The following is a 56,261-nucleotide window of genomic DNA, read 5'->3' as shown; positions in this document are numbered from 1 at the left end:
CATGAACAAGGTTGAAACTTTCCGCACGGCCAGAGCCCCTTTTGCCAAGCGCTATGGCAACTTCATCAACGGCAAATTCGTTGAGCCGGTATCGGGCCGGTATTTCGACAATATCTCGCCGATTACCGGCCACAAGATCTGCGAGGTTGCCCGTTCGGACGCCGCCGATATCGAGCGCGCGCTCGACGCGGCCCATGCCGCCAAGGATGCCTGGGGCCGCACCAGCACGACGGAGCGCGCCAACATCCTCAACGCCATCGCCCAGCGCATCGAGGACAATCTCGACCTGATCGCCCGCGCCGAGACGTGGGACAACGGCAAGCCGCTTCGCGAGACGACCTACGTCGACATTCCGCTCACGATAGACCATTTCCGCTATTTCGCAGGCGCCGTCCGCGCGCAGGAAGGCTCCATCGGCGAGATCGATTACGACACTGTAGCCTATCACTTCCATGAGCCGCTCGGCGTCGTCGGCCAGATCATACCCTGGAACTTCCCGATCCTGATGGCCGCGTGGAAGGTAGCGCCGGCGCTCGCCGCCGGCAATTGCATCGTCCTCAAGCCGGCCGAGCAGACTCCCGCTTCCATCCTCGTCGTGATGGAACTCATTGCCGACTTGTTGCCGCCCGGCGTACTCAATGTCGTCAACGGCTTCGGCCTCGAAGCCGGCAAGCCGCTCGCTTCGAGCCCCCGCATCGCCAAGATCGCCTTTACCGGCGAGACGACGACCGGCCGGCTGATCATGCAGTATGCCAGCCAGAACCTGATCCCGGTTACGCTTGAACTCGGCGGCAAGTCGCCGAACATCTTCTTCAAGGACGTGGCGGCGGAAGACGACGACTTCTTCGACAAGGCGATCGAGGGCTTCGTAATGTTCGCGGTCAACCAGGGCGAGGTCTGCACCTGTCCCAGCCGCGCGTTGATCCACGAGAGCATCTACGACCGCTTCATGGAGCGCGCCCTTCCGCGCGTGAAGGCGATCGTGCAGGAGAACCCACTCGAACTGTCCACGATGATGGGCGCGCAGGCTTCCAGCGAGCAGATGGAGAAAATTCTCAGCTATTTCGACATCGGCAAGCAGGAAGGCGCCGAAGTGCTCATCGGCGGCGACCGCGCGAACCTGGGTGGCGACTTCAAGGACGGCTATTACATCCAGCCGACCGTCTTCAAGGGCCACAACAAGATGCGCGTCTTCCAGGAGGAGATCTTCGGCCCGGTTGTGTCGGTGACGACCTTCAAGGACGAGGACGAGGCGCTCGCCATCGCCAACGACACGCTCTATGGCCTTGGCGCCGGCGTGTGGACCCGCGATGCCAACCGCGCCTACCGCTTCGGCCGCGCCATCCAGGCCGGCCGCGTGTGGACCAACTGCTATCACGCCTATCCGGCGCATGCGGCTTTCGGCGGCTACAAGCAGTCCGGCATCGGCCGCGAGACTCACAAGATGATGCTCGAGCACTACCAGCAGACAAAGAACATGCTGGTCAGCTACAGCCCGAAGAAGCTCGGCTTCTTCTGATCGCCCTCCCAGGCAGGGCGGCGTGGCCGGCCGGCCACGCCGCCCCTTTTCAGTCAAGGAGGTCGGCCATGCCTGACAAGGTTTCGCTCAACAAGGTATCGGCGACGCCGGAGGCAGTGCAACTCCTGGCGGAAATCATCGCCGACCATGGCCCTGTGCTCTTCCATCAGTCGGGCGGCTGCTGCGACGGTTCCTCCCCGATGTGCTATCCGCGGAGCGATTTCATCGTCGGCGACAGGGACGTGCTGCTCGGCACGATCGGCGATACGCCGGTTTATATCAGCGAGTCGCAGTACGAGGCATGGAAACACACCGACCTGATCATCGACGTGGTGCCGGGGCGCGGCGGCATGTTCTCGCTCGACAACGGGCGCGAGAAGCGCTTCCTGACGCGCTCGACAATATGCGCCATCTCGCAGGCAAACTGAGTCGATCTTTTACAGGCTTTTGGCTTCTGCTGCCCTTCCGGATATCTGGTCGATTAGAATCCGGAAAAAAACATGTGACGAATGACTGGTGGTCGGAGCGGCAACCGGCTTGAGCGCTCCCGGCTCCCACCAGTTGACATGTTTGCTCAACAGCGTCCACGCATGGTCCCGTTCGAGTTTGTGCCCGACCTGGTCCGGCAGTTCTTCATAACGGCCATCGACGATGACACTTTGCCATTCGCGGCCTTTTCCTCGTACATCGATCAGAACGGACACCAACGGATTGCTTCGCATCCATTCGATTTTCTTGCCCAGCATGGAGAACCCATAGAGGTGGTTGCCGGCATAGGCATAGTAAATCGGAACAACATATGGCTGACCGTCGTTTGCGCATGCCAGTCGCGCGAGACGGTTTTCGGTCACCAACTTGGTGCATTCAAGCTTGGATAACGTACGGACGATCATCCTCGGAGTTCCTTAGTTGCTCATGCTGGTCCACCATCCGGTGCAGTCGATGCAGGTGACCGGGGAGCGCCGTGTGGCATCAGCGACCAAGCCTGTTGTGTTGCGGCGCCCAACAGCCGCGCTGCCGCGGCTTCGGAAGAAATGCCTGTGGCAAACTTTACCAACATTCCGGGGGCGGCTTCTTGAGCTGAATCAAAGCACGAGGATACAGCCTAGCGATTATAGCATCCTGTCGTTTCGCGCCGAGAAAAAGATGACATGCGAGCGGCTTACCCCGAGGAAACCATGATGAAACGCAACGCACTTCTTCCCGTCATCACCTATCCTGATCCGATCTCGGAATCGGTGGCGGCCAATGTCGTTGGAATGGCTGCGCAGCTGAATGTCGCGCTTCATATCCTGGCGGTGAACGTCGACTTTCCACCAATCTCCAGTGCCCTGTCGCGGCTACTGCTGAACACGCCTGAGATGATCCGCGCAGCCGAGGCCACGAGCCGCAAGCGGAGCGAGGAGATATTGGCAGGCGTCAACAGGCAAGCATCGCAGTACGGAGTGGAGATTACGACTGACACAATGACGGCAGCTCCTGCCTTTCTTGGGGATACTGCCGCGACTCATGCGAGATATTTCGATCTCGTATTCGTCGGATGGGAAGCGAATAACCCGACATCGCGAATGACGGCCGAGGCGATCGTATTTGGATCAGGCCGCCCCACGATCCTGGTTCCTGAAGTTGTTCACCCGGTTCCCATTGATCATGTAGCGATTGCTTGGGACGGCAGCCGCGTTGCCGCACGGGCAGTTGCCGACGCAACGCCGCTGCTCCAACGAGCCGCCAAGATTTCTGTCCTCACCATCATCGGTGAAAAGCCCCTCCCCGAGAAAGACGCAGGCGCGCGCCTGGCTACCAGCCTGCAAAAGCGTGGGCTATCGGCGGAGGCAGTGGAGATCAGTGCGGAGGACTGCCCGATCAGCGCCACGTTGCAGCAGCGCGCGATTGACCTCGGCGCCACGCTTCTTGTCATGGGTGGGTTTGGTCATTCGCGCGTCAGAGACTTTGTGCTTGGCGGTGCAACCGAGGGCGTCTTCAGCGATCTCGAAATGCCGGTGCTGCTATCCCATTGAAGCACGCATACGCCTATCCAGGCTCATATTCGCCGCAGAAAGGCTTCGGGACGCCAGTTCATTGTTGGCGTGTGATCACGGCCTGCCATGCTAGAACAACAGCCATATGGCAACGCCCCCAAGCAACAGCGCGGAGACAGCCGAACTGCCGCGCCGTAGGGCGGGCCTCGTGAACATTGGCTGGAGCAGACTTGCTAGCAAAACCACTGCGGCATGAACAGCGGTTGCTATACCGACATAGATCGCGACAAGCAGAAGCAGTTGGCTCTCTTGTCTTTGGGTCGGATCGACGAATTTCGGCAGAACGGCAACGAAAAATATCGCAGCCTTTGGATTGAGCAGATTTGTAATCAGACCGCGTCGGAAATGACGCAGGAAGGATGCTCCTGCAGCCGGGACATCCAGCGCCTTGCCGGCAATCGCGCCAGCCATCATAAGCCAGCCACATCAGATAGAGTGATCCCGCCCACCGCAGGGCTTCGTAGGCCCAGCGATTGTCCAGGACAAACGAGCCGGCGCCGAAGCCAACCAAAAGACCGAGCACACAGAGCCCGAGGGCGACACCTAGCACAGCGGAGAGGCCAGCCAGTCGTCCTTGGCTGATGCCGAGGACCGCCAAGTAGCCCATATTCGGGCCCGGCGTCATCTCGATGGCGAGAGACGTCACGCCAAAAGCGATCAGCAAGGACAGGGAGTCGGTCAACGGGTTCCTTGAAATTTATAAGTGACTGTTTGACTTGCCGCAATAATGGCAACAGCAGGACCTGCTAACACCAGAAAATGATAAGCAATCTCGCAGTCGGCACTGCCATTATCGGCTTTAACGTGCTGGTACACACGGTCGGCCTCATACTCACGACGAAGGCGGTCGCCCTTGGCATTTCCCGGCTTCGGATTCATGGCCGCCGCAGCCGAATGCTGGCCATGATTATCGTCGTCGTCGCTTTGTTCGCGGTCATCTCGGTCGAGATATGGATCTGGGCGGGGTTGTATCTGTGGCTCGGCGTTCTTCACGACTTCGAAACTGCTCTCTACTTTTCGACAGTCACCTTTTCGACGATTGGCTACGGCGACGTCGTGCCGGGCTACGATTGGCGTATCCTCGCCGCGCTGGAAGGAATTAATGGCTTCCTACTCATCGGCTGGTCGACGGCATATCTAGTCGCTGCCGGCACGCGCGTCGGACCGTTCAGAGCAGGAGAGCATTTTTAGCCGTCCCCTTTTCACGATGCCAAGACATGCCACGGTTGATGAGCGCCTTTCTGCCCCGCATCCCTCACGGTCAAGGTCGTTAGACTGCGGCCGAATGTCGGGCCGTGCCTCGATGCAGGTATCTGTCGAAGCGCGCTGCGATCGTGCGAACGAGCGGCCTTTGCCCGGCCGGCACTATAAATCTGTCGTTCTCCAACAACAACTTGTCAGGCTCCCCTCTGGCGAGCCGAGCGGCTTCGGCCAGGAGCGACTGACCACAATCGCCAAACTGCTGAACCAACTCCTCCACTGAAAACTCGAAATCGCACATCAGACGCTCGATTAGCCAGGCAGTTGCAACATCGTCGCGGCTGAATTCGATGCCGCGCGAAACTGGCAGACGACCGGCATGCACCGCCTTCTCGTACTCGCCCGCTGCTATGATGTTCTGCGCATAGCCTTGGCGATACCGGCTGATCGATGAGGGACCCATCCCGATCAAGGTTTCGCAACCGTCGTCGGTGTAACCCTGAAAATTGCGGTGAAGTCGGTGACGCCGCGCCGCTTCGGACAGGCTGTCGTCGGGCAGAGCGAAATGGTCGATGCCGATAGCGTCATAACCACCCTTTGCAATGATCGATGCAGCCTTTCTCGACTGAGCAAACCGCTGCTCTCCATCTGGCAGCGAAGCCTCGTCGATCATCGTTTGATGCTTTTTGAACCAGGGCACATGAGCGTATCCGAACAAGGCGATCCGATCCGGACGCAGAGATAGCGCCAGTCGAACAGTTTCGGCGACACTTGCCACCGTCTGGTGCGGCAGACCGTAAAGAAGGTCGAGATTGACCGAGACAGCGCCGCGTGCGCGCAGACCTTCCACGACTTTCTTTGTCAGCTCGAAGCTCTGCATCCTGTTGATGGCGTTCTGCACCTTCGGATCGAAGTCCTGGACCCCAAGGCTCGCCCGTGTGAGGCCGATGACTGCAAGAGCGTCGAGCCTGTGATCGTCCATGTCGTTGGGGTCGATTTCGACACTGAGTGCGACAGTTCGATCTACATGGAGTGAGGATCGTATCATGCCGACCAGATGGATCAGATCGTGCGGACGCAGCATGGTCGGCGAGCCGCCACCGAAGTGAATAGCTTTGACGTGCACGCCGCTCGGCAGTTGCGACGAAACCAGCCGAATTTCTTCATGGAGAGCAACGAGGAAGTCGGCGACCGGCTTGTAGTGAAGCGTATGTTTGGTGTGGCACGCACAGAACCAACACAGCTTGTCGCAGAACGGAATATGGACATAGAGCGAGACTGCGTTGCCGCTCTGGAGCTGCGATATCCATCTCTTGGCGTCGCTTTCGCCGATTCCGGTATGGAAATGGGGGGCTGTCGGATAGCTTGTATACCGCGGAACGATTTCGCTGAGAGCGCTGGTCGCATGTACCGTCATTTGCCAACTCCGATGAAAGGCCCCGATGCCATGTGCCGGAGCGAGGTTCGTTGATCTCGATCAAGCTCGGACAAACTGACACGGTGCACGGAAGCAACGAGGTTGCTAACATCCAGCCATCTCATCGATGGGGCTCGGGTTGCGTCAGGACGTCCACACCAGCGGAATACCCGTGCTGTGCACATCGTGCGAGGCGCGGCATCGCGGCGTGTGCGGCGCGCTGCAACCCGACCAGCTGGTCGCTTTGGCGAGAGCCTCGACCAAGCAGCACCTTGACGAGGGTTCGGAAGTCGTCGGCGACGCGGAAGTGATCGAAAGCTACGCAAACATCCTTTCCGGCGTTGTGAAGCTGACGAAGGCGCTCCCGGACGGGCGCCAACAGATCGTCGGCCTGCAATTTGCTCCGGATTTTCTCGGTCGTCCCTTCGGGCGAGAAAGCGTGCTCGACGTCGAGGCGGCGACGGATCTAAGCCTATGCACTTTTCCGAAGAGTGCACTCGAGCGCCTGATCGACGAGTCTCCGGCCTTGGAGAAACGCATCCTGGGGCAAACCTTGCGGGAACTTGACGAGGCACGCCAGTGGATGCTCACACTCGGTAGAAAGACAGCTTCCGAGAAGGTAGCGAGCTTTCTCCTGCTCATCGCGCAGAATATCGACCCGCTGGAACCGGATCGCCGATCGGCGTCGTTCGACCTACCGCTGTCGCGTGCGGACATTGCGGATTTCCTCGGCCTGACAATCGAGACGGTAAGCCGCCAGCTGACAAAGCTAAGCGCGGAACGAACAGCGATCGTACACAATCGCCACGTCGAGATCCCGAATCTCGCCAAATTATCACGCGTCGCCGGCGTCTAACCCCTTGCCAAGCGTCGGGAAGACATGTTCGCGTTCGAAGGCAATGTGTCGGCGAACCGTATCGAAAAATGCCCGAAGCATGAATCCGAGAGCTTCAGGATTCGCGACGTCGCCACCGTGCCCAATCCACATCAGCGCATCGGTAATCTCCTCCGCTGCACCCTCGTCGTATATGTGCTCCGTCTTCAGCCGCTGAACGGATCTGTTGCTTCTTAAGCTCGCTGCTCTGCCGCGCTCAAAAGCAGGGAAAAGCACCTGTTCCTCGTATCGATGCGATTGACGTAATGCCGGCAGAAGCCGGCTTGCAACGTTGAGACAGTGCAGCCGATCGACGTGACCGGGCAAACTATCGGCAATGGCTTCCAGATCGTCGCATAGGCTGATCTTGGAAGCGTAGATCCGCGCCATGTGCAGACAGGGCTCGCGCGCGGGAGAGCAACTACTCGCGACTGTGCAGTCGTCGACGCAATCGCACGTTATTGCCCAATCCGGAGCTGCCATCACGCCTGGTTCCTCTACGTTTGCATAGATTAAGCGCGAGGCTCCCCTGTCCATTTGATTTGGATCAAGGTGAATCGTTCCGGTCGCCAATACGTGTCTCACCACCCGATGCTACGAATGTGGGGGCCCGATGAAATACGGCACCGAGATAGCTTGCATTTCGCTTTTCGCATTCTTTGCGCTGCTTGGCGCTGGGTTCGCAGCCGACGACCTGTTTCGACAGCACATGTGGGTGCTGTTCTTCGTTCTCGCCGGCAGTGCCGTCATCCTGATGCGGGCCACAAGTTTTGCACCCGCAAAGCCGGTGGACCCGGATGCTTATATGGACGGGCCGATCCGTTACGGATCGATCGCAACCATGTTCTGGGCCGTCGTCGGCCTGCTGGTTGGCGTCGTTATCGCCCTGCAACTCGCCTACCCGGATCTGAACGTCGAGCCTTGGTTCAATTTCGGCCGGATGCGCCCATTACATACGTCCGCGGTCGTGTTCGCCTTCGGCGGCAACGCGCTTATCGCGACATCTTTTTACGTGGTCCAACGCACATGCCGCGCCAGGCTTTTTGGTGGCAGCCTGCCGTGGTTCGTCTTCTGGGGCTACCAACTCTTCATCGTGATGGCGGCGACCGGCTATCTGCTCGGCATTACCGAGAGCAGGGAGTACGCCGAGCCGGAATGGTATGTCGACTTATGGTTGACGGTCGTTTGGGTAGCCTATCTCGCGGTATTCCTCGGCACGATCCTGAAACGAAAAGAGCCGCACATCTACGTCGCGAACTGGTTCTATCTTTCTTTCATCGTGACGATTGCGATGCTGCACGTCGTCAACAATTTGTCGATGCCAGTCTCTTTTGTCGGCTCCAAGAGCTACTCGGCTTTCGCCGGCGTGCAGGACGCGCTGACACAATGGTGGTACGGCCACAACGCCGTCGGTTTCTTCCTGACAGCCGGCTTCCTCGGCATGATGTACTATTTTGTGCCGAAGCAGGTGAACCGGCCCGTCTATTCCTACCGCCTATCGATCATCCACTTCTGGGCCCTGATTTTCATGTACATCTGGGCTGGCCCACATCATCTGCACTATACGGCTTTGCCCGACTGGGCGCAGACGCTCGGCATGGTGTTTTCGGTGATGTTGTGGATGCCCTCCTGGGGCGGAATGATCAACGGTCTGATGACGCTGTCGGGCGCCTGGGACAAGATCCGCACGGACCCGATCGTGCGGATGATGGTGGCGGCCATCGCGTTTTACGGCATGTCGACCTTCGAAGGGCCGATGATGTCGATCAAGTCCGTAAACTCGCTTAGCCACTACACCGACTGGACGATCGGCCATGTCCACTCGGGCGCGCTCGGCTGGGTCGGACTGATCTCCTTTGCGGCCGTCTACTACATGGTTCCCAAACTATGGTACCGCGAGCGGCTCTACTCGAGCCGGCTCGTCACGTGGCACTTCTGGCTCGCGACGCTCGGCATCGTCGTCTACGCGGCTGTGATGTGGGTGTCGGGCATCATGCAGGGCCTGATGTGGCGCGAATACGACGACCAGGGTTTTCTCGTGTACTCCTTCGCGGAAACGGTGGCGGCCATGTACCCCTATTACGTGATGCGCGCGCTTGGCGGCGGCCTCTATCTCGCCGGCGCCCTGATCATGGCGTTCAATATCACGATGACGATCCTCGGCTACCAGCGCGAGGAGCAGCCCGCGGGCAGCGCTGTGCCCGCACTCCAGCCTGCCGAATAAGGACGTTCCCAATGGCTTTGATGGACAAACACGCCATCCTGGAAAAGAACGCGACGCTGCTGCTCGTCGGCTCGTTGCTGGTAGTCAGCATCGGCGGCATCGTCGAGATTGCCCCCCTGTTCTATCTCGAAAACACAATCGAGAAGGTCGAGGGAATGCGACCCTACTCGCCGCTGGAGCTGGCCGGCAGGGATATCTACATCCGCGAAGGCTGCTACGTCTGTCACAGTCAGATGATCCGGCCGTTCCGGGACGAAGTGGAGCGCTATGGTCATTACAGCCTCGCCGCCGAGTCGATGTACGATCATCCGTTCCAGTGGGGCTCAAAGCGAACGGGACCGGATCTGGCGAGGGTAGGCGACCGCTACTCGAACGAGTGGCATGTGCGGCATCTGGAAGAGCCTCGGTCGGTCGTGCCCGAGTCGATCATGCCAAGCTACGCCTTCCTCCGTCACACGCCACTCGACGTCAAGGACTTCTCAACTCATCTCGTGGCCAACGCGCGTGTCGGAGTTCCCTATTCAGACGAGATGATCTCGAACGCCGAAGCCGACCTGCATGCGCAGGCAGATCCCGAGGCGGAAACGTCGGGCGTCGAGGCTCGCTATCCCAAAATCAAGCTTGGCGATTTCGACGGCGACCCGCAGACCCTGACGGAGATGGATGCGCTGGTCGCCTACCTGCAGATGCTCGGCACGCTCGTTGATTTCTCGACCTACGACGAAGCAGCCGGTGCGCGCTAGGAGGCGATGATGGAAGCATACACCGCCATGCGGCATTTCGCCGACAGCTGGGGCCTCCTCGCCATGGCCTTGTTCTTCGTAGGCGTTGCTATCTTTGCCTTCCGCCCGGGCAGTCGCCAAAGCGCCAACGAGGCTGCGCAAATCCCACTCAAGGATGACTGAGATGAGCGAGAAGCAAATCGACGAAATATCGGGCGTCAGCACGACGGGGCACGAATGGGACGGGATACGCGAGCTCGACAATCCCATGCCCCGCTGGTGGGTCTGGACTTTTTACGCGACGATCGTGTGGGCAATCGCCTATGCCGTTGCTTATCCGGCGTGGCCGCTTCTCTCATCGGCGACTACCGGACTGCTTGGCTACTCCAGCCGCACGGAGGTCAAGGATGAACTCAAAGCCGTGGAGACCGCGAAGGCCGACTATATCGCTGCCATTTCCGCTAAATCGGTCGAAGAGATAATCGCAGATGAAAATCTGCGAACCTTCGCAACTGCCGCCGGCGCCGCGGCGTACAAAGTCAACTGCGTCCAGTGCCACGGATCGGGAGCCGAAGGATCGGAGGGCTTCCCGAATCTCAACGACGACGACTGGTTGTGGGGCGGCGACATAGCCACCATCCAACAGACCATCGCGCACGGCGTCCGCTTCTCGGCAGATTCTGACACGCGCGTTTCCGAGATGCCCGCTTTCAAAGATATTCTGGAGCCGCAGCAGATCGCCAGCGTTGCCAGTTTCGCTGCATCCTTGTCCGGCATCGAAACGGACCCCATGCAGGCCGAAGCGGGAAAGACGGTCTTCGCCGAAAACTGCGCTTCGTGCCACGGCGATGCTGGCAAGGGCAACAAGGAGTTGGGCGCTCCCGACCTGACGGATGCGATCGCGCTTTACGTCAGCACCGAGTCTACCTTTGCAGCGCAGATTAGGTCACCCAAGCACGGGGTCATGCCCGCGTGGCAGGGAAGACTCGGCGACATCAACGTGAAGGAACTGGCCACATACGTGCATTCGCTTGGCGGCGGCGAGTAGGTCGGAATCCGATCGGCTCGCGGGGGGTAGCCAAGCGAGAGGCCCGGCAATTTGCCGGGCCTCAACCTTTGGGGCGTTTGACCTCGGTCAATGTGCTTGTCGCAGCGCGCAAGTAGTTGTTGGGTCATCGGCCGCCTGTCGCTTTTCCTTGAGGTGGCTCACTGATGGAAATGCCATGCTTGACACGACAGAGGTCGAAAGACTCAACGCCACGCCGGTGAATTCCCCGCGGCTGCGGCAACCTCTTTACACCGCGCGCACGAAAATCTTCCCGAAGCGGGCCGAGGGCCGATTCCGTCGCTTCAAATGGACCGTGATGTTGATAACCCTCGGCATCTACTACCTGACGCCGTGGTTGAGGTGGGATCGCGGGCCGTTCGCGCCGGACCAGGCGGTGCTCGTCGATCTGGCCAACCGCCGTTTTTATTTCTTCTTCATCGAGATTTGGCCGCAAGAGCTCTATCTGGTTGCCGGTCTGCTCGTCATGGCCGGCTTCGGGCTATTCCTGGTGACGTCGAGCGTTGGACGCGCATGGTGCGGATACACCTGCCCGCAGACCGTCTGGGTCGATCTGTTTCTAGCCGTCGAATGCATGATCGAAGGTGACCGCAACACCCGCATCAAGCTCGATGAGGCGCCCTGGTCGAAGACGAAATTGACGTTGCGTGTGACAAAGCATGCGATCTGGCTTGTGATCGCTGTGGTAACGGGCGGCGCATGGGTTTTCTACTTCGCCGACGCGCCAACGCTTCTGGTCGACCTCGCCACGGGGCAAGGCGCCCCGATCGCCTATCTGACTGTAGCCGGCCTTACCGCCACCACCTATGTTCTTGGCGGCCTGATGCGCGAGCAGGTGTGCACATATATGTGTCCGTGGCCGCGCATCCAGGCCGCTATGCTCGATGAGCATTCCCTGACGGTCACCTACAACGACTGGCGGGGCGAACCTCGATCCCGCCATTCGAAGAAGATGTCCGCGGCCGGTCAGCCGGTGGGCGATTGCGTCGACTGCAACGCCTGCGTGGCGGTGTGTCCCATGGGTATCGACATCCGCGACGGGCAGCAACTCGAATGCATCACCTGTGCGCTCTGCATCGACGCTTGCGAGAACGTCATGGACAAGCTTGGCAAGGAGCGAGGTCTGATCTCCTATGCCACGCTCGACGACTACAACTACAACATGAATCTCGCGACGGCGGACGGTACTTCGGCTATCACTCCTACGTTGGTCCGCGGTGAAGACAGAAAGCTTCGGCCCGGTTTTGCTCACTATAGTCTGACCCAAATATTCAGGCCGAGGACGCTGGTCTATTTCGGCGCATGGTCGCTCGTTGGCGTATTGCTGCTTTATGGTCTGCTCACGCGCGACCGGCTGCAGGTCAATGTGCTCCACGACCGCAATCCGCAGTTCGTCACGCTCTCGGATGGGTCGATCCGCAACGGCTATACGGTCAAGCTTTTGAACATGATCCCCGAACCACGGACGATCATCGTGACGCTTCAAGGCCTGCGGGGCGCGGAAATGAGCGTGGTCGGCCTGGATCAACCAGAGGATCGCTCCTTCGCTGCACAGGTCGAGCCCGATCGGCTGAAGACGCTGAAGGTCTATGTTCGTCAGCCCGCAGGCAACATTGCGGACGCGACACAAACCTTCAACTTCGTCGTCCAGGACAAGTCGAGCTACGAGTCCGACGTCTACACCGCAAGCTTCGAGGCACCGGAGACGGACAAATGAGCGCGCATCGTACCGAGACTTTCACGGGCCGTCACATGCTCTTGATCATGCTCGCCTTCTTCGGCGTGATCATCGGCGTCAACTTAACGATGGCAATGTTCGCCCGGTCGAGTTGGACCGGCTTCGTGGTTGCCAATTCCTACGTCGCCAGCCAGGAATTCAACGAAAAAATGGCGCAGACGCGCGCTCAGGCCGCGCTCCATTGGCGAAGTGAGCTTCTGATCAGAGACCACATGCTGCGATACAGCGTCCTGGATGCGGGGAAAGCTGTCGTTCCACTGGAAGCCGTGACCGCGACGTTCAGGCGTCCGATCGACGAGCGTCAAGACCACAAGGTGAGGCTTGGGCGCGATTCTGGAGGCGGTTTTTCCGCCAGGCATGATCTCGCCGACGGCGTCTGGCTGGTGGAAATCGAGGCGAACGCCGGATTGGCCAATCCATATCGCGAAACGCTGCGGCTGCACGTCATCGGAGGGGCGGCCCGATGAGTTGCTGTGCCCCTGGCTCGGATGCCGCCAACCAACATACGGCGCCGTCGGTTGCGGAGCTCGACGTTGCCGCCAGGTCTCTGGGAGGCGGGCTCCGGCAGATCGATCTGTCAATCCCTGCGGTTCACTGTGCAGCGTGCATCAGCACGGTCGAGGGCGGCCTGAAGAAGCTTCCGGGCGTCACGCTGGCCCGTGTCAATCTGTCGACAAGACGTGTAACCGTCCAATGGGATGAGACGCAGTCGCCGCGCATAGGCGACACGTTGGCGGATCTCGGCTACTTGCCGCATCTCTTTGACGACAGCGCGGAGCGGGACGACAGCGCGCTTCCAGAATTGATCCGCGCCGTTGCCGTTTCCGGATTCGCAGCGAGCAACATCATGCTGTTGTCCGTATCGGTCTGGTCCGGAGCGGAGGGGGCGACCCGGGATCTATTTCATTGGGTCTCGGCACTGATCGCGCTTCCGGCCCTGCTGTTTGCGGGGCGAATCTACTACCGCTCGGCATGGAGCGCGCTGCGCCGCGCCCGCATGAACATGGACGTGCCCATCGCAATCGGCGTGACACTGGCCTACGCGATGAGTTTGTACGAGACGATCAACCACGGCCATCATGCCTATTTCGACGCCGCCGTGTCGCTGCTGTTCTTTCTGCTCATCGGCCGCACGCTTGATCACGTCATGCGCGAACGAGCGCGTTCGGCAGTGATGGGACTTTCCAGGTTGACGCCGCATGGGGCGGTGGTGGTCGCCGAGGACGGCACGCGCTCCTACCGGCCTGTCGGCGAGATAGCGCCAGGAATGCGTATTTTGATCGCGGCGGGAGAACGGATCCCGGTTGACGCTCTCGTTATCGAGGGCATCTCCGATCTCGACTGCTCGCTGGTGAACGGCGAGAGCAATCCGGCAAAGATCGAGCCCGGCAGCGAGGTGCGCGCCGGTACCCAGAATCTTACGGGGCCAATCGAGATCGAAGCCGTTCGCCCGGTATCCTCTTCATTCCTGGCGGAAATGACTCGGCTCATGGAGGCCGCTGAAGGCGGCCGCACTCGCTATCGCCGCATCGCCGAGCGAGTGTCCGCGCTTTACGCTCCGGTTGTCCATTTGACCGCCTTCATCACCTTTCTCGGCTGGATGGCGGTCAATGGTGATTGGCATCAGGCAGCAACAATAGCCATCGCGGTTCTGATCATCACTTGCCCCTGTGCGCTCGGACTCGCTGTACCGATCGTACAGGTAGTGGCCGCGCGCCGTCTTTTCGATGCTGGCATCATGATGAAGGATGGCTCGGCTCTGGAGCGAGTTGTCGGGGTTGATGCTGTTGCTTTCGACAAGACGGGCACGCTGACGCTCGGACGTCCGACCCTCCGGAACGCCGCTTCGATCGATCCTGAAACTTTGGCAGCAGCGGCAGAGCTTGCATCGCGGTCACGCCACCCGGCTTCCCAGGCCCTCGCCGCTTTCGATAGCGGTAGTGATCGTTGTGGTTTTACTGATATCCGCGAACTCCCGGGACTCGGTATCGAAGCCCGACGAAACGGCGAGGTGTGGAAACTCGGCAGGGCCACATGGGCCGTGCCCGGCGCTGAGGCGGTCACCCCCGGGACCGTGCTGAGCCGCAATGGTGAATTGATTGCCGAGTTCGAACTGGCGGACACACTGCGCGGCGGTGCCGAGGAGGCGATAGCAGCGCTCCGGCATAGCGGTTTTCCCGTGGATATTTTGTCGGGCGATACGGAAGCCAATTGTCGCGACGTAGCTAAGCGCCTCGGGATCGGAAGCTGGCATTCCGAATTGCTTCCGCCCGACAAACTTCGGTTCATTCAGGAGCTGACCGACCAGGGCAACAAGGTTTTTATGATCGGCGATGGGCTCAACGACGCGCCGGCCCTTGGCGCCGCACGCGTCTCGATGGCACCAGCGTCTGCGGCAGACATTGGCCGCAATGCCGCCGACTTCGTGTTCCTCCACGAAAGCCTCACAGCGGTTCCGACGACGTTGGAGGTGGCGCGCCGCGCCGACCGCCTGATCAGACAGAACATAACGCTGGCTATCGTCTACAATGCGATTGCTGTGCCTATCGCAATACTCGGCTACGTGACGCCATTGATCGCTGCCATCGCGATGTCGCTATCGTCCGTTCTGGTCATCGCTAACGCGTTACGCCTTTCAAACGGCAAGTCGACGCAGGAACGAAGCCCTACTCTGCGGGAAGCGAGGATCGCACCTTGACGACGCTTGTCTATCTCATCCCTGTCGCACTTTTCCTGGGCGGTCTCAGCCTCGTCGCCTTTCTGTGGGCGCTGCGCAGCGGACAATATGAAGATATGGACGGAGCAGCCGAACGTATCTTCATCGAGGAGGATGAAGACAGTAGCCACGGAGCCCCTCTGCGCAGGGGTGAGGTCAGTTGCTAGCCGGCCGTAGGGATCGGATTCGCGTCAAGCAGTCAGGGTCTCCGAATGAGGATATGAGCCCGGCTCCGTCTGCTGCCGGCCGGAATCTTGGAATATTCACAAACCGGACTGAATGCTCGGCTTTGTCGAAGCGCGGGCGACGAACATTCGCCGCCCGCAGCGTCGGATAGGTCAATGGCCCATGTGATCTCCATGCTCCAGACCCGGCGCCGGCAACTTGAGGTCGTGAGCCGATTGCCCTTCGGCGGGAACCTGCGTCCATTCGAGTGTTGCCGCACGCCTGGATCACCGGGAAGTAAATCGTCTCGCCGGCCGCCAGGTTTTGCGTCAGATTCGCTCTGAAGACGAACTCGTCGAACTCATCGTCGGCGAGCCGGCCGCCGGTCCATACGAGTTCCGTCACCCCCTAGGGACCTTTCGCCTTGGAGCTCATATTCGCCCGCATATCGAGCGACGACCTTTTCGAGCTTCCAGCCCGTCTTGAGCATCGGGCCTCACGGCGATAACCCCTTCCGGAATCTTGATGCGCACGGTGTCGGTCGGTTGGCCGTCGCAGCCGTGAGGTACTCTCAGAACGGCCTTGTAAGGCGATCCGACCGCGGCGCTGGCGGTCTCAAACGATACGTGGGCGCTGGCGGCGCCGGTGACGAGGGCTAAGGCAGTCGCCAGAAGAAGGCTTTGACGTGTCTCCGAATAGCCGGACCAGCATGTCGCGGCTTTTGCGGATCGGACCATTCCGCCCGCTTAAGGAGGCTCCGAATATCGCGTCAGTCGGGATCCATCTTTGACCTTGGACAAACTGCATCGCCTGACGGCAGCCGACCACCGGCAAATCCTGCTGCGAGTTTGTTCCAGCGCAAATAGTTTCTTCGCGGCAGAGTGTAGGAGTCTCTCATCGACAACGATGGAGCAACAGGAGAACTCGAATGTTTACGCGTCGTCAGGCACTGATCGGAGTGGCGGCCGCAGCCGTGATGGCGGCGATGCCGGCATTTGCCGTCCCGGCGAACGAGGCCGAAATCGCGGCCCTTCCGCGCGAGAAGGTCGCATTGGTCGCACCGCCTTTCGTGCATGCGCACGAACAGGTTGCCAAGAGTGGGCCCAAGGTCGTCGAATTCACGATGAAGATCGAGGAAAAACCGGTCGTCATCGACGACGAGGGCACCGTGCTCCAGGGCATGACCTTCAACGGCTCGATCCCCGGCCCGATGATGGTCGTCCATGAGGGGGATTATGTCGAGCTGACTCTGATCAATCCAGAGACCAACGGGATGCCGCACAACATCGACTTCCACGCAGCCACCGGCGCGTTGGGCGGCGGGGCGCTTACGCTGATCAACCCGGGCGAGCAGGTGAAGCTGCGCTTCAAGGCGACCCGCACAGGAACCTTCGTCTATCACTGCGCGCCGGAAGGCGCGATGATCCCGTGGCATGTCGTGTCGGGGATGAGCGGCACGCTCATGGTTCTGCCGCGCGACGGACTGAAGAACGACAAGGGTGAGCCGCTCACCTACGACCGAATGTACTACATCGGCGAGAACGACTTCTATGTGCCGCGCGACGCGGACGGCAACTTCAAGACCTATGAGTCGCATGGCGACAGCTATTCCGACACAGTCGAAGTAATGCGCAGCCTGATCCCGACCCACGTGGTCTTCAACGGCGCCAAGGGTGCGCTGACGGGCGACAACGCGATGAAGGCGAAGGTCGGCGAGACGGTGCTGATCGTCCATTCGCAGGCGAACCGGGACACTCGCCCGCATCTGATAGGCGGTCATGGCGACTATGTCTGGGAAGAGGGCAAGTTCGCCAATTCGCCCGCCAAGGATCTCGAAACTTGGTTCATCCGCGGCGGTTCGGCCGGAGCGGCGCTCTACACCTTTCTGCAGCCCGGCGTCTACGCTTACGTGAACCACAACCTCATCGAGGCTATCGAACTCGGCGCGACCGCCCACTTCGTGGTCGAGGGCGAGTGGAGCGACGACCTGATGAAGCAGGTCGAGGCGCCGGGACCGATCCCGACCAACTGACCATCGGAAACGGGCTGGCTCGGCTATCCGGACCAGCCCTCCCAGCCGGGGCTCTTCCCATGCACCTGAACCTGATCGAAGCCTCGCTCGGCGCTGCGCTGGCTTTGGCCGCAGCGCTGGTCGGGTTGTCAGACTATACGTCTTCCAACCGGCTGGTAGCGATCGCCGATACGGTCGAGGTTGGAGCCGTCCGGATCGACTATCCCCGTCCCGGCGAGTTTCTGGCTGCCGGCCGTGCCGTCGCTGCTCCGGTCGAGCAAATAACGGTCAGCGCGTTTCGCATCATGAAGCAGCAGGTCAGCTCGGCGGAATACGACCGCTGCGTGGCCGCCCGCGCCTGCAAGCCCGCCGATGTCCCGGCAATCGAGGCAGCCGATGTCCCTGTGGCGGGAGTGAGCTATCTCGACGCTACCGCATATGCCGACTGGTATTCGGGCGAGACCGGCTATGTCTGGCGGCTTCCGACGGCAGAAGAAGTGGCGGCAGCAGCCGGAGAACGGTTTTCCGGCAACGCCTTTTCCGCACCCTTTGACGACCCGGCGAATCCGGCAGTCGCCTGGATCAAGCGTTACCGCGAAGAAGCTGCGGCGAACCGGCCCGCCGAACCGCAGCTGAAGCCTCGCGGTTCCTACGGCGCCAACACCAATGGGGTGGAGGACTTCGGCGGCAACGTGTGGGAATGGACCTCCACCTGCTATATCCGTGCCACCCTTGGTCCCGACACGGCGACGGTCGAGCACTCGACCGTCAACTGCGGCGTCCACGTATTGGAAGGACGCCACAGGGCGTACATGTCCAACTTCATCCGGGACGGCAAGAGCGGCGGCTGCGCCGTCGGCACGCCTCCGGAGCACCTCGGTTTCCGACTCGTCCGGGAGGATACGCCGTTCCCGCTGCGGTCGCTGGTCATGACACGCATCAGCGCGCACCTGTTATCGTTTCGCTCCTCAGACAGCTGAAAGTGCCTGCCCATGAGAACCAAGACAGCAGCAGCGATCGCCTTCTCCATGGGCAATCGCAATCCCGACGGAAGGGAGACGGTCGTTGAACGCCTGCGGCGCGGCATAGCCGAAGCGGGCCTCGAGTGCGGCTGCCGGGAGACGGCAGACGACGTGCTCGACAAGGTGGGCGCGGAGGAAGACCTGATCCTGCGGGCGGGCGGCCTCGCCGACGCCAGGAAGATGCGCGATGCCATCGTCGTCGTCATCGCACTCCTCGGAGAACTGGACGAACTCATGCCGGACGAGCCCGACCGCACAACCTTTCACGAGATCGCGGGCCTTTTTCAGGACGTGGCTGAGTTCGCGTCCTGGGGGGCAGCGGCGGCCAAGCGCGCTGCCGGACAGGGGAACGGATGATGTCGACGCCTGCTTCCGCGCCAGCCGACCGCTCCCTTCTACGTCTTGCCCGCAAGGCGGGCGACTTTTCGCGTGACGGCCGCGGCCGCATACCTTCCATACCGCCGATCCTGCAGTACGGCTTTCGGCCGTTCTTTTTCCTGGCAGCGCTCTACGCCGGCGTGGCGATCCCGACCTGGTTGTGGCTGTATTTCACCGGCCGGGCCTTGCCGGGACCGTTTCATGGCCTGCACTGGCACGCGCACGAAATGCTCTTCGGCTATCTCGGCGCGGTGATCGCCGGTTTCATTCTCACTGCGATCCCCAACTGGACGGGCCGGCTCCCGCTGAGCGGGCGGCCGCTGGCCATGCTCGTCGCTCTGTGGCTCGCGGGGCGGCTTGCCTGCGCATTCCTGTCGGAACCATTTGCGGCAGCGGCGATCGACCTCGCCTTCCCTGCGGTCCTTGCATTTGCCGTCTGGCGCGAGGTCGCGGCGGGCCGGAACTGGAAGAACGCCCCGGTGGCGGTGATGATCACGCTTTTCGGCTTGGCGAATGCCGCGGACCATGCGGCGAATCTCGACCTGCTTCTGCACGATCTCGGGCATCGTCTCGCCCTTGCCGTGACCACGGTGCTGATCGCCCTCATCGGCGGACGCATCGTGCCGAGCTTCACCCGCAACTGGCTGGTGAAGGAAGGAAGAACCGAACTCCCCGCGAAATTCGGACTATTGGACAAGGCGGCGCTCGCATTCACGGGTATCGCGGCGGCGGCCTGGATCGCCATCCCGGACGCGCCTGCGACGGGCGTCTTACAACTATCGGCAGGCATCCTGCTTGCCTTGCGCCTGATGCGCTGGCGCGGCCTTCAGACCGTTTCCGAGCCTATCCTCACCGTCCTCCATCTCGGTTACGGCTGGCTGGCGGCGGCCGTGTTGCTGCTTGGGTTGTCGATGCTCCTCTCGTCAATTCCTCAAAGTGCGGCGCTTCACGCGCTAACAGCCGGCGCGATCGGGACGATGACACTGGCGGTCATGACACGCGCAAGCCTTGGTCACACGGGCCGGGAAATCGTCGCTGATCGCACGATCACGTGCATCTATGTGGCTGTGACCGCCGGCGCTGCGCTTCGGGTGGCGGCTCCGTTCGCCGACAGCTGGTATGGGCACGTCCTCGCCTGCGGCGGCGCACTCTGGAGCAGCGCATTTCTGCTCTTCGCCGTTCGCTATGCGGGTATCCTCTTCGGAGCGCGGGTGACGAGTTAGCGCGTCCGTCACTCAACACCAGTGCGGAGGTTGAAAAAACTCTGCCCGCTATCGTACCATCCGTTTAGATCGCGCATTCCCGTCCAAGGCCCATGAGAAGGTCATGACCCAGGGCACGGAACACCCGGCCGTCACCTCCATACCGCCCAAGTCGAGGCGACGCGAAATGCTGGCCTTCCTGGTGCTTGCTTTCGGCATACGGCCGATCGTGGCGGTCGGTGTCGTCGGCGGTTACGGCTTTCTCGCTTGAGCGCGCAAGCTGAATAGTCGGCCGCGTCGGCAGTGACTGCGCTCGGAAATAAGGGCAGCCGGACCCGCCCTCCGTCACGTGGTCCGGCTGCGTGGCGTCAGTTGCTCGCGACAGTCCGGCCGAAGAGGTCGGCGAAAGCCGCCTTGGCCTTTCCGGTCTGCTTCACAGCCTTCGCCTCGTCGCGGTTGACCGGATTGCCGACCTCGATGAGAGCGACCATGCCCATGCCATAATGGGGCGAGCACTTGACGCCGTAGACGCCCTCCTTGTCGAGGGTGACGGTGAACTCCTCGTTGAACTTGCTCTTGAAGGGTTGTGCACCCTCGGGGACCATACCTTTGATGGTCTCGGCATTGTGCCCCTTATCGACAGGAACGAACCGGATAGTGTCGCCGGGCGCCGCTTTCACGAAGTCCGGCTCGAATACCATCGCGCCCTTCTCTCCCTTGTTGAGCATCTTGACGTTGATTTCAGCCGCGTCGGCCGATCCGGCGAAGGCAAGTGCTCCGATCGCGAACATGGCAACGGTCTTGCTCATTTGTTTCTTCCTTTCTTAAACAGGCCTGTGGAAACCACTGCCGGTGTATATGCTGCTGCGCGCGCCCGGTGTTTGCGCCAACGCAAACATCGGGTAGAAAGGGAGCGGAACCGCTGCAGTACAGGGAAGGCTCCCCGTAGCATGCCTACGCTCGACCGGTCCCTCATTGCCGGATTGCCAAGCTTCGCCGGGCTGTCGGGCGAGGATCTCGACCGGATACTCGTTCTCGCGCGCTCCTCGCGCTACCCTAAGGAATCCGAGATATTTTCCCAGGACGAGGAGGCTAAGTCGTTCTACCTGCTACTGTCTGGTCACATCCGGGTTGTTCGCACCTCGCCCGAAGGTCATCAGGTGATCGCTAGGTATATAAACGAAGGCGAACTCTTCGGGATCGCGGTGGCAATGGGCAGGACGACCTTTCCAGCGACCGCCGTCGCCGCGGTCGACTGCGTCGTTCTTTCCTGGCCCAACTCAGCCTGGCTGGAGCTACAGTCACGCTTCCCCGCGTTCGGCGCTGCGGCTTACCAGACGATCGGCGCACGACTTCAGGAAACTCAGGCACAGGTCATGGCGATGTCCAGCGAGCAGGTCGAGCAGAGGATCGCCCACGCTATCCTGAGGCTCATCAAGCAGGCCGGCCGAAAAACCGCAGAAGGCATAGAGATCGACTTCCCCATCAGCAGGCAGGACCTTGCCGAGATGACGGGGACGACGTTGCACACGGTCAGCAGGGTGTTGAGTTCCTGGGAAGACGAGGGACTAGTGCGCAGCGGGCGACAGAAGGTGACGGTCGCCGACCCGCATGGTCTCATGCTGATTGCCGAAAGCCGGAGGCGTAAGTGATTCTGGCGTGGCGGTTCGCGGCTGAGACGTTCTCTTGCTTGCCTAGGCAGTAACACTCAGGCCTACACCGGATTCCACTTCCCCAAAAGCTGAAGAAGCATTCGCCAGCGGATCACTGCGCATAGAGGCAAGAAGTTCCGTCGAGAATGCTTCCTCGTCCAACCGGTGCGCCGCGCAAGCGTCGCTAACGGTGTGGAATATCCCGATCGGGCATCCGACACAGAGCATTTTGTTACGTATCATAATCCTTATCGTGGCCGGCCAACGCCGCATGATCTCGTCGACTGTCATGCGCGGGTCGATTGACGCAGGATTCATCAAAAACGCCTCCTAAGGAAGCGAATAAGAACCGATCGCAAGGCCTAGAACGTTGCGCGTGCGCAAACTGCAGACAGAGCAGTCTCTTCGCACCAGATAAAATGCTGGCGTAATCCTGCTTTTTCGGGGTGTAATGCACACTCGGCTTGCTGCTGGTGTCCACGTGAAAAAATGAAGTCGATTCCCAACGCATCCAGAAGCACGAGGCTATTGGCGGTTCTGTTCGCGAGAGATCGCCGCACCGCACGTTACATGATTGCGGCGGCGGCAGTGCTGCTCACATTGGCCATTCAATACCTTCTTCAAAAATATTGGGCCGTTCCCACTCTGTTCATCGTGTTCGCTCCGTCGATCATGCTGGCGTCCATAGTAGGCGGCCTCGGCCCCGGCGTGCTCAGCGTGGCCGTTTCGCTCGCGAGCGCCTACGTTCTTGTAAATCTCTCGCCTCGCTCCGCCGACGAATGGCTCGGACTTGGCATTTTCGCCGCCGTTGGATTGACGATAGTTTGGTTGGGAGAGGTGCTCCGTTCGGCTTACGGCGAGATGGCAGAAACGGAGAGAGAGCTGCGCCTGAGGGAGGCTCATCTCACCTCTGTTCTCGATACGGTGCCAGACGCAACCGTGGTCATCGACCGCCAGGGTACGGTCATCTCCTTCAATGCGGCGGCTGTCCGACAGTTTGGGTACAGCGAGGACGAAGCCGTCGGCCGCAACGTGCGCATGCTGATGCCTGATCCTTATCGGCGCGAACATGACGATTACATCAACCGCTACCTCAAAACGGGAGAAAGACGCATAATTGGCGTGGACCGCGTTGTGGTGGGCTCGCGAAAGGACGGATCAACTTTTCCTATGAAGCTCACCGTTGGGGAGATGCGGTCTGGGAACAGCCTCTACTTTACTGGGTTCATCCGCGACCTCACCGAACGGGAAGAGTCCGAGGCGAGGCTTCAGGAGGTGCAGTCGGAGTTGGCTCGTCTGGCACGTCTCAACGAGCTTGGAGAAATGGCCTCTACGCTTGCCCACGAACTCAACCAGCCGCTCTCGACAATTGCGAACTACTCGCAAGGCAGCGTGCGCATGCTGCGCGACGCCCCCGATGCGGTTGCCGCGCGCCTTCGCGAGGCATTGGGAGAGATCGCCGCGCAGTCACTACGCGCCGGCCAGATTATCCGGCACCTGCGCGAGTTCGTAATGCGTGGCGAAACCGAGCAGGCGCCGGAGGACCTCCGTAAGCTCGTCGAGGAGGCAGGTGCTCTAGCGCTTGTCGGCTCGCGCGAACAAGGGGTTCGAGTCGTTTTTCAGTTTAACGAAGGTGCCGATTTCGTACTGACGGATCGCGTGCAGATCCAACAGGTACTGACCAATCTTATACGCAACGCGGTCGAGGCGATGCGCGCGGGCGAACGACGCGAACTTACGGTGCGCACCTATCCGGAAGGCGCATTCGCGGTTGTCGAGGTGTCGGACACAGGCCCCGGGATCGCCGATGAGATCGCCGAACAGATCTTCAAACCCTTCGTGACGACAAAGGCCGGTGGGATGGGCATCGGGCTCTCCATTTCAAGGCGCATCATCGAGGCACATGGCGGCAAGATCTCAGTCGCCCGCAATGAGAACGGCGGCGCTACCTTCCGTTTCACATTGCCCGCATACAAGGGATTCAAACAATGACCACGGGTGACTACGTCGTCCACATTGTCGACGACGAAGAACCGGTAAGGAAGTCGCTGGCGTTCCTGCTAACGGTCGAAGGTTTCGCTGTGAGGCTGCATGAGTCGGCGAGTGCATTTCTGAAGGCTGCGCCGGACATCCAGAAAGGTTGTTTGGTGACCGACCTGCGCATGCCCGATATCGATGGCGTGGAGCTGCTTCGCAGGCTGCGTCGCGATGGCATTCGAATTCCTGCGATCGTCATTACCGGCCACGGCGACGTGCCGATGGCTGTCGCTGCCATGAAGGCGGGCGCGCTCGATTTCATTGAGAAACCCTTCGAGGATCAGGTCCTGATCGACAGCATAAGGCGCGCCGCGGGGGAGCTCGAAAAGGCGACTGCGAGTGACGTCCCGCTTATTGCCAAAAGATTGGCAACTTTGACCGAACGCGAGCGGCAAGTGCTCTCCGGTATCGCCGCCGGACTGCCCAACAAGACAATAGGCTACGATCTGGACATCTCTCCAAGGACGGTTGAGGTGCATCGGGCGAACATTATGTCCAAGATGGAAGCCAAGAATCTTGCCGAGCTGGTCAGAATGGCGATTGCTACCGGCGTTCTGGACCTTTGATCCACAGAACCGGTCTTCAGTTAAATTGATCTGCAGCAAGGCGGCGGGGGGCCAGCAGCAGTAGCTTTGTGTCCGATGACGTCGCTGCCTTTTCTCATGTGTGACAGCGAAGGACGGACGTGAGAAGTGACAAGAAAAGTGATTGTAATTGCCTTCGACGACGCATTGCGGCGGTCGATCGCCTTTCTGCTGGAGGCGGAGGGATTTGAGGTTTCGTCGCACCAAACCCTGCATCAAGCCTTAGAAACTGCCAAATCGCGCCGGCGATGCGCAATCATCGACGAGGATGTTCTCTCGAGCGGACAGGAAGTCTGGAATAAGCTTCGCATGTTAGCCGACTGCGTCGTGGTGCTTTTGAGCAAAGGGGCGGAATTCCCACCAGAGGTCCCCGTCCACTATGTGGAAAAACCCCTCCTCGGCCGAAACCTTGTTCAGGCTGTGGAAACCACCATCCTCCGGCTTTCCAGTTTTGCTACGTAGCAACACGTAGGGATGTAACCCAATTTCGCGCGTGCGCGAACCAGTCAATGATGTTCCCGACACACCATGAGGGAACCGCCATGTCTGCTTCCGCCGCTTTGCACCACCTGACATCCGAGGTACCGGGGAGCCCCGCGGCGTGGCAGCTTGCTCTCGGCCGGCCCCCGCTGCTGTTCAAGCCGGGCGAGGAAATCTACGCCCAAGGCGAGAAGGCCGAGAAACTCTATCAAGTCGAGTTTGGAGCGGTGCGCGTTTATCGGCTCCTTGCCGATGGCCGCAGGCAGATCTCGTCGTTTCACCTTCCTGGCGAAGTCTTTGGTTTTGAAGTCGATGTCGTACATCACTTCTTTGCGGACGCAATTGGCACCACCGGGCTACGCGCGAGACGCCGCGCAGGCGGCAGCGACATCACCAGTGAGATCATGGATCATGCATTGCAGTGCCTAGTGCGCACGCAGGAGCACCTCTTGGTTGTTGGACGTCAGAACGCCGTTGAACGGATCGCAGCATTCCTACTTGACATGGCAGAGCGCCAAGGTGGTCTGGAGCAATTCGACTTACCTATGTCGCGCACCGACATCGGTGACTATTTGGGCCTCACGATCGAGACTGTTTCACGTGTATTTTCTAAGTTCCGGACGCAAGGAATAATTGAGCTCGCCAGCGTAAGGACGTTGAAGATACTAAAGCGAGAAACTCTTCAGGTTCTATCCGAGTAATAGCCTGCTACCGGTTTTTCGGACATAGCTCGTTCCTCAAACTCGGCGAGGCTCTCAAAAGCCATGTCTAATTGAGGACCACTTCAATGCGGGCAGACCACCGTAGCGCAGCGAGGCGCGCAGCACCCACTCGACCAGCGAACGACGTGGCAATTGCGACGCCTTGAATTTCGTCAGATCAATGCACAGACATTCATAGCCACAACGAGCAGGCTTCTGCTCAAACGATATCAAGATATTGCCGGAAACGTGACGACGAAGCAGGCGCCGCCGCCGGATGGTGACTCATGGTGCACGGTTGCGCCATGATGCAAGGCGATCTGGCGCACCAACGACAGGCCGAGGCCCCAGCCGCCGGCCGTCTCGCTGCGGCCTTGTGGCCGGAAGAACGGTTCGAAAACGCGTTCGCCGGTTCCTTCCGGCAGGTCCGGCCCGTGATCGCGCACCTTGAGCACCACCGAGCCGCCTTCGGTCCCCACATGCGCGCTGACCGGCGGACCGCCATGCCTCTGTGCGTTCTGCATGAGATTGCGAACCAGCCGCGTAAGCAGTGTCGGGTCGCCCGACACCATGCCGGGTTCGCCTGAGACGTCGACGCCGGAGCGCGCGCCTTCCTCGGCCACGAGCGCCAGCAGATCCACCGGCTCCACCTGTTCCAGCTTCTCGATATGGTCGAGCCGGCTGGCAAGCAGGATTTCCTCCACCAGCGCGTCGAGCTCGGCGAGGTCGCGCACGATCTCGTCGCGCACCGGGCCGCCTTGTCCGTCTGCGTCGAGGTCGATCGCCATACGCAGGCGCGCAAGCGGCGAACGCAACTCGTGGCTGGCATTGGCAAGCAGCGAGCGATGCGCGGCAAGCAGCCGCTCGATCTGCTCGGCGGCGCGGTTGAAGCTCGCCGCCACCGCCGCCACCTCGTCGCTGCCGCGCACAGCAATGCGCGTGTCGAGAGCGCCTTCACCCCAGCGATCCACCCCCTGGCGCAACGCTTCAAGGCGGCGTGTAAGGTGGCGCACCACCGGAAAGGCGGCAAGCCCAATCACCGCGGCGATCAGCGCGAGATAGCCAAGGGGGTTGCGACCTGCCGGGCCGAACGGCATTCTCGGTCGCGCCGCGACAACCCTTCCGTCCGGCAGCCGGCTGACCAGCAAATGATACCCGCCGGGATGCATCCTGCGGTGAAATCCGATCTCGTGCTCGGGGATCGGCCGGCCGGCCGACGCAAGCAGAAGTCCCTGCGGGCCGTAGACCGAGATGTCGGCATCGACGGCCGCGGAGAGCCGCTGGACCGTCGCCTGTAGCAAGGCCGGGTCGGCGCCCTCCGGCAGCATCGCCGCGATGAAGGCGTCGCGCCGGCCGCTCCAGCCGAGATGTTCGCGTTCCTGGCCCATGCGCACGAAGACCGCGCTGGCGATCGCCACGACCGCGAGGCTGGCCAGCACGGTGAAATAGATCTTGACGAAAAGACTGTTGCGCATGGCCTATTTGTCACGGTCTTCGAAACGGGCAAAGACATAGCCTGCGCCGCGCACCGTGATGATGCGGCGAGGATGTTTCGGATCGGTCTCGATCGCGGCGCGGATGCGCGAGACATGCACGTCGATCGACCGGTCGAACGCTTCCAGCTCCTCGCCCTTGACCATGTTCATGAGCTGGTCGCGCGACAGTGTGCGCCCAGCATTTTCGGCAAGCGCTGCCAGCAGGTCGAACTGGTAGCTGGTCATCGGACAATCGCGCCCATCGACGCGGACCGAACGCGACGCGGAGTCTATCTCCAGCCGCCCGAAGCGCAAAATGCGAGGGGAGGCATTCGAGCCGGCGTTGCGGCGGCGCAGAACTGCCTTCAGTCGCGCCAGCAACTCGCGAGGATTGAACGGCTTCGGCAGATAGTCATCGGCGCCGATCTCCAGCCCCACGATGCGGTCGGTCTCGTCGCCTCGCGCCGTCAGCATCAGCACCGGCACATCAGACGTCGCACGAATGCGCTTGAGCGCGTCGAAGCCGTCCATGTCCGGCAGCATGACGTCGAGGATCACTGCATCGGGCGATAGCCGCGCGATTTCGGCAATGCCCGCGCCCGCTGTCGCCGCCGCTTGGACGCGAAAGCCGTTGCCCACCAGATATTCGGCGAGCATGGCGGACAGGCGAATATCGTCGTCGACGATGAGAATCTGGTCCGCCATGCGCGTTTATTTGCCTCGATTCGACTGTCCCGATCCGGAGCTTACCAGCGGCGATGCCAGCCGCGATCCTCGAAATGCTCGAGCATTTCCGCGCGTTGGTCGGCCGTCAGCACCTCGGCGGCGTCGAGCAGGGCGGTCGTCAGCTTGCGCGAGGCCTCGTCGACCGCCGTGACGCGTTCTGCGCGCAGCTTCTCTGCCGCCGCGCGGTCGACGGTTGCGGCGCCAAGCAGCTTGGCGACATCGTCTCGTGTGTCGCGAAAGCCGCGCATGATCGGGCGGACATCGTCATGAAGTTTGTCCATGATCGCCTCCAGCTTCTCTTCCTGCTCGGGTGTGGCGTCAATCTCCTCGAGCATGCGCTCGAAGTGGTGCCCGCCGAAACCCGGGCCACCAAACCCCATGCCGTGGCGGAAATTGGCCTGCATGTGCATGCCGGGCCCGCCGTCGTCCCAGCCCATGCCGAAGCGCTGCATGCGCTCGTAGTCCTGGCTGAGCGCGCCGGCGATCCCGACGCCAGCAAGCGTCGCTATCGCAATGCCGCCTATGGCAATGCGCTTGCCCCAGCTCTTCCTCTGCTGGTTGCCGGAGAGGCCGGCCGGTTCCGGATGGTTCGTTTCCATGATGCTGGTCCTTTCGCTAAGGCGGCGACTCTGCCGCGACTGGGCCAGACTAGGAGCGCAACGTTTCGGCCGTTGTGGGCGAATGTAAAGTTGTGTGAAGCCAACAAGGCGCTATTTGCGGCGGGAAGCGGGAGTGCTGGGTAAGGTTCTCCAACCTTCCGAAGTCCGGCGTCTCCAGCTTGATCTATCCCCTCCACGGGCACTACCGGCCGTTCGCGCACCGATCAGGCGTAGCTGGTCGGGTTGCACAGCCTGATCGGGTGCGGCTGAGATTGGTTGTCAGCTTTAGCTTGAGCGGCTTTTGAGGCAGCCGTCTAGAAGCGGCGGGCCTGCAGGCGGGCTGATTAGCCAGCTAGCGATTTACGCGCTCTTGAACTCTCGCTCCGTCCACTATTCGGTCGCTCGGGTGCAGCACGACCCGATCGCCTTCGAATAGACCAGACGCGACCTGCGCTACTCGATCGTTGCGCTGGCCGATTTTGATGACTGTCGTGCGGACGCCTCCGTCCTTGACAAGGAACACGGCCCAGTCGTCACCCTGTCGAAACAGCGCTGCCACGGGCACGGTGAGCGCGTTGTCGTCACGCCAGTTCGTCACATGCACAATCACACGATAGTCGTGTCCGAGCCGTGCCCAGGTTTCAGGAGGATCGACAAAGTCGATCTCCGTGTGGACCCGCTGCTCCTCTATGCCAAGCGCAGAGACCTTAAGGAAGCCAGCAGGGTCGATGCGTGTCACCTTGCCCTGGATCGTCGGCCCGCCCCAGCCGTCGATGAGGACCGATGCGCCGGCCTTTATCTGTACGGCGTCAGTCGAGAGAAGGTCCGCCACAACCTGCAGGTCGAGCGGATCTCCGATCTCGACGAGCGGCGCTCCCGCCTGCACCATGCCCTCGCTCTCCTGAACGATCTTCAGGATGCGACCGCTCACCGGGGCACGAAGCTGGATACAGCAGGCCGGATCGGCCTGATAGGACGCGTTAGCGGGCTGGCCGAGACGCGCCTCGATCATCGCCTTTTCATTGCTCCGAACTTCAACCTGCGCCTTCGTGCTAGCCAGCGCGGCTTCGTTGGCGTCGACGTCGAACCTCGCCTTGTCGAGAACGTTCTGCGATATCGCCCCGGTCTTGGCGAGCTTCTCGGCCCGCTCGAGCCCTGTGCGCGAAAATGCAAGCGCCGCCTCGAGGCGTTTCACTTCCGCTGCAGCGAATGTCACAGCCGCCTCGGCTGCGCCGAGAGATGCCAGCAACTCCTCATGTGTGCGGACGTCATGAAAGCCAGGCGTGGTCGGCTGCATCACCGCCACGACGGTATCGTCCTGCGTGACCTGGTCACCGACATGACGTGGCGGCGAGATTCTGAGTACCTTTCCGGCGACGGGCGCCGACACCGTGTAGACGTGGCTTACGCGTGTCTTCGCTTCGTCGTCGACCGTGACTTCCATCACGCTCCTGGCAACCGTGGCGATATCCACCGGGATGGGCTGCGGCCAGGCAAACCAGACTACCGCTGCTGCCAGCAAGCCGAGGCCGACAGCACTTGCGGTTCGCTTCATCCAGGGTGTTCGCATCTTTCAATCCCTCGTCTTGAGAACGGCGACCAGGTCCAGGCGACCAACTCGCCTGCCCACGACGAGGGCCGAGAGTATGGCCGCGGCAATCACGATCGCGCTGGCGAAAACATAGGTGGAGGGCTCGACGATCAGGCGAATACGCATTAACTCGCCGGCCAGGTTGGTCTTCATGAACCAGGCAAGACCGTAGCCCATTGCCCAGCCGGGCGGCTGCGCAACCAGCGTCAGCAGGCCGAGTTCGAAAAGCAGGATGCGTCGAACCTCGCCGCGGGTAAAGCCGAGCACCCGCAGGCTGGCCAGCTCGCGGGCCCGCTCGGACAGCGCCACGCGCGCGCTGTTATAGACCACGCCGAAAGCGATGACGGCCGCAAGTCCCGTGTAGATGCCGGACATCGTGGTGACGAGCAGGGCTACGACCTCGCGGAAATTGGCGAGGGAGGCGGTCTGCAAGGCCAAGCCACTGACGACCGGCATGGCCTTGACGGAGGTGTAGAACGCATCCTGCATGCCCCGGTCCAGCGTGACGTTGACGCCATCCGCCGCCGGGGCCTCGCGCAGAAGTGCCGCCAGCGCTTGCTGATCCATCATGCCGCGGATGCCCAGATAGTCCTCGACCAGCGTGGCGACGGGGAGCGAAACCGTCCGCCGGGCGCCATCGAGCAGGTCGATCTCGACCACGTCGCCAACTCGTACGTCGAGAACTTGGGCGAGCATGCTCGAAATGGCGAGACCCGATTGCGGAAGCAACACCGGCTGCAGGTTCGTATCGATGATACGGTTGAGGTCGGCGTCGCGAGGCCGGGCGCGGATCGTGATCCGGCGCTCGAGATGACCACTGCGAATGCGGACCGGGACCTCCCGATAGGGTTCGGCGGCCAGCACACCTGGCAATCTTGCGATCTGGAAGGCAACGTCCTGCGGACGCTTTTCCAGGAAGCTGACCGTTCCCTCCTGGCGGTCCGCCAGGAAGTAGGTGACGTCGATCAACTGCTCCATGGATCCGCCGGTAAAGAGCGACACGATCAATATTGCTGTCGCCAGCGCCATGCCGAGAGCAGTGAAAACCGAGCGGATCGGATGCCTGCCAACGTTTCGGAGCATCATTCGCGTCGGCTGCGAAACGAGCCCCGCCAAACCGAAGCCCACGGGCAGCATGCGGCGAAAGCTCGGTGGCGCGGGCGGCTGCATGGCGACCGCCGGGGCCAGGGCGACGACCTCGCGCAAGGCGCGCAACGCACCGATTGTAGCAGCGAGCAGGCTCAGCGCGGCCGCAACGACGTAGAGATCCGGCGTCTTGACGAAAAGGAGGAAGGGAAATCGGAAGAAGTCGCTGAACATGTTGGTGACATACGCGCCGAGCCACGTGCCGACCACGCCGCCGATGGCGATGCCCAACGCCGTGATAATGCCGACGAACTTGAGGTAGTGCAGGACGATGCTCGCATTCGAATAACCAATGGCCTTCAGGAGCCCGATCTGCTCGCGTTCGAGCGAGACAAGACGGCTGAGCGTCAGATTTACCAGGAATGCCGAAACCAGCAGGAAGATCGGCGGCAGAGTGCGGCTCATGTTGTCGAGCATGTCGAGCTCGTGATCGAGCCAGGCGTGCGATGTCTGATCCTTGCGCCCGTAGGCGGCACGCCCACCATAACGGTCAAGCAGGGCGTCGAGGCGCGTCATCGTCTCGCGTTCCGGCGTTCCCGGAAGCAGTTGCAGCGATACGGAGGAAAACGCGTCTTCGAGATCGTAAACGCTGGCCAGAGTGCGTTCGGACATCCAGATGACACCGAAACGGCGGCCATCCGGAATTATGTCGCCCGGCCCGACGGCATAGATATATTCAGGACAGAGCGCGATCCCGACGACCGTCAAGTCGCGCTTGCGGCCGTTGAGGACCGCTGCGAAGCGCGATCCCGGTGTGAGGCGATGTGCCTCCGCGAAACTCTCATTGACCACCACTTCTTCCTGCCGGCCGGGTTCCGGCGTGCGGCCAGCCCGCATGTAGAGGCGGTTGAGCACTGGCTCGCCGATTTCGGGCAGCGAGATGACCATGCTGGTGACCGGTTCAATCAGGCCCGGCATGTCGAGGAGGGCAAATGTTGTTATGCGCGTATCGACCGCCGCCACACCCGGAATCTCGGCGATCCGATCGACAAGTGCGTTGGGCGCGCGCCGCGCCGTTGCGAACACGTCGCCGAAACGATAGCGCTCGTAATAGGCGGTCCTTGTCTCCTCGAGTGAGCGGTAGGAGCCGACTGCGAGCAGAACGGTCGCCACTCCGCCGCCGACGACGAGTGCAATCGCGAGCGCCTGCGCCCAGAGACGGCGAAGATCGCGAAGCAGCTTGACATCGAGCGCGCGCATCTACATCACCACTGCAATTCGGCGACGGCACGTCGGGCTTCTTTTGTTTCGACCTTGGAGATCTGCCCGTCGCTGAAAAACATGACGCGGTTCGCGACTTCCTGGATGACGGCGTTGTGCGTGATGATCAAAGTGGTTGTGCCGAGTTGTGCGTTGATGCTCATCAACGCCTCGATCACCCGGATACCCGTCTTTGAGTCCAGTGCCCCGGTCGGTTCATCGCAGAGCAGCACGTCCGGGCGCTTTGCAATGGCGCGCGCGATGGCAACGCGTTGCTGTTCTCCGCCCGATAACTGTGCCGGGAAATGATGCATTCGCGGCTCGAGTCCCACCAGCGCCAGAGCTTCCTCCGGCGTCATCGGATGGTCGGAGATCTCGGTTATCAAAGCGACGTTCTCGTACGCCGTCAGGCTGGGGATCAGATTGTAGAACTGGAACACGAAGCCGACGTGTTGGCGCCGGTAGGCAGTCAGGCCCCGGTCGTCGAGGTTAGTCAGTTCCTGTTCCCTGAAAAACAACTGGCCGCTGGTGGGGTGATCGAGCCCGCCGATGATATTGAGGAGCGTCGATTTCCCGCTCCCGGAAGGCCCGAGCAGCACGACCACCTCCCCGGCGGGAATGTCGAGGTCGACGCCACGAAGGGCTCGCACCTCCGTCTCGCCCGAGACGTAGGTCTTGGTCAGGGCTCTCGCGGTGAACACGCTGTCGAGCATGATCGTCATGGTCGACCCGCACCTTTTGCAGATCCCACGAGTGCAGTTTTCCGCTCGACCCAGAACAGGGCAATACTGCTTGCCCAAAGCAGGGCAATGGCCAGCAGCACCCACCTGAAATCGGAGGCGATAACAAAGTTGACGATCGCCATCCATCCGATCGAGGCAGCGCCGGCGACCGTCGCGCCCAAGCCCGCCACACCGTCATGTTGCCGAAACGATGTTGCTGCAATCGTGACAGTCAACAAGCCGGCAGCGGTCGCATATCCCCCCAGAACGCGAAAAACGTGCAACAGCCAGATTGCCATGCCCGGTTGTTCGGCCTGGAGTTGCTCCAGCGACAGGCCGATGAAGCGCATGTCCTCGGGCAATAGCGGCGGACGCAGCACCAGGAAGAACATCCCGATGCCGATCAGCGCTACTCCGAAGGCGGCGAGCAGGATCGAGGAGAGCGGCCAGGACGCCCGATCAGGTTGCATGACCACCTCTCACCTGTCGCCGTGGCGGGGAACTGAGCCGGCACCCGTTAGCCGATCCCAACGCGGAATAAATCCTGGCACCTCTTCCATATATGATCGGTAGGCATGGCCGAACGTGGCCAGTGCCTCCCGCTCTTCGATGCGCGCCAGCTTTATGTACATGGCGACCAGTACCGAGAACATCGCCAGTGTCAGCAGGGTCGGCCACTGAACCAGGAACCCGAGCAGGACCAGAACGAAGCCGACATATTGCGGATGGCGGACGTAGCTGTACGGCCCGGTTGCCAGGGTGCGGCGCTGTTGAGCGTCGTAGAGTACGCGCCAAGCCGCGGCGATCACCCAGAAGCCGCCGCCGATCAGGACGAAGCTCAGGACATGGAACGGTCCGAAATGGGGGTTCGTCTCCCAACCAAACATCATCTCGAGAAGATGTCCGGCATCATGCGAGAACCATTCTACCCCCGGATAGCGCGATTGCAGCCAGCCGGACAGGAAGTAGATGGTGAGTGGAAAACCGTACATCTCGGTGAACAGCGCAACCAGGAATGCGCTGAACGCTCCAAATGAGCGCCAGTCGCGCGGCGTCTCCGGCTTGAAGAAGCTGTAGGCGAACAGGATGAAGACGACCGAATTGATGATCACCAGACCCCATAATCCATAGTCTGTCATCCCGGTGCTCATGATGGGCTCCTGTCGGAGGGTTCGCGGTGGCTTCCGTGCCCGCCATGCCCGCCGTGCATGAACATGTGCAGAAACGCGCAGGCGAACGGTAGCAGCCAGAAGAGAGCTCCGAGCAGGTGCGCTCGATGTTCGGTGAACAGGAGGAAGCCTCCGATTGCCAGGAATCCGAGCAAGACAAGCCCCGTTCGCGAGGCCAGGAAGGTTCCTTGCGGTTCGTTCTGATGGTCTTCGCGATGATGGACGGACATAGGAACACTCCTTTCGATGATCAGCCAGCCGGAGGATGCCGCAAGCGCCTCGGCGTACAGTTCGTATCCGTCAGCGAGATCGGCGATCTCGCTGATCAGCATTCAGAGAAATGGCTGAGGAGGTCGTAAGTCCGCATCGGGGTCAGTCGGGAACATGACCGCTTGCTGCGGAATGGCATGAACAGACGTGCCTGCCGCAGGATGGACGTTGGACGCTGCGACAGGTTGAGCCAGCGAGCATCCGATACAACTTGCACCGGAGCAAGCCGTACTTTGCCCATAGGCGGCATCTTCGCAGCACCAGCCGCCCTCTCGAGCCGCAACGATGTTCGAGGCGAACGCAAAAGACGAAGGAGATAGCTTGGGCGACGCCTCGACAGGTTGCTCAACGAGGAGCGTCGACAAGGCGATGCCCGGCGTCGCGAAACTCAAGCCGGTCCCGAGGTGCCGCCCGTCGGCCTGGGCACCCGAGGCCGACAGCATCAGGAAAAGCGCGATGCCAAGCGTTACGGCAATACCGGATGCCCTTTGCGGGCGTCGGCATCTTTGCGGCCAGAGTCTCCAAAACAGCGCGAGCACGGGACGTATTCCAGTCGTTCACATTTTGCCACTATCGCCTATTCGCAGGCGCAACTCTTTGACGCAGGTCAATGGCTGCCGCTGCCGCTGCCGCTTGTCGCTGCCGCAGTGCCATTGGCGTCGATGCCAGCAGCCAGCAGACGCGGCCCAAGGCGGAGACTTGCGGCCGCAGCGGCAAGGATGAGCCCGCCAAGAAGCAGAAATCCTACTTCCGGCGCGGTGCCGGCCGCATACAGAACCCCGCCGGCTGCTGAACCCACCGTTTGCCCGAGGCTCGCCGCCGCTGCCTGGCGCCCGAGTTCCGCGCCTTGAGCGCCGGCGGAAACAAGTGAGGTCCAGTAGGTCAAGGTGTGGCGCCCGCCGCGACTGTGCCGATTGCAACCAATTGTGCAGCGAAGGTTTCGGCATAGGGGACGAGGAACAGTCCCGTCGCCATGATCACGAGGGTGGGCGTAATCAGCTTCGCGGTCCACGAAGGCGCTACAAGCGGCGAGAAAACTAGGCCTTGGACGGCGAACATGACCAGACTGCATTCGGCGAACATGATGCCCACCTGGTAGGGCGTCATGCCGAGGGAGCGCCCCCGAAGCGCGAGCACGACCTCGAATGCGGCGACGCCCGCAGCGACAAGACCCGCTAGGAAGAGGAGCAACGTGGCGGCACGGCGCCGAACGGTCTCATTCTTGTCGGACGGCTGTGCGGGAAATTCGGAGCTCCGTTCGAGCGTGACAAGGCCGACTGCGCCTAAAAGCGTCAGGCCGGCCGAGATCAGAAACGGCAGCGCGCTGAGTTGCGCCGTCGACGTGTTGCTCGAAACCGTGCTGCCCCACTGGAGCACGATGCCGCCAAGCATTGGTCCGACAAAAAAACCCGGCGATGCCCGCCATACCCAGCCAGGCGAAACGCTGGGCGCGCCACCCATCGGAAACAGCCCTGTCAGCCACAAATGCCTGCGCTGTGGGCAAGATCGCTGCAGCGAAGGCGCCGTTCAGGAACCGCCCCGTGTAGAGCCATCCAATGCTCGGGGGCGAATGCGGTCACAGCCAGAGTTGCACCGAAGCCGACGAGGCCAACGATCGTCTGCCTCGGCGATCCGACCAGCGGCCCCAGAGCGGTGCGGACAGCAGGGGCGCCCCGGCGTAGATCGCGGTCAAGGCTCCGCTATGCCAGCCTATGCTGCTGAAAGATGCTGACGGGAGAAAGCTCTCCAGGAGGAGCGGCAGCACGGGCAGCACCACTCCATATCCCACGGCAGCGGCAAAAACGGCAAGCAGCAGTGCTACGGTTGCGCGACGGTTCGTTCCCGTTGCACCGCTTTCGTTCATGCCGCAGACGACTCCATTTCGCGGGCATCGACGGCCGACATCGGCGCCACCCCTGGTGTCTTGATGCCTTCGAGCCGCGTCCGCTTCAGAAGCAGCGCATTCACCGCGACAAGCGCGGAACTGCCGGACATCGCCAACGCAGCCACCTCAGGGCTGATCACCAAAGGGTAGAACACCCCGGCACCCATCGGGAATGCCACGACATTGTACGCCACTGCCCAGAACAGGTTTTGGTGCATCTTCCGCAGCGTGGCGCGCGACAGTTCGATCGCTCCGACGACGTCGTAAGGATCGCTCTTCATCAGCACGACGTCGGCGCTCTCCATGGCCACGTCCGTCCCGGCGCCGATGGCGAAGCCGACATCGGCCTGGGTGAGGGCGGGCGCATCGTTGACGCCGTCGCCAACCATGCCGACCCGTTTGCCCTGCTCCTGCAGTTCCTTGACCTTCGCGGCCTTCTGCCCCGGCAGCACATCGGCGAGGACGATGTCAATGCCCAACTCGGCGGCGATACGCTTCGCCGTCCCTTCGTTGTCGCCGGTCAGCATCGCAACCTGCACGCCGCGCTCGCGCAGTTTGGCCACGGTCGCCCTTGCGCTCGGGCGCGACGCGTCGGCTATGGCGATGAGACCCAGGACCCGCCCTCCGCGCGCGACGTGCACAACGGTGCGTCCGGCGCCCTTGAGGCGATCCGCCTCCTTGGCGAGGACACCGAGATCAATTTTCTCCTCATCCATGAGCCGGCGGTTGCCGAGGAACACCGCCTCGCCTCCGATCTCGGCCCGGGCTCCCTTTCCCTCCAGGTTGAGAAAGGCCCGCATCTGCGGAACGTCGAGACCGGCGCTGCGTTCGACGATCGCCACGGCGAGCGGATGATCGGACCCGCGCTCTACCGCCGAGGCCGCTCGGAGCACATCGTCCGGTGACCGCCCCTCGGCCGCCAAGACATCCACCACCCGCGGCTGGCCCATCGTCAACGTGCCGGTCTTGTCGAAGACGATCACGTCGAGCTTGGTGGCGTCCTCCAGTGCCCCCGCGTTCTTGAACAGGATCCCATTCATTGCGCCGAGGCCGGTACCGACCATGACGGCCATCGGTGTCGCCAGCCCGAGGGCGTCGGGGCAGGCTATCACGAACACCGTTATGGTCAGGGTCAGTGCAAAGAGCAGAGGCGAGCCGAGCCACCAGAACCATACAGCGAAGGTCGCGAAGCCGATGACGATCGCGATCAGAACCAGCCACTGAGAGGCGCGGTCCGCCAGGAGCTGAGCAGGCGCCTTGGAATTTTGCGCCTCCTGCACCAGCTTGACGATCTGCGCGAGCGCCGTATCGGCGCCGACCTTGGTCGCCCGGTATCTGAAGCTGCCGCTCTTGTTGATGGTCGCGCCGATGACCTGGTCGCCCGGCGCCTTCTTCACCGGCATCGACTCGCCCGTGAGCATGGATTCGTCGACAAGCGATTCGCCGTCGAGGACCTCGCCGTCGACTGGGATCTTGTTGCCGGGCCGAATGACGATCGTCTCGTTCACCTGGACGTCCGCCGTTGGAACCTCGATCTCCTTGCCCTCCCTCAGCACGGTCGCCTTCGGCGGGGCGAGATCCAGAAGTGCGCGGATGGCGGCCGATGCGCCAGCTCGCGCGCGCATTTCGAGCCAATGGCCGAGCAGGATGAAGACCAGCAGCACCGCCACGGCTTCGTAGAACTGCACGCCGGGGAAGAAAAACGTCGAGCCGACGCTGAACACGTAGCCGGTGCCGACAGAGAGCACGACGAGCACCGCCATGTTCAGCACGCCGTTCCTGAGCGCCCGCCATGCGGCAACGAAGAAGGGCCAGCTCGGATACAGGATCGCGGCGCTGGCCAGCAAAAACAGCCACAGTTCCAGGTCCAGACCGAAAGGCGGCGTGGGCGGAGTAAACATTCCACCCATCGGTGAATAGATGAAAATCGGCACCGTGAACGCGAGCGCAATCCAGAACCGGTTGCGCATATCGCGCACCAAGGCCTGCATGTCGCCAGAGCCGTGACCCATCTCATGCGCCATCTCATCATGCGCGGACGCGGCAACCGGCTTTCCCTGCGGCGCGTGATGAGCGTGAGCCGCCGTCGCGCCCCCTTGAGGTTTCGGGGCTCTCGCGTGCTCGTGGCGGGCAGCCGGCGCCTTGGGATTTGCGGGTTGCACAGTCGTGGAATCCGGCTCGCACATGTGACGGGGCACGACTTCACCGCGACAATGGAAGCCGCATTCGAGGACGGCGTCACGGATGGATTCGACGTTGGTGCGACCCTCATCATAGGTCACAGTCGCCGTGCCCGAAACGAAGTTCACATTGGCGTTCCTTATGCCTGGGAGTTGCCGTAGCTTCCTTTCGACAGCAAGTGGGTCAAGGACACTGGCAATTCCGCCGACGTCTACTGTGGTGGTCTGCAACGTCTCAATCCCTCTCAAAGAATGCGCTGGCTATTGCGCTGGGTTGCGTTCATTTCGTTGTCTCGGAATGGCTTCGCGCGGAGTGCCTCGAGTGTTGGCGGGTTGAGGATCGTCGCGGCAGTGAAATCGCGTCCGCCGTGAACGATCCGGTGACCGACCGCGCTGACGGATTGAAGCAGACCGCACCTGTCAAGCTCGGTAAGGATGAGTTCCAGTGCTTCTTCGGTGCCAATCGGGCGATCTGCGAAATCCGTCTGCGTCGTCTGTTCGTCCTCGGCACTGGAAACACTCATTCGCGGTTTGCGCTGCAGTGACGTAAGGCTGCCACGCATCAACACGGCTAACTCCGCAAGCCGCTCGAACACAACGAACTTTAGGCCCGATGAGCCGGCGTTCAGGACGAGAATTGCGTCGGCCATGGCGTCATCCACCCGCCGCCGCGTCCCACTTCCAATCACGGATCTCCGGCATGTCCTGCCCGTGAGCACGCACGTAATCGTGATGCTCGATCAGCTTGGCTTCCATCAACCCTCTCAGGCCGATCCCGGCGGACTGCGCCTTTGGCGTGCGGTCAATGACGCTTTGCACCAGATGGAAGCGGTCGAGGCCGTTCAGCACGGTCATGTCGAATGGAGTGGTCGTCGTCCCTTCCTCGTTGAAGCCGCGGACATGGAGATTGACGTGATTTGTCCGGCGATAGGTCAGCCTGTGGATCGTCCACGGATAGCCGTGGTAGGCGAAGATCACTGGCTTGTCGGTCGTGAACAACGCGTCGAAGTCGTGATCGGAAAGCCCATGTGGATGTACGTCCTTAGGCTGCAGCGTCATCAGGTCGACGATGTTGACGACGCGGATGGCGAGGTCGGGAAGATGCTGCCGCAGGATGCTTACCGCAGCCAGGGTTTCGACCGTCGGGACGTCTCCGGCACAGGCCATCACGACGTCCGGCTCGCCTGTGTGGGAAGCCCAGTCCCAGATTCCGATACCGGCGTCACAATGCACCCTCGCGTCGGCCAGCGGCAGCCACTGCCAGGACGGCGCCTTTCCCGCGACGATGATGTTGATGCGATCCCACGTCCGGAGCACATGGTCGGCGACGCACAGCAGCGTGTTGGCGTCCGGCGGAAGATAGACCCGGACGATATCGGCCTTCTTGTTCAGCGCGACATCGATGAAGCCGGGATCCTGATGGCTGAAACCATTGTGGTCCTGCTGCCAGACATGGCTGGTCAGCAGATAGTTCAGCGAGGAGATCGGCCGCCGCCAGGAAATGTCGCGGCTGGCGTCCAGCCACTTCGCATGTTGGTTGAACATCGAATCGACGATGTGAATGAAGGCCTCGTAGCAGGAAAAAAGTCCGTGCCTTCCCGTGAGGAGATAGCCTTCGAGCCAGCCTTGGCAGGTGTGCTCGGAAAGGATTTCAAGCACGCGGCCATCGCGGCCGAGTTGGGTGTCTTCCGGCAGGATCGTCTCCATCCAGGCGCGCTGGGTAACCTCGAAAACATCCTGTAGGCGGTTCGACGCCGTCTCGTCGGGCCCGACGATGCGGAAGTTGCGATCTGCCGCGCTTGCCTGCATCACTTCGCGCAGGAACTTCCCCATTACTCTGGTGGCTTCGGCTTTTGCCGCGCCAGGCTTGGGGACGTCGACCGCATGCGACTTCATGTCGGGGATTTCGAGAGATTTGCGCAAAGATCCGCCATTGGCATGGGGGTTGGCGCTCATGCGCCGTGCTCCACTTGGCGCCGTTGCACGAATCTCGGCGACCGGCGCGCCGGCGGCGTCGAACAATTCCTCCGGCCGATAGCTTCGCAGCCACTCTTCGAGCAGCTTTAGATGGTCCGGATCGTCGGCGAGGCCCGCCAGGGGAACCTGGTGCGAGCGCCAGAATCCTTCCGTCTTCAGGCCGTCGACCTCCTTGGGCCCGGTCCATCCTTTCGGACTCCTCAGGATGACCATCGGCCAGACCGGACGCCCCGCGTCGCGGGCCTGACCGCTGCGCGCGGACTGCTGGATCGCCCGGATACGCTCCATTGCCGTGTCCAGAACCGCGGCCATCCGTTCATGCATCGCCGCCGGGTCATCGCCTTCGACGAACAACGGCTCGTAGCCGTAGCCGACGAAAAGCGAGCGCAACTCGTCCTCAGGAATACGCGCGAGGATGGTCGGATTGGCGATCTTGTAGCCGTTGAGGTGGACGATCGGCAGCACGGCGCCGTCGTGCTCGGGGTTCAGGAACTTGTTGGAATGCCAGGCGGCCGCAAGCGGTCCGGTCTCCGCTTCGCCATCGCCCACGACGCAGGCAACGACGAGGTCCGGATTGTCGAACGCAGCGCCGAACGCATGCGAGAGCGCGTATCCGAGTTCGCCGCCTTCGTTGATGGAGCCGGGCACTTCGGGAGCGGCATGGCTCGGTATGCCGCCAGGAAAGGAAAACTGCCGGAAGAGCTTCCGCATTCCGGGCTCGTCGAGCGAGATGTCGGGATTCAGTTCGCTGTAGGTCCCCTCGAGATAGGTGTTCGCCACCATCGCCGGTCCGCCATGGCCGGGCCCGCAAATATAGACCACGTTCGCATCCTGCAGCCGTATGATGCGGTTGAGGTGCGCATAGATGAAGTTCAGCCCCGGCGAAGTCCCCCAGTGGCCGAGCAGGCGCGGCTTGACGTGCTCGATGCGCAACGGCTCCCGCAGCAGCGGATTGTCGAGCAGATAAATCTGCCCAACCGTCAGATAATTCGCCGCGCGCCAGTAAGTATCAATCTGTATCAACTCTTGTTTGGAATGCTTGTCGGGTTTTCTTTCTGATTTGATGCGCGTGTTCATTTTCCAGGGGACCCTTGTCGTTAGCGAATTTGTCGGTAGTGGCCTTTGTTCATACTTGCACCGCCAAGAAATGAGATCGATACACTTATGATTTGTCCTCGGTCGCGGAATACGGCTTCGCGATCTTAAAAAGGACGGGTGCAAGAATGTGATCACGACCGCGGCAGCCTATCCGCCGCGGTCGCAGTCGTTTCACATCATGCCCATCGGAGCCGGTACGAGGAGCTTGTCGGCCACGGCCTTCTGGGCGTCGTCCAGCGTTGCATAGAAGGGCTCCAGCGCGGTCTTCAGCCTTCGCAGGCCATCGAGTCTCGCCGACAGCACTTTCTCCTGGAGCTCGATCCTCCGGAGCGGTGACACAGGCCCGGCGTCTGAGGGCATCGCGCCGCCCTGCATGTTTGCGCCGGGCATCATCCCGCCGGCCATCCCGGGCATCATGCCCTTCGCCGCGCCGGCATTGGCGCGCATAGCGTCCGCGACGGCCTGCCACAGCGTCCCTTGCGCCTCCGTCACTTTGAGTTCTGTCCGAAGGAAGGCGATGCGGCCTTCGACATGCTCAGGCGACATCATTTGCCCCATGGGGCCGGCCATCGGCTGGGCGCCGCCCATCATGCCACCGCCCATCATGCCCATCATCATCCGCATCATGTCCCCAGACATCATGCCGGGCATCATTCCGCCCATCATGGCGCCTCCGGGGGCATTGGCCTGTGGCGCGGGCGCGATCTCTTCGGCGGAGGGTTTTGCCGGGGTGCCGGCGGGATGGTGGGCGTCTTCGGCGAAGCCGGCCGCCGGGATGAGGATCATCGCGGTTGCAAATATGGTTCTGCTTAAGCGTGTCATGGCTTCATTCTCCTCAGTGTTGGGTTTGGTACCTGGTTCATCCGGCGTTGGCAGGTGTCGGCTTCGGCGCCTGGAAGGTGATGCCGTTCGGCCCCTTGCCCACCGGGTAGGTTTTGACGACCGACTGGCTTTCGACCGATATTTGCGAAACCGTGCCGGCCAAGATGTTCGTGACGAAGACGAACGCCCCGTCGGCGCTGACCACAACGCCGTGGGCTCCCGCGCCGGTACGGATCGTTTCGACGACCGTTCCGCTTGCGATGTCGATCACCGACACGGTGTCGTCCGGCTCCGCATCCGTGCCCTGGTTGGCGACGTAGACGAAACGGCCATCAGGCGTCGCGTGCACTTGGATCGGCGACCGGCCGACCTCGACCCGCCCGGTCACCTCCTTCGTGGCGGTATCGATGACCGCCACCTTGTTGTCGTCGCGGAGTGAGACGTAGACGCGGCTGCCGTCGGGGACGAAGCCAACCTGCACCGGGGCTGATCCGACCTTGATCGTTGCCGTCTCGGCGAGCGTGGCCGTGTCGATCACCGAAACCGTGCCGTCCTTGACATTTGCGACGTAGATCGACTTCCCGTCAGGGCTCATGCGCAGACCATGCGGATAGTCGCCGGTGCTGGCCGCCCCAATGGCCGTCCCAGTGTCTAGGTCGATCACCGAGATTGCGTTGTCCTCGGAATTGGACACGAAAGCGCGCTTGCCTGGCGCATCGGCAATGACGTGAGCCGGATGAGCGCCGACATCGATGGAGGCCGCCTGGCCCGAGGCGGAGCCGGCGGTGTCGATGACGATCAGCCTGCCCTTCGGCTCCTCCTCCCCTTCGCCGTGACCATCGCCGCCATGTCCTTCTTCCATGCCCGACATTGGCATTCCAACCATCAGCAAGATGCCCGTGTCCGGCACGAACTGGACGTTGTGCGGCATGACGGGGACCGGGATGATGTCGACCTTGCCACCGTCAAGGGCGATCCGGCTGACGGAGCCGCCATGCTCGTCGGCCGTGTAGACGAAGCCTGCCCCGGCGGATTCGGCGCCAGCCCGAGGTGAGAAGGAAACGACGGCGGCAAATCCGGCCGCTGCCGCGAGCGCAAGCAATGTCATGCGCCGGGTGATGCCTATCAGGTCCGTATGGAGCGGTTGAGGGGCCGCTACGGCAATCGCGCCAGCATTGATCCTTGAATGGGTTCTCATATCGGTTCTCCTTCGCGCCGCTCAGGCGGCGTACTGAACGACGGTCATCATGCCGGTCGCCATGTGGTAGAGGTGGTGGCAGTGGAAGGCCCATGTCCCCGGGTTGGTGGCGTCGAAGGCGACGGTCACCTCGCGTTGCGGCGGCAGCCAGACGGTGTCGCGCACCGCTCCCGAGAAGCGGCGACCGCCGATCCCGACGACCTGGAAATGATGGCCATGCAGGTGCATCGGGTGGCCCATCATGCTGCCGTTGCGGATGGCCAGTTCGACGCGGTCCCCTTTGTTGACCGCGATCGGCCTGTGGTCGCTCCAGCCCCTGCCGTTGATGGTCCAGGCGTATTTTGCCATATCGCCGCCGAGCACGACGGGTTCGCTCGCGCCCGCCGCCTTCTCGGCGAACGGCTTCGTGGCGAGAAGGCTCGCCTCCAGCGCAAGGTCAAGCGGACCCTCGGCCTTGTCACCCTTCGAGGATACGCGTTTTATCGCGCCGCCCTTTGTCGCCAGGATGAAGCCGGTGCGCTCGGCACTGCCTTCCCTGAGAGCTAGCACCGGCCATGCGCCTTCCTCGCGCGGAAGACGGATCCGGATATCGATGCGCTGTCCCATGCCGAGAGGGAAACGGCGGCCGCGGACTGGGACAACCCGGTTGCCGTCGACCGCGATCGCCTCGCCTTCGAGCGATCCAGTGTCGATCCAGAAGGCCGTGGCAGTTGCGCCGTTTATGAGACGCAGCCGAACCGTTCCGCTCTTTTCGACGGAAAACACCTGCGGATCGTCGAGGGTGCGATCGTTCGCCAGATACGCGTCGTACTCGATGTCATTGATATCCATGGTGGAGGCCATCTGCGTCGCCGCGCCCTGCTCCATCCCATTCATGTTGCTCATGTCGTGGCTCATGCCACTCATCGAGTGCCCCGCCATGCTCCCGGTCGAGCCGGTCAGTCCGGCAAGCAGTTCCTCCGGCGTCTTGAAGCTGAAATCGTGGAAGAGCACCACGACGGGCTGCTCGTCGAGGCCCGCCTCCGCGGGATCGTTGACGATCAGCGGCGCCGCCAGAAGCTGCTGCTCCTGCAGCGTATGCGCATGCATCCAGTGGGTGCCGGTAGTTTCGAGCGGGAAGCGGTAGTCATAGGCCTGGCCGGATTGCAGCAGCGGCTGCGGCAGGTCCGGCACTCCGTCCTGGCCGAATGGCGGCGTCAGGCCATGCCAATGGATGAGCGTCGGTGCATCCAGCGCGTTCTCGAGGCGGACGTTGAAGTCCTCACCCGCTTGCGAGACCAGCCCGTGCGTGCCGTCCTGCTGGACAAGGCCGAATACGGTGGCCGCCCGCCCCGCAACGTCGATGACGCGGGATTCGGCGCGAATGATTGTTGCGGTAGCGGCTCGTGCAATGCCTGGAAAGCCGGTTAATGACGAGGCTGCGCCGGCGACGCCGGCAGCCGCCGTTGATGCCAGAAACTGGCGACGGGAAATCTGTTGCATTTCAAAAGCTCTCACGTTCGTGACTCGAAAGGCCTGATCGGCCGATAGCGGAGCGCACGAACCGCAAGGGTCGCGTGCGCTCAGGCGGTCACGGAGAGCTTTGGGGGTCGCAGCATCATCGAAACGTCGCCTGGCGAAGAAACGGAAAGCGGGGCGACGGCAACTGGCTCGCTTGGCGTCACGCCCGCCAGGACTTGCATGGTCACAGGCACGCAGAGCGAACAGCCTGAGGCCGAAACGCAGCAGTGACCGGCGGCGCTCTTCTGATCCTTTTGATCGCATGGCGCGTGGTGGCCATGTTCCATCGCCGCATCGGCGTGGCGAAATTCAACTGCGAAGCGACCGGCGTCAGCCATGGCTGAATCGGCGCGGCCGCCGGCATGCAGGATCGTGGAAGCAGAAAAGACGATAGCGATCAACAGGACGAGCCAGCGAGGCACGTCGAAGGCCGGTGATCCTTTCCATGTGCGGATGACCCGCAACTGGGCGGCCTTCCAATCCAAAGATCCAATCCTTCTCTTCACGCAGCGCAGGCGCCGGAATAGTTGAACATACCAAGAGGACGGCGATCGGGTTTGTTCCAGATCAAACTCCACGGCATTTCGGCGGAGGCACCAAAGAGCGGGGGGACGCGCACCGCGCTGCCGCGAATGACTTCTGCTTTTGAGGGAAATCAAGGCCACATAGTCATTGCGGTATCCGATGCGAGCACCGGCGAACGGGTCGAAAACGCCAAAGTGACTGTCACCGTGTCAGGGCTCGGTCACGTTGGGATAAAACCACTTCGATCTCGAACAAATGACGATCGCTGGGACGGTAACCTGTGGCAATTTCGTCGATCTGCCCGGCAAGGACCGATATGACAATCGCGGTCGACGTCAATATCCCGGGGCGCAAGGCTCCGGTGCGCGTCGATTTCACCTATCAACACTGCCGTGAGCCGCATGTAAGAACGCGGATCGTCCGGCAGGTGGCAACGATCGTTTGCTATCCGTACCAGGCAAGAGAGGCGGCAAACATGAAGGCTGAATCCGCTGAGCTTCCCTTGCTTTTAGCCTGTTCTTCTCGGGGCTGATGCATCCACCGCCCGGACGATCATTTCGTTTCCTTTGCTTCCCGCCCGGACATCTGGTCGACAAGGATCCGGTAGAATACATGCGGCAAGTGGTCCGATAACTGAGGGATGACTGGCTTGAGGCCGCCCGGCTCCCACCAATCGAAATGCTTGCTCAACAATGACCACGCATGGTCCCGCACAGCTTCGTGACCGATCCGGTCCGGCAGTTCTTCGTACCGTCCGTCAACAACGACGCTTTTCCATTCGCGCCCTTTGCCCCACTCATTGACCTGGACACAAACACGTGGATTGGCTCGCATCCATTCCACCTTCTTTCCCACCATCGAGAACGCATAGGATGGCTGTCCGCATAAGCATAATAGATTGGAACGACGTACGGTTGTCCGTCCTTCGCGCATGCCAAGTGCGCCAGGCGATGCATCGCCAGCAACGTTGTGCATTCCAATATCGATAGCGTTCGGACAATCATCGTCCGATCCCACGCATCTCCGGGCATGCACACTGGCAGCCCGATTTCGTCATACTACACCTGTTCTGTGGGTCGCCGAAATTTTCTGTTTGGCTCACTTCAGCCAACCGCCTCTGAACCCCGCGCGGCGCAGTCCAGCTACGATGTAAGGACAGCCACGCATCAATTGCCACAGTAGGTCCGTTCGATAATTCTCGATCATCAGCACGATTGGCCCCTGATTGAGTCCAAAATGCCATGGCGATACCCACCAGCCATAAGGATTGCCCGGCTCACCCGGATGGGTGGGATTGAAGGACGCTTTGAAGCCGTACCTGTTGTACTTCTTCAACTTGGCCCGATGAATACAGAAGTCGATCGCCTGGAGCACGATTTCAGGGGCGAATGGCAAGGATGCCACGACTGCCCAAGGCGCCAAAGTGCCATCGTCCGGCCCATAGGGCACGCCGCGCCCGACATAGTCGTCGAATACGCGCTCGACGCCGTTCAGCTTAAGCGTGGCCGGGCCTGGTCCCTCGCTTGCGGTAATTCCCCAGCAATGCTCGCCGTAGCCTGCGAACTTGCGCGGGTTTTCCATCGCATAGCATTGTTGCACATAGGTCGCCCGGCGGCTGTTCTCGAAATAGTCGATGCCTTTTTCACGCAGGAGGACGTCCTGGATCCCGCGAAAGTCGATCCAGACATGGGACAGCTGATGTATGAAAAGAGGGCCGGCGTAGAGATACTCGTAGCCGTAACAACTTTCCCACCGATAGGTCGCTGTCCAGGCCGTGTAGCTGCGTTCCGGCAGCGGATGTGTCGGAGAGCCGAGACCCAGAATGTAAAGCAGAAGCGCCTCGTCGTAGCCCTCCCAGCGGTACTTGATGAAACCGCTTTCGGGTGTCCAGCCGTGGGTCACCGTCGCGTCTTGGTTTTGCGCCCATTGCCAGTCGGCCCGGCGATAGAGCGCGTCGGCGAGCGCGCGGATTTCCTGTTCCTCGGTCGTGTCTCCGTCGAAATAGGCTGCCGCCGCCAAGGCGCCCGCCAGCAGGAACGAGGTATCGATCGTCGACAGTTCGCATTGCCAAGCGCGTCGGCCGGTCTGCATGTCCAGAAAATGATAATAGAACCCGCGATATCCCGTGGCGTTGGGTTCGGGTCCTGCGGGCTCGTCCAGAAGAAGCGCAGCGTAGCGAGCGTTCGAGACGCGGCGGCCTCGCGCGCTATAAACCCACGCTCGACCCCGACAGGATAGCAGGCCAGAGCCAAGCCTGTCGCGGCAATGCTGGCGGGCCAATGCGGGGCGGTCTTGTCAAGGATCAAGCCGTTGGCCGGGTTCACCTCATTGAGGAAATAGTCGAACGTCTCGCGCTAGAGTATCCGTGTTGGTCAAGGAAGGGATGGGGTCCAGTTTCGGCCGTCCCTGAGCAGTGCGTTTGCGAGCACGACGAGCTTTCGCATGATCGCGGTGATGGCCTTCTTTGCAGGTTTGCCGGCGGCGATGAGCTGGTCGTATTTGGCCTTGAGGTCTGGATTGAATCGCATGGCGACGAGGGCCGGCATGTAGAGCGCCTGTCGGACATTTGCCCGGCCGCCGCGGATGAAGGCGCGGCCGGTCCAGTTCCCGGACTGCCGTGCGACGGGTGCGAGGCCTGCAAGAGAGGCGGCCTGGCCGTTTTCGAGTGCGCCAAGTTCGGGCATATCGATGAGAAGAGCGAAGGCGGTGTTCGCCGAGATGCCCGGGATCGACACGAGGATGGCGAAGCGATGCGCCAGATCGGGATCGGTCTTGACGAGCGCCATGCTTTCGGTCTCGATGGCGCCGATCTGGCGTTCGATCTGCCTGAGTTGCTCAGCATTGTGGCGCTTGAGGATGGGCAGGGTCAGCTTCTTTGCCCTGTTCTTCGCCGCCGTACGGCTCTTCACCAGCGCCTGGCGGGCCATGTGCAGATCCTTGAGATCGTTCAGGATCGGACTGCGCGCGGGCCGCGCCTCGAGCTCGAGCAGGGCTCCCATGCGCGCCAGCATCGCCGCATCCAGCCGGTCGGTCTGGCCAGCTTGCCGGTGGCTTCGGCGAAGCGCCTGGCCTGGCGCGGGTTGACCTTGACCAGCGCAAAGCCGTCGTCCGCCAGCCTGCGCTCGAAGCTTCGGTGATAGGGACTCGTCGGTTCGTAGACGATGCGGGCGTCGGGCAGGCCCAGCCAGTCCAGCAAGGCCGTGTGGCCGGCAGCGTCGTTGGTGAAGCGGCGGCCGGCGCCGTCGCTCATGCGGTAGGCGTCGAGATGGTCTTTCGAGACGTCGACGCCGATGGTATCGTTGGTCATCTTTCGCTTGTCCTGTGCTTGTCGTCCGCAGCCGAGCTGCGGGTATCCGTTCAGGCCTCAAGGGAAGGACGAGGGCGATCAAACTCTAGCTCGACCCGTCAAACGGTCTGCATTTCACCGATCCGACCCTCGCCGCTGAGGGAGGGCGGTCACCCTCTCCCAGCGGTCCTTCTTCGCCCGTTTGGCAGCGAAAGTCATAAGACAAGCATTTCCAGCTCTGCCGGCGTCGTCTGCCGCCTCGTGCTCATGGCCGCGCCGGGTGACAGACCGGAGTGCAATCTGTACCGGCGTCGGCGTCGGTGAAGACCGGTGCGAAACCGCCGCCCGGGGTGCGGGAATTCGTCGTCTGTCCCTGATAGAGCCGTGCCGTGACGAATTGAACATCGCCGTCATAGACATAGTTCCGCACGTCGAATTTGAGCGGACGCACATGTTGATCGCGCTCCAGCGATCGTTCTCCCGGCGCGACCAATGCCTGGGCGACATACTCGCCTGCAAGGACCTCGCCCCACACCCGTTTGGTCAATTTGTCGCCGCGGTAGGCAGCCCTGCCCCCAAAACCCGACGCAGGTTTGAAAAAAAGCCCCCGCCGCCGCGACCATAAGGAATCCGCCTTCGAAGCATCGACAATTTCGGTCTTCGGAATCCCGCCTAGCAGCGTGTGCAAAATGTTTTCGGAAACACCGAGCGACCGCAAGCGTTCAGCATCGCTGAACACGACGAGATTGCGTTTGTTAGCGTACAGGGCATGTGCATGAGGATGGGGGGTCAGAACGATGGCGCCCTCGAGATACGCGGTGCGCAACAGGGCATGCGCGGGTTGATCCAGCATGAAATCGGTGAGCCGGTTGTAAACGAGGTCAACGGGCTTCCCGTCATGCGAAAGGACGCCGCCCTGCAATTGAAACGACGTCGGGGCGGCGATGACTGCATCGATACCGTGGCGAAGGAATAGCTGCCTGAAGAGGACAAATTCCGGGTAAAGGAACTGCTCTTGGGGATCGTCGTCAACGATCGCCAAGCGCCGCAAGACCCGCTCACCGCGGGCCAGCCGCCACTCGGCGACAAACATATCGACGAAGGTTTGCTCCGTCGCTTCGAGCGCGGCAGAATCTGGAGTCATGCTTGCGACCGCCGTACAACAAGCCCGCTGAGCGCGCGCCAGCGCAGTATTGAGAAGCGCGCCTCCTGCGTTCGTGTTTATCTCTATAAGTTGCGGCTCTCCGCCAGCCACGTGGAAATCGAAGCTCATGAACACGCCGCGCGCGCCGCCGGCGTCGAAATGTGCGATTTGCGGGGCTTCGGCGAGCACGAGATCACGATACGCGGGCAAAGCAACGACTGCCTGTACTGCCTGAACGATCGCTGCCATGCGGTCCAGATGATGCCGAGACACAAACACCGGCAAGGCGGCGAACATATGCGGCTGCTTTTTGAGCGTCAAAGAATAGACGTCACGCGTCTCCGGGTTCGCTCCGAACGCGCGCTCCAACTCGCTGGCGTCTAGGCTGATGCAGAAACAGTGCTGGTTGAGACTTTGAGCCCGTTGGCGCTGGAAGCGGGAAGGGCGTTGAATTAGGTCAACTGGTTCCGAGGGGCTGGATTTCATCACCGTTCTTCTTATCTGCTCACGACCACGCACCTAACCAGCCAGAACGGCTCACTGCATTTCATGTTAACACGCGCTTGGCGCAGCGCTCGTTGATCGGCACAAACGTCGACAGTAAGCCGGATACATCTAGAACGTCTCGGCGTAGAGGTCACGATCTTAGCCGAAATCACAACGACTGATTGCAGATCGCACGATCCATATGAGCGGGTCCCTACCATGGGCAAGCGCCCGGTTGACCGCGGCGATCCGCAAGAGTCCCAACCCGGCTCCGGCATGGCGAACTCGACATCGGCCGCGGCATCAACCGGCGCGGCGAGGCTTCGGGCATGGCAAGACGCAGCTGGAACTCTCGGTCGCGCATAGGGTTACCTATAGATGAGATCGCGAGAACCCAAGAAACAGCGCGCAACTATTGTCGGCGCGGGTATAGCCGGGTTGGCAGCGGCGCACGGCCTGCGTCTCCTCGGCTGGGACGTCGAAATCTACGAACAGGCGGATAAGCTTGAGCCAATCGGTGCCGGCCTGAGCCTTTGCGCTAATGCTTTGCGGGCGCTGCGGACGCTTGGCCTTTACGATGCAGTCGTCGCGGAAGCACAGCCGATCGACCGCCTCGATCTCCTGGACCAGAGTGGAAATGTGCTCCAGTCCACGAACTTCGTGGAATTCAGCCGCCGTTACGCCCACCTGGCGATGGTCGTGCTCCATCGTGGTGATCTGCACAAGGCGCTTCTTTCGGAGCTGCAGGACGGAATGATCAGGACAGGTATGGAATGCGTAGGGGCTCGCGAGGAAGGCGATCGCATCGTTCTGAACTTTGCCAACGGGGACACGGTCGAAGCCGAGCTTGTGCTCGCATGTGACGGTATTCACTCGCCCGTGCGCAAGGCACTCTTTCCCGAGTCGCGCGAGCATTTCGCGCGCTATACGTGCTGGCGGGCAATCTCGCCCGGGGTGCCTAATGGCATGGATCGCGCTCGCCTCACCGAAAGCTGGGGAGCGGGGAAGCGAATCGGCTTGGCATCGGTGGCGGGCGACAGGGTCTATTGGTTTGCCTGCTGCGGCGCGGAGAGGACGAACGATCCTGAACTGGCCAACCTCGATCTCGACGGAGTGAGAGAGGTCTTCGCCGATTTCCACAACCCCGTTCCCGAGGTGCTCGCCCGCACGCCACCGGACTCGCTTGTCTGGACCGATATCCTCGACCTCGACCCAATGTCGTCCTTCACTCGAGGCAAGGTAGCGCTGCTCGGTGATGCGGCTCATGCCGTGACGCCGGATCTCGGACAAGGGGCCGGTCTCGCCATTGAGGATGCCGCGGTGATTGCTGCCTTGCTCGGGCGGCTGCCGGTCTCCGAGGCACTGCGTGAGTACAATGCGCGACGGGTCGACCGCGCGCGCAAGATGACCGCCGAATCACGCCTCTATGCGCGGGTCGCTCAGTGGCGCAATCCGCTCATTGTTCCGTTGCGCAATCTCCTCGTGAAGAGCATCCCGGAGCGCTTCATGGATCGGCAGCTCGACGCGGTCCTCGATATCACCTTTGAACCAGTGAAGGCAGCAGCCTAGCGGCGCTCCTCTTCACGATCATTGAGGAGCGGTGATCGCAGTAGGGGCCGCTGTCGGGCCACGCTTCGTTTTGCAGAAAACCACTTGACCTTCCAGTAACTGGAAGCCGTAGATGGAAGGGAAGTTGCCCTTTTGGAGTGCCCCATGACCGACCGTCACGATGACGCCACCCACGCCGACGTAGCGCATGGCTCGTGCTGTTCCTCGCACGGCTCCGTCGCGGCTGAAGCCGCGGTCGTGCGCGATCCGGTCTGCGGCATGACGGTCGATCCGGCGGCGGGAAAGCCTTCGGCGGCCTTCGGCGGCCACACCTATCATTTCTGTTCGGAAGGATGCCGAACGAAGTTCATGAAGGAGCCAGAGGCCTTTCTGAAGGCGACCGATCCGGTTTGCGGCATGATCGTCGAGCGCGCCACGGCGAAGCATTTCGCGCGCCATGAGGGCAAAGGTTTTTACTTCTGCTCCGCCGGCTGCAAGGGCAAGTTCGAGGCCGACCCCGGCAAATATCTGAGCGGCCAGCCTGCGCCTGAACCGATGCCCAAGGGCACACAGTACACCTGCCCGATGCATCCAGAAATCATCCGCGACAAGCCCGGCTCCTGCCCGATCTGCGGCATGGCGCTGGAGCCGATGGGCGTGCCGACAGGCGATCAGGGCCCCAATCCGGAGCTGGTCGATTTCACCCGCCGCTTCTGGGTGAGCGCCGCGCTGTCGATCCCGCTGCTTCTGATCACCATGGGACCGATGCTGGGCCTGCCGTTCCGCGACTGGCTCGGCGAGCAGCCGGCAGCCTGGATAGAATTGGCGCTGGCGACGCCGGTCGTAGTCTGGGGGGCGATCCCGTTCTTTCATCGCGGCTGGGAATCCATCGTCAACAAAAGCCCGAACATGTGGACGCTGATCTCGATCGGCGTCGGCACCGCCTATGTCTACAGTGTTATCGGGGCGCTTTTCCCGGATCTCTTTCCACACCAGTTCCGCGGCCATGGCGGCACGGTCCCGGTCTATTTCGAGGCAGCCGCGGTAATCGTCGCGCTGGTCTTTCTCGGCCAGGTGCTGGAGTTGAAGGCAAGGGAGCGCACCGGCTCGGCCATCCGCGCGCTTCTCGACCTCGCGCCGAAGACGGCCAGGCGGATTGCGGCGGACGGTTCGGAGGCAGACGTGCCGCTCGACGAGGTGAAGGCCGGCGAGCGGCTGCGTGTGCGGCCTGGCGACAGTGTGCCGGTCGACGGCACCGTGCTTGAGGGCCGTTCGGCGGTCGACGAATCGATGCTGACCGGCGAACCCGTTCCGGTCGAAAAGACAAAGGGCGACCCGGTGACCGGCGGCACGCTCAACAAGAACGGCACGCTGGTCATCGGCGCCGAGAAAGTCGGCGCCGACACGATGCTGTCGCGCATCGTCGAAATGGTCGCCAAGGCGCAGCGCAGCCGCGCGCCCATCCAGGGACTTGCCGACCGCGTCTCCTATTACTTTGTGCCGACAGTGGTTCTGGTCGCCATCGTCGCCTTCATCGTCTGGGCCGTCTACGGGCCGCAGCCAAGCATGGTCTTCGCCATCGTCTCGGCCGTTTCGGTGCTGATCATTGCCTGCCCCTGCGCGCTTGGTCTGGCGACGCCGATGTCGATCATGACCGCGACGGGACGCGGCGCGCAGGCCGGCGTGCTGATCAAGGAGGCGGAAGCGCTTGAACGCTTCGCCAAGGTCGACACGCTGATCGTCGACAAGACCGGCACGCTGACCGAGGGCAAGCCCAAGCTGACCGACGTCGTCGGGATCGATGGCTTTGACGAGGCCGAACTGCTCGGCCTTGCCGCCAGCCTCGAGAAGGGTTCCGAGCACCCGCTTGCCGAGGCGATCGTCGATGGCGCGCGGCAGCGCGGCGCGAGCGTCGAAGACGCGGCGGATTTCGAGGCCGTCACCGGCAAGGGCGTCAAGGGGAGCGTCAGGGGGCGCGCTGTCGCGCTCGGCAACGCGCTGCTTATGGACGATCTAGGCATCGGCCTCGCGGCGTCCAAGGACCGCGCCGACGCGCTGCGTTCGGAAGGAAAGACCGCGATGCTGGTCGCCGTCGACGGCAGGCTTGCCGGCTTCGTCGCCGTCGCCGATCCGATCAAGGCGACGACGGTCGAAGCGATCCGCGCGCTGCATGACAGCGGGCTCCGGATCATCATGGCGACGGGCGACAACGAGCGCACTGCGAAAGCGGTCGCGTCGAAGCTCGGCATCGACGAGGTGCGGGCCGATATGCTGCCCGAAAGCAAGAAGACGCTGATCGACGAGCTGCGTGCCAAGGGCGAAGGCGTCGCGATGGCTGGCGACGGCGTCAACGACGCGCCCGCCTTGGCGGCGGCCGATGTCGGCATCGCCATGGGGACCGGCGCCGACGTCGCGGTCGAGAGCGCCGGCATCACGTTGGTCAGAGGCGACCTCAACGGCATCGTGCGGGCGCGGCGGCTGTCGCAGGCGACGATCGGGAACATCAAGCAGAACCTGTTTTTCGCCTTCGTCTACAACGCGCTCGGCGTGCCCGTAGCGGCGGGCATGCTCTACCCGGTCTTCGGCACATTGCTGTCACCGATGATCGCGGCAGCGGCGATGAGCCTTTCGTCAGTTTCCGTGATCGGCAACGCGCTACGACTTCGTTCTTTGAAGCTCTGAGGTTAGATCATGAACATAAGAACCGCTGCAGAAAAATCCGGCCTGCCGCCAAAGACCATCCGATACTACGAGGACATCGGTCTTCTCAGGCCTGATCGTGCCGGCAACGGGTACAGGGACTATTCGACGGCCGACGTGCATCGCCTGCGCTTCCTGCAGCGGTCGCGAAGCCTTGGCTTCTCGGTGGAGGAATGCCGGCAACTCCTTTCGCTCTACGGCGACAAGGAGCGCGAGAGCGCGGATGTGAAGGCCATAGCGGAAGCCAAGCTCGCCGAAATCGACCGTAAGCTTGCGGAACTCGCCGGACTGCGGGACATGCTTCGGCATCTCGCCGACCATTGCAACGGCGATGACCGACCCGATTGCCCGATCATCGACGGCCTTGCGGGAAACGGCACGGTTCAGTGAGGCGCGTCCCCGTCATTGCAGTAGTCCTTGTCGTCGCCGGGCTCGCCGCTAGGACGGCGCTTCCGGAGACCGCCGTCGCTCCAGTCGTCGCCGAGCGCCAGGCGTCGATGAAGGCGATGGCGAGCGCCGCCAAGACAATCTCCGGGATTTTTGACGGCAAGCTGGCCTATGACGCAGCGGCCTTCAAAGCGGCGGTAGAAACGATCCGCCGACGGTCTGGAATCGCCATGGTCGACGCATTTCCAACAGGCTCGTTCGGCGCCTCGGCCGCGAATGCCAAGATCGAGCAGTCGCGCGAAGAATTCGCCGCGCTCGCTCGCCATCTCGAAAGCCTGGCGGCCGCGCTGTCAGATGCGGCCGACGATGCACCCGATGGCATTACGGAAGCCATGAGGATGAAGTCTGGAATGGCCATGGGCAGCAGCCTGCTCGGGAAGCGGGCTGGCGGCAAGGCCGACGCCGATCCATCGAAAATGCCTGCCGAACATATGTTCCACCTGATGCTGCAAGACTGCACGAATTGCCACGCCAAGTTCAGGGAGAAGCGGCGGTAAGCGTGGGCATCGACTTCACGCGACGCCGACTAGGTGAGTTGGACAGCCAGCCGACAGGAACCCTGCAATGTTCGTACGGCCGGCTCATCCACTTCCATATCGGGAATTGCAAGACCAACAACAATGTCGAAGAGAAGGGCGGTGGCGGACTGATGGTCGTGATCGATGTGCAATCCTGAAGCCTTTCCGCAAAGCGAAAACATAGATGGATCTGTTTGCCGTATACGGCGGTCTGTTTGCTGCTGCCTTCACCGCGGCGACTATCCTGCCGGCACAGTCGGAGGCTGCCCTTGCAGGGCTACTCGCGACGGGTTCCTTCTCGC

At 61.7% G+C, this 56,261-nt stretch carries 55 protein-coding genes and 5 pseudogenes; 30 read left to right on the top strand and 30 right to left on the bottom strand.

The annotated features are described in order from the left end of the window. Position 1: 1 nt before the first annotated feature. Entirely contained in the window at positions 2-1,519 is a 1,518-nt protein-coding gene (adh, locus tag EOA78_RS12660; RefSeq protein ID WP_127315406.1) for an aldehyde dehydrogenase, read from the top strand. 68 nt (positions 1,520-1,587) lie between these two features. Beyond that, the gene (locus EOA78_RS12655) at positions 1,588-1,947 is read left to right on the top strand and encodes a DUF779 domain-containing protein (protein ID WP_127315405.1); all 360 of its coding nucleotides are present in this window, start codon (positions 1,588-1,590) and stop codon (positions 1,945-1,947) included. 9 nt (positions 1,948-1,956) lie between these two features. Here EOA78_RS12655 and EOA78_RS12650 read toward each other — a convergent pair whose 3' ends face one another. Continuing rightward, on the bottom strand, positions 1,957-2,412 hold the full coding sequence (locus EOA78_RS12650) for a pyridoxamine 5'-phosphate oxidase family protein (protein WP_127315404.1): 456 nt from the start codon (positions 2,410-2,412) through the stop codon (positions 1,957-1,959). 285 nt (positions 2,413-2,697) lie between these two features. Here EOA78_RS12650 and EOA78_RS12645 point away from each other — a divergent pair, with 285 nt between their 5' ends. Continuing rightward, positions 2,698-3,537 (top strand): universal stress protein, encoded by an 840-nt coding sequence (locus tag EOA78_RS12645; RefSeq protein ID WP_245477482.1) that lies wholly within the window; start codon positions 2,698-2,700, stop codon positions 3,535-3,537. A gap of 780 nt (positions 3,538-4,317) precedes the next feature. Continuing rightward, entirely contained in the window at positions 4,318-4,749 is a 432-nt protein-coding gene (locus EOA78_RS12635; RefSeq protein WP_127315402.1) for a potassium channel family protein, read from the top strand. A 79-nt stretch (positions 4,750-4,828) separates the two neighbouring features. On the opposite strand, the gene hemN is transcribed toward EOA78_RS12635, so the two are convergent. Then, on the bottom strand, positions 4,829-6,175 hold the full coding sequence (hemN, locus tag EOA78_RS12630) for an oxygen-independent coproporphyrinogen III oxidase (protein WP_127315401.1): 1,347 nt from the start codon (positions 6,173-6,175) through the stop codon (positions 4,829-4,831). Between the two features lie 127 nt (positions 6,176-6,302). Between hemN and EOA78_RS12625 the strand changes: the two genes are divergently transcribed. Next, complete coding sequence (locus tag EOA78_RS12625; protein ID WP_127315400.1) at positions 6,303-7,031, top strand: Crp/Fnr family transcriptional regulator; 729 nt, start codon at positions 6,303-6,305, stop codon at positions 7,029-7,031. Here EOA78_RS12625 and EOA78_RS12620 read toward each other — a convergent pair. Then, positions 7,011-7,439, bottom strand: a complete 429-nt coding sequence (locus EOA78_RS12620; RefSeq protein ID WP_127315399.1) for a hemerythrin domain-containing protein — start codon at positions 7,437-7,439, stop codon at positions 7,011-7,013. The two genes, EOA78_RS12625 and EOA78_RS12620, sit on opposite strands and share 21 nt — an antisense overlap. A gap of 223 nt (positions 7,440-7,662) precedes the next feature. Between EOA78_RS12620 and ccoN the strand changes: the two genes are divergently transcribed. The 8 genes from ccoN to ccoS all read left to right on the top strand — a co-directional run bounded on the left by ccoN (position 7,663) and on the right by ccoS (position 15,682). Next, positions 7,663-9,273 carry a cytochrome-c oxidase, cbb3-type subunit I gene (gene ccoN, locus EOA78_RS12615; RefSeq protein ID WP_127315398.1) on the top strand — a complete coding sequence of 537 codons (1,611 nt, stop codon included), beginning with the start codon at positions 7,663-7,665 and terminating at the stop codon, positions 9,271-9,273. 11 nt (positions 9,274-9,284) lie between these two features. Beyond that, on the top strand, positions 9,285-10,016 hold the full coding sequence (gene ccoO, locus EOA78_RS12610; RefSeq protein WP_127315397.1) for a cytochrome-c oxidase, cbb3-type subunit II: 732 nt from the start codon (positions 9,285-9,287) through the stop codon (positions 10,014-10,016). Between the two features lie 9 nt (positions 10,017-10,025). Next, complete coding sequence (locus tag EOA78_RS12605; protein WP_127315396.1) at positions 10,026-10,178, top strand: cbb3-type cytochrome c oxidase subunit 3; 153 nt, start codon at positions 10,026-10,028, stop codon at positions 10,176-10,178. 1 nt (position 10,179) lies between these two features. Beyond that, positions 10,180-11,043, top strand: coding sequence for a cytochrome-c oxidase, cbb3-type subunit III (ccoP, locus tag EOA78_RS12600; RefSeq protein ID WP_127315395.1), 864 nt, complete (start codon positions 10,180-10,182; stop codon positions 11,041-11,043). Between the two features lie 175 nt (positions 11,044-11,218). After that, positions 11,219-12,778 carry a cytochrome c oxidase accessory protein CcoG gene (gene ccoG / locus EOA78_RS12595; RefSeq protein ID WP_127315427.1) on the top strand — a complete coding sequence of 520 codons (1,560 nt, stop codon included), beginning with the start codon at positions 11,219-11,221 and terminating at the stop codon, positions 12,776-12,778. Beyond that, a complete protein-coding gene (locus tag EOA78_RS12590) occupies positions 12,775-13,266 on the top strand; it encodes a FixH family protein (RefSeq protein WP_127315394.1) in 492 nt (163 codons plus the stop codon). The genes ccoG and EOA78_RS12590 overlap by 4 nt, the downstream gene beginning before the upstream one ends. Continuing rightward, positions 13,263-15,497 carry a cation-translocating P-type ATPase gene (locus EOA78_RS12585; protein WP_127315393.1) on the top strand — a complete coding sequence of 745 codons (2,235 nt, stop codon included), beginning with the start codon at positions 13,263-13,265 and terminating at the stop codon, positions 15,495-15,497. Before EOA78_RS12590 ends, EOA78_RS12585 begins: the two co-directional genes overlap by 4 nt. Further along, positions 15,494-15,682, top strand: a complete 189-nt coding sequence (gene ccoS / locus EOA78_RS12580) for a cbb3-type cytochrome oxidase assembly protein CcoS (protein WP_127315392.1) — start codon at positions 15,494-15,496, stop codon at positions 15,680-15,682. The genes EOA78_RS12585 and ccoS overlap by 4 nt, the downstream gene beginning before the upstream one ends. A 171-nt stretch (positions 15,683-15,853) precedes the next feature. Here the strand turns inward: ccoS and EOA78_RS12575 are convergent. Continuing rightward, positions 15,854-16,417 (bottom strand): annotated as a pseudogene (locus EOA78_RS12575) (DUF1775 domain-containing protein). A gap of 191 nt (positions 16,418-16,608) precedes the next feature. Between EOA78_RS12575 and nirK the strand changes: the two are divergent. The 5 genes from nirK to EOA78_RS12550 all read left to right on the top strand — a co-directional run bounded on the left by nirK (position 16,609) and on the right by EOA78_RS12550 (position 20,564). Continuing rightward, the gene (nirK, locus tag EOA78_RS12570; protein WP_127315391.1) at positions 16,609-17,712 is read left to right on the top strand and encodes a copper-containing nitrite reductase; all 1,104 of its coding nucleotides are present in this window, start codon (positions 16,609-16,611) and stop codon (positions 17,710-17,712) included. A 59-nt stretch (positions 17,713-17,771) separates the two neighbouring features. After that, complete coding sequence (locus tag EOA78_RS12565; protein ID WP_127315390.1) at positions 17,772-18,671, top strand: SUMF1/EgtB/PvdO family nonheme iron enzyme; 900 nt, start codon at positions 17,772-17,774, stop codon at positions 18,669-18,671. Between the two features lie 12 nt (positions 18,672-18,683). Next, the gene (locus EOA78_RS12560; protein WP_127315389.1) at positions 18,684-19,070 is read left to right on the top strand and encodes a hypothetical protein; all 387 of its coding nucleotides are present in this window, start codon (positions 18,684-18,686) and stop codon (positions 19,068-19,070) included. Then, positions 19,067-20,314, top strand: a complete 1,248-nt coding sequence (locus tag EOA78_RS12555) for an NnrS family protein (RefSeq protein ID WP_348628475.1) — start codon at positions 19,067-19,069, stop codon at positions 20,312-20,314. Before EOA78_RS12560 ends, EOA78_RS12555 begins: the two co-directional genes overlap by 4 nt. A 103-nt stretch (positions 20,315-20,417) precedes the next feature. Further along, the gene (locus tag EOA78_RS12550; protein WP_127315387.1) at positions 20,418-20,564 is read left to right on the top strand and encodes a hypothetical protein; all 147 of its coding nucleotides are present in this window, start codon (positions 20,418-20,420) and stop codon (positions 20,562-20,564) included. 97 nt (positions 20,565-20,661) lie between these two features. On the opposite strand, the gene EOA78_RS12545 is transcribed toward EOA78_RS12550, so the two are convergent. After that, on the bottom strand, positions 20,662-21,102 hold the full coding sequence (locus EOA78_RS12545) for a pseudoazurin (protein WP_127315386.1): 441 nt from the start codon (positions 21,100-21,102) through the stop codon (positions 20,662-20,664). A 141-nt stretch (positions 21,103-21,243) separates the two neighbouring features. Between EOA78_RS12545 and EOA78_RS12540 the strand changes: the two genes are divergently transcribed. Then, on the top strand, positions 21,244-21,945 hold the full coding sequence (locus EOA78_RS12540; protein WP_127315385.1) for a Crp/Fnr family transcriptional regulator: 702 nt from the start codon (positions 21,244-21,246) through the stop codon (positions 21,943-21,945). Positions 21,946-21,987: 42 nt separating this feature from the next. Here EOA78_RS12540 and EOA78_RS12535 read toward each other — a convergent pair whose 3' ends face one another. After that, the gene (locus EOA78_RS12535; protein WP_348628476.1) at positions 21,988-22,236 is read right to left on the bottom strand and encodes a DUF1858 domain-containing protein; all 249 of its coding nucleotides are present in this window, start codon (positions 22,234-22,236) and stop codon (positions 21,988-21,990) included. A 279-nt stretch (positions 22,237-22,515) separates the two neighbouring features. Here EOA78_RS12535 and EOA78_RS12530 point away from each other — a divergent pair, with 279 nt between their 5' ends. The 4 genes from EOA78_RS12530 (at position 22,516) to EOA78_RS12515 (ending at position 25,747) form a co-directional block, all read left to right on the top strand. Continuing rightward, positions 22,516-23,937 carry a PAS domain-containing sensor histidine kinase gene (locus EOA78_RS12530; protein ID WP_245477484.1) on the top strand — a complete coding sequence of 474 codons (1,422 nt, stop codon included), beginning with the start codon at positions 22,516-22,518 and terminating at the stop codon, positions 23,935-23,937. Next, positions 23,934-24,548, top strand: a complete 615-nt coding sequence (gene fixJ, locus EOA78_RS12525) for a response regulator FixJ (protein WP_127315382.1) — start codon at positions 23,934-23,936, stop codon at positions 24,546-24,548. Before EOA78_RS12530 ends, fixJ begins: the two co-directional genes overlap by 4 nt. A 126-nt stretch (positions 24,549-24,674) precedes the next feature. Further along, on the top strand, positions 24,675-25,028 hold the full coding sequence (locus EOA78_RS12520) for a hypothetical protein (RefSeq protein ID WP_127315381.1): 354 nt from the start codon (positions 24,675-24,677) through the stop codon (positions 25,026-25,028). Between the two features lie 80 nt (positions 25,029-25,108). Then, entirely contained in the window at positions 25,109-25,747 is a 639-nt protein-coding gene (locus tag EOA78_RS12515; RefSeq protein WP_127315380.1) for a helix-turn-helix domain-containing protein, read from the top strand. A gap of 230 nt (positions 25,748-25,977) precedes the next feature. Here EOA78_RS12515 and EOA78_RS12510 read toward each other — a convergent pair whose 3' ends face one another. The 20 genes from EOA78_RS12510 to EOA78_RS12415 form a co-directional block, all read right to left on the bottom strand. Continuing rightward, the gene (locus tag EOA78_RS12510; protein WP_127315379.1) at positions 25,978-27,222 is read right to left on the bottom strand and encodes an ATP-binding protein; all 1,245 of its coding nucleotides are present in this window, start codon (positions 27,220-27,222) and stop codon (positions 25,978-25,980) included. A gap of 3 nt (positions 27,223-27,225) precedes the next feature. Beyond that, the gene (locus EOA78_RS12505; RefSeq protein WP_127315378.1) at positions 27,226-27,927 is read right to left on the bottom strand and encodes a response regulator; all 702 of its coding nucleotides are present in this window, start codon (positions 27,925-27,927) and stop codon (positions 27,226-27,228) included. 41 nt (positions 27,928-27,968) lie between these two features. Beyond that, positions 27,969-28,547 (bottom strand): Spy/CpxP family protein refolding chaperone, encoded by a 579-nt coding sequence (locus tag EOA78_RS12500; protein WP_127315377.1) that lies wholly within the window; start codon positions 28,545-28,547, stop codon positions 27,969-27,971. 352 nt (positions 28,548-28,899) lie between these two features. Continuing rightward, on the bottom strand, positions 28,900-30,117 hold the full coding sequence (locus tag EOA78_RS12495) for an HlyD family efflux transporter periplasmic adaptor subunit (RefSeq protein ID WP_127315376.1): 1,218 nt from the start codon (positions 30,115-30,117) through the stop codon (positions 28,900-28,902). A 3-nt stretch (positions 30,118-30,120) separates the two neighbouring features. After that, the gene (locus EOA78_RS12490; protein WP_127315375.1) at positions 30,121-32,484 is read right to left on the bottom strand and encodes an ABC transporter permease; all 2,364 of its coding nucleotides are present in this window, start codon (positions 32,482-32,484) and stop codon (positions 30,121-30,123) included. Positions 32,485-32,489: 5 nt separating this feature from the next. After that, positions 32,490-33,197, bottom strand: a complete 708-nt coding sequence (locus EOA78_RS12485) for an ABC transporter ATP-binding protein (RefSeq protein ID WP_127315426.1) — start codon at positions 33,195-33,197, stop codon at positions 32,490-32,492. Between the two features lie 5 nt (positions 33,198-33,202). Beyond that, positions 33,203-33,676 (bottom strand): hypothetical protein, encoded by a 474-nt coding sequence (locus tag EOA78_RS12480; RefSeq protein WP_127315374.1) that lies wholly within the window; start codon positions 33,674-33,676, stop codon positions 33,203-33,205. A 9-nt stretch (positions 33,677-33,685) separates the two neighbouring features. Continuing rightward, the gene (locus EOA78_RS12475; protein ID WP_127315373.1) at positions 33,686-34,357 is read right to left on the bottom strand and encodes an isoprenylcysteine carboxylmethyltransferase family protein; all 672 of its coding nucleotides are present in this window, start codon (positions 34,355-34,357) and stop codon (positions 33,686-33,688) included. Beyond that, positions 34,354-34,707 (bottom strand): DUF2933 domain-containing protein, encoded by a 354-nt coding sequence (locus EOA78_RS12470; RefSeq protein WP_348628474.1) that lies wholly within the window; start codon positions 34,705-34,707, stop codon positions 34,354-34,356. The genes EOA78_RS12475 and EOA78_RS12470 overlap by 4 nt, the downstream gene beginning before the upstream one ends. Then, positions 34,708-35,184 carry a hypothetical protein gene (locus EOA78_RS12465; protein WP_127315372.1) on the bottom strand — a complete coding sequence of 159 codons (477 nt, stop codon included), beginning with the start codon at positions 35,182-35,184 and terminating at the stop codon, positions 34,708-34,710. 68 nt (positions 35,185-35,252) lie between these two features. Beyond that, positions 35,253-35,531, bottom strand: coding sequence for a hypothetical protein (locus EOA78_RS12460; protein WP_127315371.1), 279 nt, complete (start codon positions 35,529-35,531; stop codon positions 35,253-35,255). Next, the gene (locus EOA78_RS12455) at positions 35,528-36,037 is read right to left on the bottom strand and encodes a hypothetical protein (protein ID WP_127315370.1); all 510 of its coding nucleotides are present in this window, start codon (positions 36,035-36,037) and stop codon (positions 35,528-35,530) included. The genes EOA78_RS12460 and EOA78_RS12455 overlap by 4 nt, the downstream gene beginning before the upstream one ends. A 184-nt stretch (positions 36,038-36,221) precedes the next feature. Further along, a complete protein-coding gene (locus tag EOA78_RS12450; protein ID WP_127315369.1) occupies positions 36,222-36,509 on the bottom strand; it encodes an MFS transporter in 288 nt (95 codons plus the stop codon). Then, positions 36,506-38,941: a heavy metal translocating P-type ATPase gene (locus EOA78_RS12445; RefSeq protein WP_127315368.1), complete on the bottom strand. Its 2,436-nt coding sequence runs from the start codon at positions 38,939-38,941 to the stop codon at positions 36,506-36,508. Before EOA78_RS12445 ends, EOA78_RS12450 begins: the two co-directional genes overlap by 4 nt. A gap of 14 nt (positions 38,942-38,955) precedes the next feature. Next, positions 38,956-39,360, bottom strand: a complete 405-nt coding sequence (locus EOA78_RS12440; RefSeq protein WP_127315367.1) for an acetate/propionate family kinase — start codon at positions 39,358-39,360, stop codon at positions 38,956-38,958. A 4-nt stretch (positions 39,361-39,364) separates the two neighbouring features. Then, positions 39,365-41,764, bottom strand: coding sequence for a phosphoketolase family protein (locus tag EOA78_RS12435; RefSeq protein WP_127315366.1), 2,400 nt, complete (start codon positions 41,762-41,764; stop codon positions 39,365-39,367). 192 nt (positions 41,765-41,956) lie between these two features. Continuing rightward, complete coding sequence (locus EOA78_RS12430; protein ID WP_127315365.1) at positions 41,957-42,607, bottom strand: Spy/CpxP family protein refolding chaperone; 651 nt, start codon at positions 42,605-42,607, stop codon at positions 41,957-41,959. Positions 42,608-42,644: 37 nt separating this feature from the next. Continuing rightward, the gene (locus tag EOA78_RS12425) at positions 42,645-43,805 is read right to left on the bottom strand and encodes a YncE family protein (RefSeq protein ID WP_127315364.1); all 1,161 of its coding nucleotides are present in this window, start codon (positions 43,803-43,805) and stop codon (positions 42,645-42,647) included. Between the two features lie 21 nt (positions 43,806-43,826). Next, positions 43,827-45,287, bottom strand: a complete 1,461-nt coding sequence (locus EOA78_RS12420; protein ID WP_127315363.1) for a multicopper oxidase family protein — start codon at positions 45,285-45,287, stop codon at positions 43,827-43,829. Between the two features lie 80 nt (positions 45,288-45,367). Further along, positions 45,368-45,883 carry a hypothetical protein gene (locus EOA78_RS12415; RefSeq protein WP_127315362.1) on the bottom strand — a complete coding sequence of 172 codons (516 nt, stop codon included), beginning with the start codon at positions 45,881-45,883 and terminating at the stop codon, positions 45,368-45,370. A gap of 263 nt (positions 45,884-46,146) precedes the next feature. Between EOA78_RS12415 and EOA78_RS12410 the strand changes: the two genes are divergently transcribed. Further along, positions 46,147-46,362 carry a hypothetical protein gene (locus EOA78_RS12410; RefSeq protein ID WP_127315361.1) on the top strand — a complete coding sequence of 72 codons (216 nt, stop codon included), beginning with the start codon at positions 46,147-46,149 and terminating at the stop codon, positions 46,360-46,362. A gap of 20 nt (positions 46,363-46,382) precedes the next feature. On the opposite strand, the pseudogene EOA78_RS12405 reads toward EOA78_RS12410, so the two are convergent. The 4 genes and pseudogenes from EOA78_RS12405 to EOA78_RS12390 form a co-directional block, all read right to left on the bottom strand. Next, positions 46,383-46,834, bottom strand: a pseudogene (locus EOA78_RS12405) (pyridoxamine 5'-phosphate oxidase family protein). A 94-nt stretch (positions 46,835-46,928) separates the two neighbouring features. After that, positions 46,929-48,175 (bottom strand): annotated as a pseudogene (locus tag EOA78_RS12400) (glucoamylase family protein); the annotation flags it as partial. A 27-nt stretch (positions 48,176-48,202) separates the two neighbouring features. Further along, positions 48,203-49,137 (bottom strand): annotated as a pseudogene (locus EOA78_RS12395) (IS110 family transposase). 244 nt (positions 49,138-49,381) lie between these two features. After that, entirely contained in the window at positions 49,382-50,746 is a 1,365-nt protein-coding gene (locus EOA78_RS12390; protein WP_245477480.1) for a hypothetical protein, read from the bottom strand. Positions 50,747-51,124: 378 nt separating this feature from the next. Between EOA78_RS12390 and EOA78_RS12385 the strand changes: the two genes are divergently transcribed. The 6 genes and pseudogenes from EOA78_RS12385 to EOA78_RS37030 form a co-directional block, all read left to right on the top strand. Beyond that, a complete protein-coding gene (locus EOA78_RS12385) occupies positions 51,125-52,315 on the top strand; it encodes an FAD-dependent monooxygenase (protein ID WP_127315360.1) in 1,191 nt (396 codons plus the stop codon). Positions 52,316-52,459: 144 nt separating this feature from the next. After that, positions 52,460-54,976, top strand: a complete 2,517-nt coding sequence (locus tag EOA78_RS12380) for a heavy metal translocating P-type ATPase (RefSeq protein WP_127315359.1) — start codon at positions 52,460-52,462, stop codon at positions 54,974-54,976. Positions 54,977-54,985: 9 nt separating this feature from the next. Further along, the gene (gene cueR / locus EOA78_RS12375; protein ID WP_127315358.1) at positions 54,986-55,384 is read left to right on the top strand and encodes a Cu(I)-responsive transcriptional regulator; all 399 of its coding nucleotides are present in this window, start codon (positions 54,986-54,988) and stop codon (positions 55,382-55,384) included. Beyond that, the gene (locus EOA78_RS12370) at positions 55,381-55,938 is read left to right on the top strand and encodes a cytochrome c (RefSeq protein ID WP_127315357.1); all 558 of its coding nucleotides are present in this window, start codon (positions 55,381-55,383) and stop codon (positions 55,936-55,938) included. The genes cueR and EOA78_RS12370 overlap by 4 nt, the downstream gene beginning before the upstream one ends. Positions 55,939-55,940: 2 nt before the next feature. After that, the gene (locus tag EOA78_RS35945) at positions 55,941-56,117 is read left to right on the top strand and encodes a hypothetical protein (RefSeq protein ID WP_164783731.1); all 177 of its coding nucleotides are present in this window, start codon (positions 55,941-55,943) and stop codon (positions 56,115-56,117) included. A 26-nt stretch (positions 56,118-56,143) separates the two neighbouring features. Further along, positions 56,144-56,261 (top strand): annotated as a pseudogene (locus tag EOA78_RS37030) (DedA family protein); the annotation flags it as partial.

The sequence above is a fragment of the Mesorhizobium sp. M5C.F.Cr.IN.023.01.1.1 genome, from assembly GCF_003997585.1.
Lineage (GTDB): Bacteria > Pseudomonadota > Alphaproteobacteria > Rhizobiales > Rhizobiaceae > Mesorhizobium > Mesorhizobium wenxiniae.
Note: the sequence above shows the minus strand (reverse complement) of the source record. Positions and strands in the feature narration are given on the sequence as shown.

Excerpts from the sequence above, each read along its gene's own strand:
- EOA78_RS12530 (WP_245477484.1), top strand. The coding sequence starts at position 22,516 with ATGATTGCGGCGGCGGCAGTGCTGCTCACATTGGCCATTCAATACCTT.
- EOA78_RS12620 (WP_127315399.1), bottom strand. The coding sequence starts at position 7,439 with ATGGCGCGGATCTACGCTTCCAAGATCAGCCTATGCGACGATCTGGAA.
- EOA78_RS12655 (WP_127315405.1), top strand. The coding sequence starts at position 1,588 with ATGCCTGACAAGGTTTCGCTCAACAAGGTATCGGCGACGCCGGAGGCA.
- EOA78_RS12425 (WP_127315364.1), bottom strand. The coding sequence starts at position 43,805 with ATGAGAACCCATTCAAGGATCAATGCTGGCGCGATTGCCGTAGCGGCC.
- EOA78_RS12585 (WP_127315393.1), top strand. The coding sequence starts at position 13,263 with ATGAGTTGCTGTGCCCCTGGCTCGGATGCCGCCAACCAACATACGGCG.
- EOA78_RS12470 (WP_348628474.1), bottom strand. The coding sequence starts at position 34,707 with ATGCTGATCAGCGAGATCGCCGATCTCGCTGACGGATACGAACTGTAC.
- EOA78_RS12635 (WP_127315402.1), top strand. The coding sequence starts at position 4,318 with ATGATAAGCAATCTCGCAGTCGGCACTGCCATTATCGGCTTTAACGTG.
- EOA78_RS12440 (WP_127315367.1), bottom strand. The coding sequence starts at position 39,360 with ATGGCCGACGCAATTCTCGTCCTGAACGCCGGCTCATCGGGCCTAAAG.
- EOA78_RS12535 (WP_348628476.1), bottom strand. The coding sequence starts at position 22,236 with ATGACAGTCGACGAGATCATGCGGCGTTGGCCGGCCACGATAAGGATT.
- nirK (WP_127315391.1), top strand. The coding sequence starts at position 16,609 with ATGTTTACGCGTCGTCAGGCACTGATCGGAGTGGCGGCCGCAGCCGTG.
- ccoG (WP_127315427.1), top strand. The coding sequence starts at position 11,219 with ATGCTTGACACGACAGAGGTCGAAAGACTCAACGCCACGCCGGTGAAT.
- EOA78_RS12410 (WP_127315361.1), top strand. The coding sequence starts at position 46,147 with ATGACAATCGCGGTCGACGTCAATATCCCGGGGCGCAAGGCTCCGGTG.
- EOA78_RS12490 (WP_127315375.1), bottom strand. The coding sequence starts at position 32,484 with ATGCGCGCGCTCGATGTCAAGCTGCTTCGCGATCTTCGCCGTCTCTGG.
- EOA78_RS12555 (WP_348628475.1), top strand. The coding sequence starts at position 19,067 with ATGATGTCGACGCCTGCTTCCGCGCCAGCCGACCGCTCCCTTCTACGT.
- EOA78_RS12430 (WP_127315365.1), bottom strand. The coding sequence starts at position 42,607 with ATGACACGCTTAAGCAGAACCATATTTGCAACCGCGATGATCCTCATC.
- hemN (WP_127315401.1), bottom strand. The coding sequence starts at position 6,175 with ATGACGGTACATGCGACCAGCGCTCTCAGCGAAATCGTTCCGCGGTAT.
- EOA78_RS12380 (WP_127315359.1), top strand. The coding sequence starts at position 52,460 with ATGACCGACCGTCACGATGACGCCACCCACGCCGACGTAGCGCATGGC.
- EOA78_RS12495 (WP_127315376.1), bottom strand. The coding sequence starts at position 30,117 with ATGCGAACACCCTGGATGAAGCGAACCGCAAGTGCTGTCGGCCTCGGC.
- EOA78_RS12645 (WP_245477482.1), top strand. The coding sequence starts at position 2,698 with ATGATGAAACGCAACGCACTTCTTCCCGTCATCACCTATCCTGATCCG.
- EOA78_RS12590 (WP_127315394.1), top strand. The coding sequence starts at position 12,775 with ATGAGCGCGCATCGTACCGAGACTTTCACGGGCCGTCACATGCTCTTG.
- EOA78_RS12455 (WP_127315370.1), bottom strand. The coding sequence starts at position 36,037 with ATGCTTGGCGGCATCGTGCTCCAGTGGGGCAGCACGGTTTCGAGCAAC.
- fixJ (WP_127315382.1), top strand. The coding sequence starts at position 23,934 with ATGACCACGGGTGACTACGTCGTCCACATTGTCGACGACGAAGAACCG.
- EOA78_RS12480 (WP_127315374.1), bottom strand. The coding sequence starts at position 33,676 with ATGCAACCTGATCGGGCGTCCTGGCCGCTCTCCTCGATCCTGCTCGCC.
- EOA78_RS12475 (WP_127315373.1), bottom strand. The coding sequence starts at position 34,357 with ATGAGCACCGGGATGACAGACTATGGATTATGGGGTCTGGTGATCATC.
- cueR (WP_127315358.1), top strand. The coding sequence starts at position 54,986 with ATGAACATAAGAACCGCTGCAGAAAAATCCGGCCTGCCGCCAAAGACC.
- EOA78_RS12625 (WP_127315400.1), top strand. The coding sequence starts at position 6,303 with ATGGGGCTCGGGTTGCGTCAGGACGTCCACACCAGCGGAATACCCGTG.
- EOA78_RS12450 (WP_127315369.1), bottom strand. The coding sequence starts at position 36,509 with ATGAACGAAAGCGGTGCAACGGGAACGAACCGTCGCGCAACCGTAGCA.
- EOA78_RS12560 (WP_127315389.1), top strand. The coding sequence starts at position 18,684 with ATGAGAACCAAGACAGCAGCAGCGATCGCCTTCTCCATGGGCAATCGC.
- EOA78_RS12485 (WP_127315426.1), bottom strand. The coding sequence starts at position 33,197 with ATGCTCGACAGCGTGTTCACCGCGAGAGCCCTGACCAAGACCTACGTC.
- EOA78_RS12435 (WP_127315366.1), bottom strand. The coding sequence starts at position 41,764 with ATGAACACGCGCATCAAATCAGAAAGAAAACCCGACAAGCATTCCAAA.
- EOA78_RS12505 (WP_127315378.1), bottom strand. The coding sequence starts at position 27,927 with ATGGCGGACCAGATTCTCATCGTCGACGACGATATTCGCCTGTCCGCC.
- EOA78_RS12515 (WP_127315380.1), top strand. The coding sequence starts at position 25,109 with ATGTCTGCTTCCGCCGCTTTGCACCACCTGACATCCGAGGTACCGGGG.
- EOA78_RS12390 (WP_245477480.1), bottom strand. The coding sequence starts at position 50,746 with ATGAAATCCAGCCCCTCGGAACCAGTTGACCTAATTCAACGCCCTTCC.
- EOA78_RS12650 (WP_127315404.1), bottom strand. The coding sequence starts at position 2,412 with ATGATCGTCCGTACGTTATCCAAGCTTGAATGCACCAAGTTGGTGACC.
- ccoP (WP_127315395.1), top strand. The coding sequence starts at position 10,180 with ATGAGCGAGAAGCAAATCGACGAAATATCGGGCGTCAGCACGACGGGG.
- EOA78_RS12500 (WP_127315377.1), bottom strand. The coding sequence starts at position 28,547 with ATGGAAACGAACCATCCGGAACCGGCCGGCCTCTCCGGCAACCAGCAG.
- EOA78_RS12565 (WP_127315390.1), top strand. The coding sequence starts at position 17,772 with ATGCACCTGAACCTGATCGAAGCCTCGCTCGGCGCTGCGCTGGCTTTG.
- EOA78_RS12550 (WP_127315387.1), top strand. The coding sequence starts at position 20,418 with ATGACCCAGGGCACGGAACACCCGGCCGTCACCTCCATACCGCCCAAG.
- EOA78_RS12385 (WP_127315360.1), top strand. The coding sequence starts at position 51,125 with ATGAGATCGCGAGAACCCAAGAAACAGCGCGCAACTATTGTCGGCGCG.
- EOA78_RS12540 (WP_127315385.1), top strand. The coding sequence starts at position 21,244 with ATGCCTACGCTCGACCGGTCCCTCATTGCCGGATTGCCAAGCTTCGCC.
- ccoN (WP_127315398.1), top strand. The coding sequence starts at position 7,663 with ATGAAATACGGCACCGAGATAGCTTGCATTTCGCTTTTCGCATTCTTT.
- EOA78_RS12510 (WP_127315379.1), bottom strand. The coding sequence starts at position 27,222 with ATGCGCAACAGTCTTTTCGTCAAGATCTATTTCACCGTGCTGGCCAGC.
- EOA78_RS12545 (WP_127315386.1), bottom strand. The coding sequence starts at position 21,102 with ATGAGCAAGACCGTTGCCATGTTCGCGATCGGAGCACTTGCCTTCGCC.
- EOA78_RS12605 (WP_127315396.1), top strand. The coding sequence starts at position 10,026 with ATGGAAGCATACACCGCCATGCGGCATTTCGCCGACAGCTGGGGCCTC.
- adh (WP_127315406.1), top strand. The coding sequence starts at position 2 with ATGAACAAGGTTGAAACTTTCCGCACGGCCAGAGCCCCTTTTGCCAAG.
- ccoO (WP_127315397.1), top strand. The coding sequence starts at position 9,285 with ATGGCTTTGATGGACAAACACGCCATCCTGGAAAAGAACGCGACGCTG.
- EOA78_RS12420 (WP_127315363.1), bottom strand. The coding sequence starts at position 45,287 with ATGCAACAGATTTCCCGTCGCCAGTTTCTGGCATCAACGGCGGCTGCC.